The 57,671-nt window shown below is 29.4% G+C and carries 61 protein-coding genes and 1 tRNA gene (1 of these 62 running past the window's edge); 22 read left to right on the top strand and 40 right to left on the bottom strand.

Annotated features, from left to right (window positions below):
* The 5 genes from ACTTBL_RS01700 to ACTTBL_RS01680 all read right to left on the bottom strand — a co-directional run.
* Positions 1-70, bottom strand: the beginning of a protein-coding gene (locus tag ACTTBL_RS01700) for an NAD kinase (RefSeq protein ID WP_440643341.1). It extends 701 nt beyond the left edge of the window; 70 of the gene's 771 nt are visible here — the first part of the coding sequence; it begins with the start codon at positions 68-70; its stop codon lies off the left edge, out of view.
* A gap of 4 nt (positions 71-74) precedes the next feature.
* Positions 75-160, bottom strand: a tRNA-Leu gene (locus ACTTBL_RS01695).
* A 101-nt stretch (positions 161-261) separates the two neighbouring features.
* Positions 262-1,404, bottom strand: coding sequence for a hypothetical protein (locus tag ACTTBL_RS01690; protein WP_440643340.1), 1,143 nt, complete (start codon positions 1,402-1,404; stop codon positions 262-264).
* 24 nt (positions 1,405-1,428) lie between these two features.
* Positions 1,429-1,830: a gamma-glutamylcyclotransferase family protein gene (locus tag ACTTBL_RS01685; protein WP_440643339.1), complete on the bottom strand. Its 402-nt coding sequence runs from the start codon at positions 1,828-1,830 to the stop codon at positions 1,429-1,431.
* Complete coding sequence (locus ACTTBL_RS01680; RefSeq protein ID WP_440643338.1) at positions 1,830-2,579, bottom strand: competence/damage-inducible protein A; 750 nt, start codon at positions 2,577-2,579, stop codon at positions 1,830-1,832. Before ACTTBL_RS01680 ends, ACTTBL_RS01685 begins: the two co-directional genes overlap by 1 nt.
* A 20-nt stretch (positions 2,580-2,599) precedes the next feature.
* Between ACTTBL_RS01680 and sfsA the strand changes: the two genes are divergently transcribed.
* Genes sfsA through grxD form a run of 9 tightly spaced genes read left to right on the top strand, consistent with a single transcriptional unit; the run spans position 2,600 to position 9,844 of the window.
* Positions 2,600-3,298, top strand: a complete 699-nt coding sequence (gene sfsA / locus ACTTBL_RS01675) for a DNA/RNA nuclease SfsA (RefSeq protein ID WP_440643337.1) — start codon at positions 2,600-2,602, stop codon at positions 3,296-3,298.
* Between the two features lie 10 nt (positions 3,299-3,308).
* The gene (gene map / locus ACTTBL_RS01670; RefSeq protein WP_440643336.1) at positions 3,309-4,079 is read left to right on the top strand and encodes a type I methionyl aminopeptidase; all 771 of its coding nucleotides are present in this window, start codon (positions 3,309-3,311) and stop codon (positions 4,077-4,079) included.
* A gap of 3 nt (positions 4,080-4,082) precedes the next feature.
* Positions 4,083-5,375 carry an adenylosuccinate lyase gene (gene purB / locus ACTTBL_RS01665; protein ID WP_440643335.1) on the top strand — a complete coding sequence of 431 codons (1,293 nt, stop codon included), beginning with the start codon at positions 4,083-4,085 and terminating at the stop codon, positions 5,373-5,375.
* Positions 5,375-6,160 carry a phosphoribosylaminoimidazolesuccinocarboxamide synthase gene (purC, locus tag ACTTBL_RS01660; protein WP_440643334.1) on the top strand — a complete coding sequence of 262 codons (786 nt, stop codon included), beginning with the start codon at positions 5,375-5,377 and terminating at the stop codon, positions 6,158-6,160. The genes purB and purC overlap by 1 nt, the downstream gene beginning before the upstream one ends.
* Positions 6,157-6,399 carry a phosphoribosylformylglycinamidine synthase subunit PurS gene (purS, locus tag ACTTBL_RS01655; protein ID WP_440643333.1) on the top strand — a complete coding sequence of 81 codons (243 nt, stop codon included), beginning with the start codon at positions 6,157-6,159 and terminating at the stop codon, positions 6,397-6,399. Before purC ends, purS begins: the two co-directional genes overlap by 4 nt.
* 3 nt (positions 6,400-6,402) lie before the next feature.
* On the top strand, positions 6,403-7,086 hold the full coding sequence (gene purQ, locus ACTTBL_RS01650; RefSeq protein WP_440643332.1) for a phosphoribosylformylglycinamidine synthase I: 684 nt from the start codon (positions 6,403-6,405) through the stop codon (positions 7,084-7,086).
* Complete coding sequence (purL, locus tag ACTTBL_RS01645; protein WP_440643331.1) at positions 7,083-9,275, top strand: phosphoribosylformylglycinamidine synthase subunit PurL; 2,193 nt, start codon at positions 7,083-7,085, stop codon at positions 9,273-9,275. Before purQ ends, purL begins: the two co-directional genes overlap by 4 nt.
* Positions 9,275-9,505: a BolA/IbaG family iron-sulfur metabolism protein gene (locus tag ACTTBL_RS01640; RefSeq protein ID WP_440643330.1), complete on the top strand. Its 231-nt coding sequence runs from the start codon at positions 9,275-9,277 to the stop codon at positions 9,503-9,505. The genes purL and ACTTBL_RS01640 overlap by 1 nt, the downstream gene beginning before the upstream one ends.
* A complete protein-coding gene (gene grxD, locus ACTTBL_RS01635) occupies positions 9,506-9,844 on the top strand; it encodes a Grx4 family monothiol glutaredoxin (RefSeq protein ID WP_440643329.1) in 339 nt (112 codons plus the stop codon).
* On the opposite strand, the gene ACTTBL_RS01630 is transcribed toward grxD, so the two are convergent.
* Genes ACTTBL_RS01630 through ACTTBL_RS01585 form a run of 10 tightly spaced genes read right to left on the bottom strand, consistent with a single transcriptional unit; the run spans position 9,841 to position 20,325 of the window.
* Positions 9,841-10,458 carry a class I SAM-dependent methyltransferase gene (locus ACTTBL_RS01630; RefSeq protein WP_440643328.1) on the bottom strand — a complete coding sequence of 206 codons (618 nt, stop codon included), beginning with the start codon at positions 10,456-10,458 and terminating at the stop codon, positions 9,841-9,843. The two genes, grxD and ACTTBL_RS01630, sit on opposite strands and share 4 nt — an antisense overlap.
* A 4-nt stretch (positions 10,459-10,462) precedes the next feature.
* Complete coding sequence (rpsD, locus tag ACTTBL_RS01625; protein ID WP_440643327.1) at positions 10,463-11,080, bottom strand: 30S ribosomal protein S4; 618 nt, start codon at positions 11,078-11,080, stop codon at positions 10,463-10,465.
* 40 nt (positions 11,081-11,120) lie between these two features.
* Positions 11,121-11,834: an RNA methyltransferase gene (locus tag ACTTBL_RS01620; RefSeq protein ID WP_440643326.1), complete on the bottom strand. Its 714-nt coding sequence runs from the start codon at positions 11,832-11,834 to the stop codon at positions 11,121-11,123.
* A complete protein-coding gene (locus tag ACTTBL_RS01615; protein ID WP_440643325.1) occupies positions 11,834-12,697 on the bottom strand; it encodes an urea carboxylase-associated family protein in 864 nt (287 codons plus the stop codon). The genes ACTTBL_RS01620 and ACTTBL_RS01615 overlap by 1 nt, the downstream gene beginning before the upstream one ends.
* Positions 12,698-12,699: 2 nt before the next feature.
* On the bottom strand, positions 12,700-14,301 hold the full coding sequence (cimA, locus tag ACTTBL_RS01610; RefSeq protein WP_440643324.1) for a citramalate synthase: 1,602 nt from the start codon (positions 14,299-14,301) through the stop codon (positions 12,700-12,702).
* Positions 14,298-15,653 (bottom strand): cysteine--tRNA ligase, encoded by a 1,356-nt coding sequence (gene cysS, locus ACTTBL_RS01605; RefSeq protein ID WP_440643323.1) that lies wholly within the window; start codon positions 15,651-15,653, stop codon positions 14,298-14,300. Before cysS ends, cimA begins: the two co-directional genes overlap by 4 nt.
* A gap of 45 nt (positions 15,654-15,698) precedes the next feature.
* Positions 15,699-16,436, bottom strand: a complete 738-nt coding sequence (nadE, locus tag ACTTBL_RS01600; RefSeq protein ID WP_440643322.1) for an NAD(+) synthase — start codon at positions 16,434-16,436, stop codon at positions 15,699-15,701.
* Between the two features lie 38 nt (positions 16,437-16,474).
* Entirely contained in the window at positions 16,475-17,854 is a 1,380-nt protein-coding gene (locus ACTTBL_RS01595; RefSeq protein ID WP_075504734.1) for a class II 3-deoxy-7-phosphoheptulonate synthase, read from the bottom strand.
* A 35-nt stretch (positions 17,855-17,889) separates the two neighbouring features.
* Positions 17,890-19,710 (bottom strand): glutamine--fructose-6-phosphate transaminase (isomerizing), encoded by a 1,821-nt coding sequence (gene glmS, locus ACTTBL_RS01590; protein ID WP_440643321.1) that lies wholly within the window; start codon positions 19,708-19,710, stop codon positions 17,890-17,892.
* A gap of 3 nt (positions 19,711-19,713) precedes the next feature.
* Positions 19,714-20,325 carry a DapH/DapD/GlmU-related protein gene (locus tag ACTTBL_RS01585; protein WP_440643320.1) on the bottom strand — a complete coding sequence of 204 codons (612 nt, stop codon included), beginning with the start codon at positions 20,323-20,325 and terminating at the stop codon, positions 19,714-19,716.
* A 69-nt stretch (positions 20,326-20,394) separates the two neighbouring features.
* Between ACTTBL_RS01585 and ACTTBL_RS01580 the strand changes: the two genes are divergently transcribed.
* The 4 genes from ACTTBL_RS01580 to ACTTBL_RS01565 are packed head-to-tail and all read left to right on the top strand — an operon-like array spanning position 20,395 to position 24,654.
* Entirely contained in the window at positions 20,395-21,078 is a 684-nt protein-coding gene (locus ACTTBL_RS01580; protein ID WP_440643319.1) for an HAD-IA family hydrolase, read from the top strand.
* Between the two features lie 53 nt (positions 21,079-21,131).
* Positions 21,132-22,634: an MmgE/PrpD family protein gene (locus ACTTBL_RS01575; protein ID WP_440643318.1), complete on the top strand. Its 1,503-nt coding sequence runs from the start codon at positions 21,132-21,134 to the stop codon at positions 22,632-22,634.
* The gene (gene prpB / locus ACTTBL_RS01570; RefSeq protein WP_440643317.1) at positions 22,634-23,530 is read left to right on the top strand and encodes a methylisocitrate lyase; all 897 of its coding nucleotides are present in this window, start codon (positions 22,634-22,636) and stop codon (positions 23,528-23,530) included. The genes ACTTBL_RS01575 and prpB overlap by 1 nt, the downstream gene beginning before the upstream one ends.
* Entirely contained in the window at positions 23,530-24,654 is a 1,125-nt protein-coding gene (locus ACTTBL_RS01565; protein ID WP_440643316.1) for a bifunctional 2-methylcitrate synthase/citrate synthase, read from the top strand. Before prpB ends, ACTTBL_RS01565 begins: the two co-directional genes overlap by 1 nt.
* A gap of 1 nt (position 24,655) precedes the next feature.
* On the opposite strand, the gene ACTTBL_RS01560 is transcribed toward ACTTBL_RS01565, so the two are convergent.
* Genes ACTTBL_RS01560 through ACTTBL_RS01550 form a run of 3 tightly spaced genes read right to left on the bottom strand, consistent with a single transcriptional unit; the run spans position 24,656 to position 28,227 of the window.
* A complete protein-coding gene (locus ACTTBL_RS01560; RefSeq protein ID WP_440643315.1) occupies positions 24,656-25,285 on the bottom strand; it encodes a class I SAM-dependent methyltransferase in 630 nt (209 codons plus the stop codon).
* The gene (locus tag ACTTBL_RS01555) at positions 25,286-26,299 is read right to left on the bottom strand and encodes a ribonucleotide-diphosphate reductase subunit beta (RefSeq protein ID WP_072090217.1); all 1,014 of its coding nucleotides are present in this window, start codon (positions 26,297-26,299) and stop codon (positions 25,286-25,288) included. It abuts the gene before it with no gap.
* Complete coding sequence (locus ACTTBL_RS01550; RefSeq protein WP_440643314.1) at positions 26,290-28,227, bottom strand: ribonucleoside-diphosphate reductase subunit alpha; 1,938 nt, start codon at positions 28,225-28,227, stop codon at positions 26,290-26,292. The genes ACTTBL_RS01555 and ACTTBL_RS01550 overlap by 10 nt, the downstream gene beginning before the upstream one ends.
* A 181-nt stretch (positions 28,228-28,408) precedes the next feature.
* On the opposite strand from ACTTBL_RS01550, the gene ACTTBL_RS01545 reads away from it, so the two are divergent.
* On the top strand, positions 28,409-29,863 hold the full coding sequence (locus ACTTBL_RS01545) for a phosphomannomutase/phosphoglucomutase (protein ID WP_440643313.1): 1,455 nt from the start codon (positions 28,409-28,411) through the stop codon (positions 29,861-29,863).
* Here the strand turns inward: ACTTBL_RS01545 and ACTTBL_RS01540 are convergent.
* The 5 genes from ACTTBL_RS01540 to ACTTBL_RS01520 form a co-directional block, all read right to left on the bottom strand.
* Positions 29,860-30,978, bottom strand: coding sequence for a hypothetical protein (locus tag ACTTBL_RS01540; protein WP_440643312.1), 1,119 nt, complete (start codon positions 30,976-30,978; stop codon positions 29,860-29,862). The two genes, ACTTBL_RS01545 and ACTTBL_RS01540, sit on opposite strands and share 4 nt — an antisense overlap.
* A gap of 200 nt (positions 30,979-31,178) precedes the next feature.
* Positions 31,179-31,964, bottom strand: coding sequence for a sulfite exporter TauE/SafE family protein (locus ACTTBL_RS01535; protein ID WP_440643311.1), 786 nt, complete (start codon positions 31,962-31,964; stop codon positions 31,179-31,181).
* A gap of 40 nt (positions 31,965-32,004) precedes the next feature.
* Positions 32,005-32,997, bottom strand: coding sequence for a tRNA dihydrouridine(20/20a) synthase DusA (dusA, locus tag ACTTBL_RS01530; protein WP_440643310.1), 993 nt, complete (start codon positions 32,995-32,997; stop codon positions 32,005-32,007).
* Positions 32,998-33,019: 22 nt separating this feature from the next.
* Positions 33,020-33,556, bottom strand: a complete 537-nt coding sequence (gene rpoZ / locus ACTTBL_RS01525) for a DNA-directed RNA polymerase subunit omega (RefSeq protein WP_075503768.1) — start codon at positions 33,554-33,556, stop codon at positions 33,020-33,022.
* A 44-nt stretch (positions 33,557-33,600) separates the two neighbouring features.
* A complete protein-coding gene (locus ACTTBL_RS01520; RefSeq protein ID WP_440643309.1) occupies positions 33,601-34,806 on the bottom strand; it encodes an MFS transporter in 1,206 nt (401 codons plus the stop codon).
* 11 nt (positions 34,807-34,817) lie between these two features.
* Between ACTTBL_RS01520 and ACTTBL_RS01515 the strand changes: the two genes are divergently transcribed.
* Positions 34,818-35,693 carry an NAD(P)-dependent oxidoreductase gene (locus ACTTBL_RS01515; RefSeq protein WP_440643308.1) on the top strand — a complete coding sequence of 292 codons (876 nt, stop codon included), beginning with the start codon at positions 34,818-34,820 and terminating at the stop codon, positions 35,691-35,693.
* A gap of 5 nt (positions 35,694-35,698) precedes the next feature.
* Positions 35,699-36,304 (top strand): flavin-binding protein, encoded by a 606-nt coding sequence (locus ACTTBL_RS01510; protein WP_440643307.1) that lies wholly within the window; start codon positions 35,699-35,701, stop codon positions 36,302-36,304.
* 214 nt (positions 36,305-36,518) lie between these two features.
* Here the strand turns inward: ACTTBL_RS01510 and ACTTBL_RS01505 are convergent, their stop codons facing one another.
* Positions 36,519-36,809, bottom strand: coding sequence for a DUF1330 domain-containing protein (locus ACTTBL_RS01505; protein WP_440643306.1), 291 nt, complete (start codon positions 36,807-36,809; stop codon positions 36,519-36,521).
* A 9-nt stretch (positions 36,810-36,818) separates the two neighbouring features.
* Positions 36,819-37,331, bottom strand: coding sequence for a gamma carbonic anhydrase family protein (locus ACTTBL_RS01500; protein WP_440643305.1), 513 nt, complete (start codon positions 37,329-37,331; stop codon positions 36,819-36,821).
* 20 nt (positions 37,332-37,351) lie between these two features.
* On the opposite strand from ACTTBL_RS01500, the gene ACTTBL_RS01495 reads away from it, so the two are divergent.
* Genes ACTTBL_RS01495 through ACTTBL_RS01485 form a run of 3 tightly spaced genes read left to right on the top strand, consistent with a single transcriptional unit; the run spans position 37,352 to position 39,875 of the window.
* Positions 37,352-37,906, top strand: coding sequence for a thioredoxin family protein (locus ACTTBL_RS01495; RefSeq protein ID WP_440643304.1), 555 nt, complete (start codon positions 37,352-37,354; stop codon positions 37,904-37,906).
* A complete protein-coding gene (locus ACTTBL_RS01490) occupies positions 37,906-38,988 on the top strand; it encodes a glycosyltransferase family 4 protein (RefSeq protein ID WP_440643303.1) in 1,083 nt (360 codons plus the stop codon). The genes ACTTBL_RS01495 and ACTTBL_RS01490 overlap by 1 nt, the downstream gene beginning before the upstream one ends.
* A complete protein-coding gene (locus ACTTBL_RS01485; RefSeq protein WP_440643302.1) occupies positions 38,985-39,875 on the top strand; it encodes a DMT family transporter in 891 nt (296 codons plus the stop codon). The genes ACTTBL_RS01490 and ACTTBL_RS01485 overlap by 4 nt, the downstream gene beginning before the upstream one ends.
* Here the strand turns inward: ACTTBL_RS01485 and ACTTBL_RS01480 are convergent.
* The 3 genes from ACTTBL_RS01480 to ACTTBL_RS01470 are packed head-to-tail and all read right to left on the bottom strand — an operon-like array spanning position 39,872 to position 42,846.
* Entirely contained in the window at positions 39,872-41,371 is a 1,500-nt protein-coding gene (locus ACTTBL_RS01480; RefSeq protein WP_440643301.1) for a tripartite tricarboxylate transporter permease, read from the bottom strand. The two genes, ACTTBL_RS01485 and ACTTBL_RS01480, sit on opposite strands and share 4 nt — an antisense overlap.
* Positions 41,368-41,838, bottom strand: coding sequence for a tripartite tricarboxylate transporter TctB family protein (locus tag ACTTBL_RS01475; RefSeq protein ID WP_075503792.1), 471 nt, complete (start codon positions 41,836-41,838; stop codon positions 41,368-41,370). The genes ACTTBL_RS01480 and ACTTBL_RS01475 overlap by 4 nt, the downstream gene beginning before the upstream one ends.
* 27 nt (positions 41,839-41,865) lie before the next feature.
* Positions 41,866-42,846, bottom strand: a complete 981-nt coding sequence (locus tag ACTTBL_RS01470) for a Bug family tripartite tricarboxylate transporter substrate binding protein (protein WP_075504759.1) — start codon at positions 42,844-42,846, stop codon at positions 41,866-41,868.
* Positions 42,847-43,068: 222 nt separating this feature from the next.
* Here ACTTBL_RS01470 and ACTTBL_RS01465 point away from each other — a divergent pair, with 222 nt between their 5' ends.
* Positions 43,069-44,145, top strand: coding sequence for an AbrB family transcriptional regulator (locus ACTTBL_RS01465; RefSeq protein WP_440643300.1), 1,077 nt, complete (start codon positions 43,069-43,071; stop codon positions 44,143-44,145).
* Here ACTTBL_RS01465 and ACTTBL_RS01460 read toward each other — a convergent pair.
* Positions 44,135-45,076: a glycosyltransferase family 9 protein gene (locus ACTTBL_RS01460; protein ID WP_440643299.1), complete on the bottom strand. Its 942-nt coding sequence runs from the start codon at positions 45,074-45,076 to the stop codon at positions 44,135-44,137. The two genes, ACTTBL_RS01465 and ACTTBL_RS01460, sit on opposite strands and share 11 nt — an antisense overlap.
* A 32-nt stretch (positions 45,077-45,108) precedes the next feature.
* Here ACTTBL_RS01460 and ACTTBL_RS01455 point away from each other — a divergent pair, with 32 nt between their 5' ends.
* Entirely contained in the window at positions 45,109-45,498 is a 390-nt protein-coding gene (locus ACTTBL_RS01455) for a DUF6165 family protein (protein ID WP_440643298.1), read from the top strand.
* Here ACTTBL_RS01455 and ACTTBL_RS01450 read toward each other — a convergent pair.
* The 10 genes from ACTTBL_RS01450 to ACTTBL_RS01405 all read right to left on the bottom strand — a co-directional run bounded on the left by ACTTBL_RS01450 (position 45,495) and on the right by ACTTBL_RS01405 (position 56,131).
* Positions 45,495-47,813, bottom strand: a complete 2,319-nt coding sequence (locus ACTTBL_RS01450) for a hypothetical protein (RefSeq protein ID WP_440643297.1) — start codon at positions 47,811-47,813, stop codon at positions 45,495-45,497. The genes ACTTBL_RS01455 and ACTTBL_RS01450 overlap by 4 nt on opposite strands.
* A 149-nt stretch (positions 47,814-47,962) precedes the next feature.
* Positions 47,963-48,745: a phytanoyl-CoA dioxygenase family protein gene (locus ACTTBL_RS01445; RefSeq protein ID WP_440643296.1), complete on the bottom strand. Its 783-nt coding sequence runs from the start codon at positions 48,743-48,745 to the stop codon at positions 47,963-47,965.
* A 2-nt stretch (positions 48,746-48,747) separates the two neighbouring features.
* Complete coding sequence (locus ACTTBL_RS01440; protein WP_440643295.1) at positions 48,748-49,425, bottom strand: ABC transporter permease; 678 nt, start codon at positions 49,423-49,425, stop codon at positions 48,748-48,750.
* Positions 49,425-50,117 (bottom strand): ABC transporter permease, encoded by a 693-nt coding sequence (locus ACTTBL_RS01435; protein ID WP_440643294.1) that lies wholly within the window; start codon positions 50,115-50,117, stop codon positions 49,425-49,427. The genes ACTTBL_RS01440 and ACTTBL_RS01435 overlap by 1 nt, the downstream gene beginning before the upstream one ends.
* Before the next feature lie 44 nt (positions 50,118-50,161).
* Positions 50,162-51,016 (bottom strand): transporter substrate-binding domain-containing protein, encoded by an 855-nt coding sequence (locus ACTTBL_RS01430; RefSeq protein WP_440643293.1) that lies wholly within the window; start codon positions 51,014-51,016, stop codon positions 50,162-50,164.
* A gap of 59 nt (positions 51,017-51,075) precedes the next feature.
* Positions 51,076-52,116, bottom strand: a complete 1,041-nt coding sequence (speD, locus tag ACTTBL_RS01425; RefSeq protein ID WP_440643292.1) for an adenosylmethionine decarboxylase — start codon at positions 52,114-52,116, stop codon at positions 51,076-51,078.
* Positions 52,117-52,119: 3 nt separating this feature from the next.
* Complete coding sequence (locus ACTTBL_RS01420) at positions 52,120-52,752, bottom strand: class II aldolase/adducin family protein (RefSeq protein WP_440643291.1); 633 nt, start codon at positions 52,750-52,752, stop codon at positions 52,120-52,122.
* The gene (gene mtnA, locus ACTTBL_RS01415; RefSeq protein WP_440643290.1) at positions 52,749-53,819 is read right to left on the bottom strand and encodes an S-methyl-5-thioribose-1-phosphate isomerase; all 1,071 of its coding nucleotides are present in this window, start codon (positions 53,817-53,819) and stop codon (positions 52,749-52,751) included. Before mtnA ends, ACTTBL_RS01420 begins: the two co-directional genes overlap by 4 nt.
* 6 nt (positions 53,820-53,825) lie before the next feature.
* Positions 53,826-55,262 carry an alpha/beta hydrolase family protein gene (locus ACTTBL_RS01410; RefSeq protein ID WP_440643289.1) on the bottom strand — a complete coding sequence of 479 codons (1,437 nt, stop codon included), beginning with the start codon at positions 55,260-55,262 and terminating at the stop codon, positions 53,826-53,828.
* A complete protein-coding gene (locus ACTTBL_RS01405) occupies positions 55,259-56,131 on the bottom strand; it encodes an S-methyl-5'-thioadenosine phosphorylase (protein WP_440643288.1) in 873 nt (290 codons plus the stop codon). The genes ACTTBL_RS01410 and ACTTBL_RS01405 overlap by 4 nt, the downstream gene beginning before the upstream one ends.
* Positions 56,132-56,172: 41 nt before the next feature.
* Between ACTTBL_RS01405 and ACTTBL_RS01400 the strand changes: the two genes are divergently transcribed.
* Positions 56,173-56,700, top strand: coding sequence for an adenine phosphoribosyltransferase (locus ACTTBL_RS01400; RefSeq protein ID WP_440643287.1), 528 nt, complete (start codon positions 56,173-56,175; stop codon positions 56,698-56,700).
* On the opposite strand, the gene ACTTBL_RS01395 is transcribed toward ACTTBL_RS01400, so the two are convergent.
* Positions 56,697-57,590: a glycosyltransferase family 2 protein gene (locus tag ACTTBL_RS01395; protein WP_440643286.1), complete on the bottom strand. Its 894-nt coding sequence runs from the start codon at positions 57,588-57,590 to the stop codon at positions 56,697-56,699. The genes ACTTBL_RS01400 and ACTTBL_RS01395 overlap by 4 nt on opposite strands.
* Positions 57,591-57,671: the final 81 nt, after the last annotated feature.

The following is a 57,671-nucleotide window of genomic DNA, read 5'->3' as shown; positions in this document are numbered from 1 at the left end:
TTTTTATTAATAAATTTTTAATCTTTGAAGATTTTTTATTTTTATCTGAAATAATATGAAGTTTGTTCATTTAGTGGTGCCCTCGGCCAGACTCGAACTGGCACTCCGCAAGCGGCAAGGATTTTAAGTCCTTTGTGTCTACCAATTTCACCACGAGGGCATCAATGAATTTCATGAGTATTTATGCTAATATTTATAATTGAACAAGAGTAATCTGTAAATTTTTTTTATTAAATTTTTTAATAATCTGAATTAATCAAATTAATTTAATTTTTTAACAATTTTATTATATATATCTTCAGCTAATATCTTGTATCCAAGACGATTAAAATGAGTATTCAACTCATAGTGAAATACATTTAATGGATTTACTCGATTAATAAATATTTCTTCACCATCGATAAAAACAAATCCATTTTTTTCTGATACATTTTTAACTGTTTTTTTTAAATGATTAAGTTGCTTAATTTGTGGATTGTTGTTGTACAAGCCATATTTTTTTGATTTATAGTTTGTTAATCTTTGCCAGCTAGGTATGTAATAAATATATCTATTTTTAATATTTTTCTTATCAAGGTATTTTTGAGAAATTTGTAATGCTTTATTGTAATCATCCTTATCTAGTAAAATTTCATATTTTTTAAAATACTTAACTAATGAAGATATTCCATTTACTTTTTCTGCAAGCAAAACTTTTAATTTGTAAAATAAGGATATTTTAAATTTTTTATCCACAAAATAATTTATTTCGTCTACTTTAGAGTGAGATTGATACCTTTTTAAATTATTATAAGAATTATAATTTGAAATATTATCCTCATAGTCATTACCCTCATAAAAAAACCATATTAATGTGTCAAAGTTTGTATTTTCAGTAATATTAGCTAGTACAGATAATTGCTTTACATAATTGACACCATGTATACCCAGATTTAAGTAGGATAAATTTTTATTTAACTTAATTAATTGACTCTTTAAATCTAAAGGTTTGTTTTCACAAATAGACATAGTGAATGAGTCACCAATTAAAACAATGTCTGTATTATTGTATAGATTATCTTTGTTTTCTCTAAAGCCATTTTTGTCAGTTTTGAAATACAACTCATGTAAACCAGATTCCAAACTTCCGCAATTTGCATTTACAATTGGACCGCTAAAATCTGAACTGTCATATGAATTAATTTCATATTGACTAAAATTACTTTCTTCATTTAAATTTATATTTTTTTTGTAATAAACAAGTCTTTCTTTTTTTTCTCTTAAATCACCTTTTTCCAAATTATATACTAATTCATAATATCTTGGAGGACCTGAAACAAAAATGTTAGTAATTTCTAAAATAACATAAATAAATAATATGCTACAAAAAAAAACTAAAATATTAATTAAAAATATTTTTTTCATGATTATTTATTAAATAAACACTTTTTATGACTTTAAAGCTTTTTTAAGATATCTGCTATCGAGTTTACAATCCTTGTATCCTCTTTTTACAACGTTTAAATACCTTTCTGTCGGAAATTTGAAGGGTGTTTTTTTTACCATAGTATAAGTCATCACCTTTTTTCCATAATAATAAAAATAATGTTTTTTATAAAGAATTGGAAAATCTTCATACACATCTAGTTTTTTTTCATCACTTTTAGAAATTTCAAATAATGCTCCTGGAACAATAGAGTTTTTTTTTGGTTCAACATCAGCAGCTCTATACTTGCTTCTAAATGTTAATCTAAAATCTTTCAAATTTATTTTTTTTAAAAAAATACTGTCTTTACATCTACGCTTCATTTGAAAATGATGAAGATTACTTCCATAAGCAAAATAAAGCATTATCTATCAACTACCTCAATTTTTTTCTCATTAACAAATTTCAAAATTTGAGAATTACAATTATCTATTTTATTTTGATCTTCTGATCTTATTACTATTGATACACCTAATTTACCTGCATGGAAAAAAGGATAACTTCCAATCTCAACATCTTTATTATCATTTTGAACTTTTGTTAAGGAGTTAGCAATTTCACTCTCAACAGTTCTTAAACTAATTGTAATGCTTTTAATTGGTTGACCACCTACTATACTGTTAGTCAAACCACCTAACATTGATTTTAAAATAGATGGTACCCCTGGTAAAGAAAATACATTTTCAACATTAAATCCTGGTGCGCCACTCGTTGGATTTAAAATTAATTTCGCATTCTCTGGCATCCATGCCATCTTTTGTCTACCTTCATTAAATTCACCTGGTTGGTAATAAGCTTCTAGAATTTTAAAAGCCTCTTTATGAATCTCATATTTAATTCCAAATGCTTTTGAAACAGATTGAGCGGTAATATCATCATGAGTAGGCCCAATACCACCAGTTGTAAAAACATAATCGTATGTTGATCTAAGTAAGTTTAAAGTTTTAACAATAGTCTCTTCAACATCAGGTATTACCCTAACTTCTACAACATTTACACCAATTGAATTAAGCCAAATTGCTAAGGTTGATGTATTTGTGTCTTGAGTTCTGCCGGATAAAATTTCATTGCCAATAATTAAAATCGATGCATTAACTTTTACTTTTTTATTCATATGAAATATATAATTTAGAAATGGAATTTACCAAGTCTCTAGTAAAAGGCAAACTAATCAAACGTTATAAAAGGTTTTTTACTGACGTTAAACTTGGTAAAGAAATTGTCACAGCTCACTGTCCTAACACAGGGTCAATGAAAGGTTTGTTAGACGAGGGTAATGAAGTTTATTTACTTCCTAACAACGATCCAAAACGAAAGCTTAAATATGGATTGGAAATCATTAAATCTAGAAAAAATTTAGTTGGGGTTAATACTCACATAGCAAATAGAATAGTTGAGCACGGACTTAAAAACAATCTTATAAATGAACTTAAAAATAATGACTCTGTAAAACCAGAGGTTTTTTTTAATAAGGAAACAAGATTTGATTTTTTATTAGAAAAAAAAACACAAAAAACCTTTGTAGAAGTAAAAAATGTTACATTATTTAGAAATAAAGACACGGCGGAATTTCCAGACGCTCCAACAGCAAGAGGAATTAAGCATTTATTAACCCTTATTGATGCCATAAAAAAAAGTTATAAAACATACTTAATATTTTTAGTTCAAATCCAAAATATGAAATATTTTAAAATAGCTAAAGATATAGATGAAAATTATTTTAAGACTTATTTAATAGCTAAAAAAGCTGGTGTTAATTTTTTGGCTTATAGATGTGATATAAGTTCTAAAAAAATTTTTATAGATAAAAAATTAAAAATTATAGATGACTGATTGCTTATAGATGACTGATTATAAAGACAAATTTGAAAAAATGCGAATTGCAGGAAACCTGGCAGCAAGAACTCTAGATATGTTAACTGAAAATATCAAAGAAGGTGTTTCTACAGATTATATCGACAAGTTAGGATATGAATTTATAAGAGATAATGGTGGATACTCTGCACCACTATATTATAGAGGGTTTACAAAATCTTTATGTACATCTTTAAATCATGTTGTATGTCACGGAATACCATCTGATAGAATTTTACAAGAAGGTGACGCTGTAAACGTTGATGTAACTGCAATAGTTGATGAACATTACGGTGATACAAGCAGAATGTTTTGTATTGGAAAAACTCCAGTTAAGTTAAATAATCTTATAGATGTTACTTACGAGTCTATGATGAGAGCTATTAAAATTTTAAAACCAGGAATTAAATTAGGAGATATTGGTTATGAAATTCAGTCTTTTGTGGAAGAAAAAGGTTTTTCAGTTGTCAGAGATTTTTGTGGTCACGGAATAAGTACTACATTTCATGAGCCACCAAATATTCTTCACTATGGTAAAAAAAATACAGGTATGGATTTAAGACCAGGTATGACATTTACGATAGAACCAATGATTAATATTGGTAAATATGATGTTAAAATGCTGAATGATGGCTGGACAGCTGTTACAAAAGATAAATCTTTATCTGCACAATTTGAACATACGTTAGGAATTACTGAAAATGGTTATGAAATCTTTACAGAATCTGTTAAAGGTTATTCAAAGCCTCCATACTTATAATTAATGATTAAAAGATACTCGCGAAAACAATTAACTAATATTTGGTCAGAAGAAAATAAATACAAAATCTGGTTAGATGTTGAAGTCGCAGCAGCTGAAGCTATGGAAAGACTTGGACAAATTCCAAGAGGTGTCGCTTCAATCGTTAGAAAAAAAGCTAAAATTAATGTGGGTAGAATTCATAAAATAGAATCAGAGGTTAAACATGATGTGATAGCTTTTCTTACCTCTGTTACTGAAAAAGCTGGAATTAAAGCAAGATATCTACATCAAGGAATGACTTCATCAGATGTTTTAGATACTAGTTTTAATATTCAATTAGTCCAATCTGGTAAAATTATTTTAAAAGATATTGATCAAATTTTAAAAGTTTTAAAAAAGCAGGCAAAAAAATATAAATTTACCCCATGTATGGGAAGAAGCCACGGTATCCATGCTGAACCAATTACTTTTGGTTTAAAATTGGCCTCATTTTATGAAGAATTTAAAAGAAATAGAAAAAGACTAAAAGATGCTATTGACGAAGTATCAACTTGTGCAATTTCTGGCGCTGTTGGTACATTTGCTAACATCAATCCAAATGTTGAAAAACATGTTGCCAAAAAATTAGGTCTAAAAATTGAGCCAATATCGACACAAGTAATTCCAAGAGATAGACATGCATTTTATTTTTCTGTTTTAGGTATTATTGCAGGATCTATTGAAAGAGTAGCAGTTGAAATACGACACTTACAAAGAACCGAAGTGTATGAATTACAAGAATATTTCTCTAAAAATCAAAAAGGCTCATCTGCGATGCCTCATAAAAAAAATCCAATATTAAGTGAAAATCTTACTGGTTTAGCTAGAATGGTTAGAAGTGCAGTTGTACCAGCACTTGAAAACATAGCGCTTTGGCATGAAAGGGATATTTCTCATTCAAGTGTTGAAAGAAATATTGGGCCAGATGCTAATATTACAACTGATTTTGCATTGGCTAGACTTACAAATATTTTAGATAACATGATTGTTTACCCTAAAAAAATGGTTGAAAATTTAAATTTAACAAAAGGTTTAATTTTTTCTCAAGAAGTTATGTTGGAATTAACTAAAACAGGATTAAGCAGAGAAAAATCTTATAGATTAGTTCAATCTTATTCAAAAAAATGTTTTGCAGAAAATTTAAATTTAATTGATGTTATTTCATCTGATAAATTTATAATGAGTAAAATTTCGCCAAAAAAACTAAAATCTATATTTAATTATTCTAAACACTTTAAAAATGTTAATTTTATCTTTAGGAGAGTTTTTAAATAATGAAAAAAGGAAAAAAATTATACGAAGGAAAAGCTAAAATCATTTACGCAACAAATGATAAAAACTTAGTTATTCAATATTTCAAAGATGATGCAACTGCATTCAATAATCAAAAAAAAACTACAATTGAGGGTAAAGGTGTTCTAAACAATAGAATATCTGAACATATACTCTCTAACCTCTCTCAAATAGGAATTAAAAATCATTTAGTTAAAAGATTAAATATGCGTGAGCAAATTATAAAGCTTGTAGAAATAATTCCGATCGAATTTATTGTAAGAAATGTCGCAACAGGTTCGATTACAAAAAGATTGGGTATTGAGGATGGTACTGTTTTAAAAGAACCTCTTATAGAATACTGCTTAAAAGATGACCAGCTTGGAGATCCATTAATATCTGAAGAGCATATTTTAGCATTTGATTGGTCGTCAAAAACAGAAATAGATAAAGTTAAAAAAATGATTTTAAGAATCAATGATTTTATGATTGGGATGTTTAGAGGTGTTGGAATAAAACTTATCGATTTTAAATTGGAATTTGGAAGAATTAAAATTGATGGAAAAAATGAAGTTATTTTAGCAGATGAAATAAGTCCTGATACGTGCAGGTTGTGGGATAGTATTACAGAAAAAAAATTAGATAAAGATAGATTTAGAAATGATCTGGGTGATTTAATTCCAGCCTATACTGAGGTTGCTAAAAGATTAGGTATACTACATGAACAATCTAATGTTTCAGCGGTAAATGTAACTAAATTATCTTCAGTTAAAAGAAAGAAAAAATGAAAATTTCTGTAGTCATCACTTTGAAAAAAGATGTACTTGATCCACAAGGAAAAGTTATTCATCAAACTTTGGATGGGATGGGTTTTGAGGATGTTAATGAAGTTAGACAAGGTAAATATTTTGAAATAGACACTAAAGAAACTGATAACGACAAAGCAAAAGCAAAAGTTGAAGAAATGTGTAAAAAACTTTTGGCAAATCTTGTAATTGAAAATTATAAAATAATTGATCCAAAGTAATTAATGAAATCATCAGTTATTACTTTTCCAGGTTCAAATTGCGATAGAGACATGGATGTTGCTTTGAAGAAGTTTGGATTTAAAAATAAAATGGTTTGGCATGCTGATGCTGAATTACCAAAAAGTGATTTGGTTGTATTGCCGGGTGGGTTCTCATATGGGGACTACTTAAGATGTGGAAGTATGGCATCTAAATCAAAAATAATGCAGTCGGTAATTAATTTTGCAAATTCAGGGGGTATGGTTATGGGTATCTGTAATGGATTTCAAATATTGGTGGAAACTGGTTTGGTTCCAGGTGTTTTGCTTAGAAATAAATATTTAGAATTTATCTGTAAAAATGTTTTTGTGAAAATTAACGATAAAAAAAACAAATATTTTAAAAATGTAGATAACGAAGTTTTAGAATTTCATATAGCTCATAATGAAGGAAATTATTTTTGTACAAATGATCAATTAAAAGAAATTGAAGATAATAATCAAATAGCTATTAACTATTGTGATGAAAATGGAAAAATAGAAGATCAATTTAATCCAAATGGATCTATAAAAAATATTGCTGGTATATTTAATAAAGGAAAAAATGTGCTAGGGATGATGCCCCACCCTGAAAGAATGATTGATACATCTTTATCTGGTGAAGATGGATCATTATTTTTTAAAAACTTAATAAACAACTTAAAATGATTGTAAACGAACAAGTAGCAGTTGATCATGGTTTGAAGAAAGATGAATACGCTAAAATTTGTGAACTATTAAAGAGAACTCCAAACATGACAGAACTAGGAATATTTTCTGCAATGTGGAATGAGCACTGTTCTTATAAATCATCAAGATTGCATTTAAAAAAACTACCTACTAAAGGAAAGAAAGTTATTCAAGGTCCTGGGGAAAATGCTGGTGTTATCGATATTGAAGATAATGACGCAATAGTTTTTAAAATAGAAAGTCACAATCACCCTTCATTTATAGAACCTTACCAGGGCGCTGCAACTGGGGTTGGTGGAATAATGAGAGATGTATTTACAATGGGTGCAAGACCGATAGCTAACTTGAACTCCATACATTTTGGATCGCCACAAAATAAAAAAACAAAAAATTTATTAAGAGGTGTAGTTCATGGCATAGGTGGTTATGGTAACTGTATGGGTGTTCCTACAATTGCTGGACAAACAAGTTTTGATAGCTCCTACAATGGAAATATTTTGGTTAACGCCATGACGTTAGGATTAGTAAAAAAAGATAAGATTTTTTACTCTAAAGCTGCAGGGTTAAATAAACCAGTAATTTATGTTGGATCTAAAACTGGAAGGGATGGGATACATGGTGCAAGTATGGCTTCAGCTAGTTTTGATGAAAAAATTGAGGAAAAGAAGCCAACAGTTCAAGTTGGAGATCCATTTACTGAAAAACTTTTACTAGAAGCTTGTTTAGAGTTAATGGCCGGAGACTCAATTATAGCCATCCAAGATATGGGTGCTGCAGGATTAACTTCTTCAAGCATTGAAATGGCATCTAAAGGAAACCTCGGAATTGAAATCAATTTAAATAAAGTACCATGCAGAGAAACCAAAATGACACCATACGAAATTATGCTTTCTGAGAGTCAAGAGAGAATGTTGATTGTTTTGGAAAATGGTAAAGAAGATCATGCAAAAAAAATATTTGATAAATGGAACTTAGATTTTGCAGTAATAGGTAAAACTACTAAATCTAAAAAAATAGAACTTTATTTTGACGAAGAAAAAGTTGCAGATATTCCGGTTAATACTTTGGTTGAAAACTCTCCTATGTATGATCGTAAATGGAAGAGAGCAAAACTTCCTAAAAAGAATAAGATTAAAAAAGAAGACATCAAACATTTAAAAATTATTGATGTTTTAAAGAAAATTTTAGCCAATCCAAACATATGTAGCAAAGAATGGATTTGGCAACAGTATGATCATACGGTCATGGGAGATACAATACAAAAACCTGGTGGAGATGCAGGCGTTGTGAGAGTTCATGGAACAGACAAAGCTGTTGCTGCTTCTGTCGACTCTTCTGCGGTTTATTGCTGGGCCCACCCTTTAACTGGTGGAAAACAAGTAGTTTGTGAAAGCTTCAGAAATCTTGTTTCTGTTGGTGCTAAACCAATCGCTATCACTAACTGTTTAAATTTTGGTAGTCCTGAAAATGAGGAAAATATGGGTGAGTTTGTTGAATGTGTTCAAGGCATAGGTGAGGCAAGTGAATATTTAAAGTTTCCAGTGGTTTCTGGAAATGTATCTTTCTACAACCAAACAAAAGAATTAGGTATAAAACCCACGCCTACAATTGGTGGAGTTGGGTTAATCAAAGATTATAAGAACATGATCACTATGGATTTTAAAGAAGTTGATAATTTAGTTTTAGTGATTGGAAAAACAGAAGGGCATATTGATCAAAGTTTATTTGCCAGAACTATTTTAGATGAAAAAAATGGACCTCCGCCTGAAGTAAATTTATTTAATGAAAAAAATAATGGAGAAACATTACTCAAATTGATTGAGAATAATTTAATAAAAAGTGCACACGACGTTTCTTTAGGTGGAATAATTACTGCAGTAGCGAAAATGTGTATTAAAGGAAAAAAGGGAATAAATATCAAAAAACCTAAATATCTGATTAATGAAATAGAATACTTGTACGCTGAAGATCAAGGCAGATATATTGTAGAAATAAATAAAAAGAACTTTAAAAAAGTAGGTGATATATTAAATAAAAATGCAGTCCATTTTGATGAACTTGGCACGATTACTGAAAATGAACTATATATTAATGACAAGACAAAAATTACAATTGACGAATTATCAACTTCAAATAAAAGTTGGTTAAATTATTATATGAGTAAATAATGGCAATGGATTTAAAAGAAATTGAGAATTGTATAAAGGAAGCAATGCCTGATGCAATTGTTGAAATACAAGATTTGGCAGGTGATGGAAATCATTATTCAGCAACTGTTACCTCTTCTCAATTTTCTGGAAAAAGTAAAATTGAGCAACATAAAATGGTTTACAATTCATTAAAAGGTAGAATGGGTAATGAACTTCATGCATTAGCAATTAAAACAAAGGAGAGTTAAATGGATCAACAAACAAATGATTTAATAAAAAATGAAATTGAAAACAACGAAGTATGTTTGTTTATGAAAGGCACACCTGATGCTCCTCAATGTGGATTTTCAATGGCGACCTCAAATATTTTAAAAATACTAGAAGTAAATTTTAAAGGTATAAATGTTTTAGAAAATCAAAATTTAAGAGAGGGTATTAAGGTTTTTAGTGATTGGCCAACAATTCCTCAACTTTATGTTAAAAATGAGTTTATAGGTGGATGTGATATTGTTAAAGAAATGTATGAAAGTGGTGAACTTGCAAAACTTTTTGAAAGCAAAAATATATATTTCAAATCAAAAAGTTAATTTTTTCTTAAAATATTTCTTAAATGTTTAGATAAAAACTTTCTAAATAATGTTAATCTTGAAATCTTTTGAAAATCACTTTTCTTTTTTTGTATTAAATTAAACTCTATATTTTCTTCCCAATAAAGCTCGAGAACTAAACTTTGTCTAAAAATTTTTGAAAACTTTTTTGAGGTCGATACTGTAATAACAGGCTCTAAGTATTGTATTTTCTCAGATATGTTTAGTTTATTTTCAATATCATCAAATTCCATATGCCAAATATGATCTTTTTTATTTTCGAAAACTAAATTATCCTCAAGTATTGTTGGCAATTCAATATAACCTTTTGATGAAACTCTACTTAATTCTTTTATAAAAGTATTAACATCTTTAACATGTTCAATTACATGTGATGCAATCACAAAATCAAATTCATTATCTTTGAATGGTAATATATTTCCATCTAATTTAACAAAATTTTTATCATTATAAAAATTTGATAAATCTTGAATATCACAAATTACTGTAGCATTTTTATGAGCTGTGTATCCACAACCTATGTCCAGTACTTTCCAGTCTGGATTTTGGTTTAAAAGATTATCAATATGTTGTTTTGAAGATCTCTTTATCAAGATTTTATCTTGAGTAATATTCGATTACTAAATTTGGCTCCATGACAATTGGATATGGAACTTCATCAAACTTAGGAACTCTTATAAATTTAAGTTTTTTATTTTTCTCATCCATTTGAATATATTCTGGAGTTTCTCTTTCTTTATTTGCTAGAGCAATGTCAATTATTGCAAGTTGTTTAGATTTATCCCTTATCTCAATTGAATCTTCTTCTCTAACTAAATAGCTTCCAATATTCACTTTTTTACCATTAACTTTTACATGGCCGTGATTGATTAATTGTCTGGCTGAAAAAATTGTTGTTGCAAATTTTGCTCTGTAGATCACAGCATCTAGTCTTCTTTCAAGAAGGCCGATTAAGTTTTCACCTGTATCACCTTTGAGCATTACTGCTTTTTTATAAATATTTCTAAACTGTCTTTCATTAATATTACCATAATAAGCTTTTAATTTTTGTTTAGCTTGTAACTGAATTCCGTAATCTGATGGCTTTGAAGTTTTTGTTTGACCATGTTGGCCAGGTCCATAAGCTCTAGTATTAAAAGGACTTTTTGGCCTTCCCCAAAGGTTAACTTTTAATCTTCTGTCTACTTTATGTTTAGAGTTTAATCTTTTTGTCATCTGATAGTGGGCTTTATAAACTTACTCATCATTTTGTCAATCAACGTTTTTTACCTAAACTTGCAAATACCCCTGATAAAATACGTGTTTCTTTGGTTGATAATTCCATCCTATAAAAAATATTCCTCAAGTTTTCAAGCATAATCGGTTTCTTCTCTTTTGATTTAAAAAAATTAATCTCTTCAAGATTCTGTATACAAAGGTTTGCCATAGCAACTATCTCTTTTTTAGATGCTGATTTAACTTTATTTGATTTCTTAAAAAAAGATGCTTTTGAACTAATTATGCTTGATAGATATTGAGCAATTATTATTAAGCTGTGAGATAGATTTAATGATTTAAAATCAGGATTAGTTGGAATTTGAAGAGTATAATTGGCATAGCTTATTTCATTATTTGATAGACCTGACGCTTCTGAACCAAATAAAAAAGCTATTTTCTTTTTATAATTAATTTTTTTTAAATCCTCTAATTGTATATGTTTAATATTTTTATTTCTAAATCGTGCTGATGTTGCAATTACAATATCAATATTTTTTAAAGGTTTTTCTAAATTTTCAAAATTTTTTGCCTTATTAATTATATTTTTTGCTCCTACTGAGGTTGCTAAAATTTTATCATTTGGAAATACTGGTTTAGGATCAATAACAATAAGTTTATTAAAATTAAAATTCTTCATTCCTCTTGCACATGCTCCTATATTTTCTGAGAGTTGAGGTTTGTGTAAAATGAAAGAAATATTATTAACAGACATTAATCTATGCCATGATTTCTGTTATAATTGGAAATAGCTGATGGTTTAATATCATTTAGATATTTTGGATCCACTGTCCAAATAGAGACTCTTAATGGATAACATTTTGCTACATCAGATGAATGTTCAGATCCACAATCACCTCCTGGGCAAGCAGAAAGAGCACCCAACAAATCTGTTTCAGCAAAAAATTCTAAATAATCACCAGGTCTTACAGGACTTGCTTTCATAAAGTATTGTTTAGTATCATTGGTAAATCCAGTTAACATAAAAACATTTAATACATCATGAACTATTTTTTCTGCCTGGTCTAATTGAATATTTTTTTCTTTAACCAAAGCTCTTGATAAATTTGAATGACAACAATAATGATAATCGTTATCACTTAAAAGTTTTGATGTATACGGATCACATCTAGTACCAATTACATCATGAACCGATCCTCCATCTTTATCATATTCATACCAATCTAAAGTATCCCAAGTTATTGTTGCTAAAGATCTAAGATAGGGAAAACTACTAAACATTTTATCTCCTACTGAAAGATGAGTGCCATAAAGTGCCCTTGTTTTACCTGAATAAAATTTTTCCTCTAAATTATTTAAATTAAATAAATTTAAATCACCTACTTGAGGTCCTTCTACACTTTCAATTCTAAAAAACTCTCCAAATTTAACTTCAAACGTTTTTGCGTCTCTTGGGGGTATTACAACTTCCTCTTTTTTAACCAAGTGTTCTCGAGCGGAATGTAGAATACTTAAATTTTTTTCTTCAATATTGGTATTTGGGTAACAAATTATTGGTTTTGCTCCTATTCTATCTTTTAGATCAGATGGTTTTTCTGAAAATTTTTTAGTTTTCATTCCTACGAACTTCCAGGAGCTTTATCCTTAAATAACTTATAATCTAAACTATCAACAAGAGCTTTGAAAGATGCATCAATGATATTTGGTGATACCCCAATAGTAAACCAGTTAACACCCTTCGAGTCTGTACTTTCAATACTAACTCTTGTTACAGCTTCTGTACCGGTATTTAAAATTCTAACTTTGTAATCAACTAGTCTTAAGTCTTTTAAGTATTCTGAATATTTAACAAGCTTGTTAACATTCTTTCTAATTGCATTATCTAGAGCATTAACAGGTCCATTTCCTTGTCCTTCACACATAATTTTGTCTCCATCCACTTCTAATTGTGCTTTTGCATATGAAATTATTTCTCCTGCATTATCTTTCTTTACAGAAACATCATATTCATTAATTGAAATATATCTTGGTATCTCTCCCATTAATCTTCGAGCTAACAACTCAAAGGATGCATCAGCACCATCATAACTATATCCAATAAATTCTCGATCTTTCACTTCATCTAAAAGTTTTTTAATTTTTGGATCACTTTTCTCAATTTTAATTCCAATTGAATTCAATCTCGACATTATATTGGATTGTCCCGATTGATCTGAAACAACTATATTTCTAGAGTTTCCAACTTCTTCTGGATTTATGTGCTCATAGGTTTTAGGATCTTTTTGAACTGCTGAAACATGCATTCCACCCTTATGAGAAAAAGCAGAAGCTCCAACATAAGGTAAATGTTTATTGGGTTTTCTATTTAATATCTCATCTAATAATCTTGAGCATTGAGTTAAGTTTTTTAAATTTTCTCTTTTAATACTTAGTTCAAACTTATCTGAAAAATCTTTCTTTAAAAAAAATGAGGGAATTAAAGACATTAAATTAGCATTGCCACATCTTTCACCCAAACCATTGATTGTGCCCTGAACTTGTCTAACACCCGCTTGAACTGCAGCAAGACTATTAGCTACAGCATTTTCAGTATCATTATGAGCATGTATTCCTAAATTTTTTCCAGGAATTTGCTTGCTTACTTTAGATACAATTTCTGTTATCTCGTGTGGAAGTGTACCGCCATTAGTATCACATAATACAATCCATCTAGCACCATTATCAAAAGCAGCTTTTAAACATGACATTGCATATTCAGGATTCGCTTTATATCCATCAAAAAAATGTTCAGCATCAAACATGAACTCTTTTCCAGATTTAACAATATGTTTTGTACTTTCACTTATATTCGTTAAATTCTGCTCATTACTTATTCCTAATGCGACATCAACTTGAAAATCCCATGATTTTCCAAAAAGACAAACAGAAGTACTTTTTGAATTAATTAATGAAGAAAGCATAGGATCATTTTCTGCACTGTGTTCAGACTTTTTAGTCATTCCAAATGCAGTTAATTTCGTTGTTTTAAAATTATGATTCTTATTGAAAAACTCAGTATCAGTTGGATTTGCACCTGGCCAACCTCCTTCAACATAATCCACACCCAATTTATCTAAAGCTAATGAGATTTTTTCCTTATCATCAATTGAAAAATCTACACCTTGGGTTTGTGCACCATCACGCAGTGTTGTGTCAAATATATAAAGTTGTTCTTTGCTCATTTAAATTTCCAAGTCGTTTTACCATCTTTATCTTCTATTAAAACACCTTTGTCTAAAAGCGTATTTCTAATTTTATCAGCTTCTTCGTAATTTTTGTTCTTTCTAGCCTTATTTCTTTCCTGAATTTTTTGTAAAATTTCTTTTTCAGAAATTAAAGCTTTACTAATTTTAAATTTCATCCAATTTTCTTTACTTTCATTTAATAGTCCTACAAATTGACAAGCAGAAACAAATAAAGATTTGTCTTCATTGTTACCTTTTTGAGCTTTGTCATATAATTGATGTAAATTAGCAATATATCCAGGGGTGTTTAAATCGTCATAAAGTGGCTTAAGAATTTCATCAGAAACTTTAGAATTATATTCAATATCTAAATATGAATTGTACCATTTATTTATCGTGTTTTGACAGTCGTCTAGAAGTTTATCATTCCAATCTAATGGTTGTTTGTAATGAGCACTCAGTAAAGCTAACCTCAAAACTTGGCCACTAATCTTAGTTCTAAAATCTTTTATTTTTAAAATATTTCCCTGAGACTTAGCCATCTTTTCATTAGACATAGTGATGAATGCATTATGCATCCAAAATTTTGCAAATATTTTTGTATCATTTGCGCATCTTGATTGAGCTATTTCATTTTCATGATGAGGAAATAACAAATCTATACCACCACCATGAACATCAAACTCATCTCCTAAAAATTTCTTTGACATTGCCGAGCACTCTAGATGCCATCCTGGTCTTCCTTTTCCCCATGGAGATTTCCATGATGGTTCGTCATCTTCTGAAGGTTTCCATAAAACAAAATCTTCTGAATTTTTTTTATTTTTACTGACTTCTACTCTTGATCCAGCAATGAGCTCATCTAATTTTTTATTTGAAAGTTGACCATAATCCTTGAATTTTTTTACCTCAAAATAAACATGCTTATTATTTTCATAAGCAAATCCTTTTTTTATTAATTCTGAAATCATTTCAATCATCAAATCTATATTTTCAGTTGCTTTAGGTTGATAAGTTGGCTCTTCGCAATTTAAGTAATAACAATCTTCACTAAAACTTTTAGTTACTTTGCTTGTTAATTCTGAAATTGAAATATTATTTTCTTTTGAAGATTTAATAATTTTATCATCTACATCTGTAATATTTCGTACATAAGTAACTTTAGGATAATTTTTTTTAAAAATTTTAAACAGAATATCAAATACAACTATTGGTCTTGCGTTACCAATATGAGGATCGTCATAAACAGTTGGGCCGCAGACATACATTCTAATGTTGCTTTTATCTAGTGGTACAAACTTCTCTTTTTTATTTGTTAGATTGTTTGTTAAAAAAATATCCTTACTCATTATTTTAGGAATATACTTAAAAAATAGATTTGTGAATCTATTTGATTAATTTGGAATTTTGCATACAGGAATTGGCTCCATTTTATGCAAATTTTGTTTTCTTATAGTTTCGTATTTAGCTCGATTAGCTGAATTAGGATTATCCATAGCTTCTTCTAATTCTTCATATTTTAGTCCTAATTGACCTTCATCAGTTCTTCCATCGTCCCATAATCCATCAGTAGGGGCTGCATCTATAATTTCTTTTAAAATTCCAAGCTCTTTTCCAAGCTCCCAAACTTCTGTTTTATTACAATCTGCTATCGGTGATATATCTACCCCGCCATCTCCGTATTTTGTATAAAACCCAACACCAAAATCTTCAACTTTATTTCCGGTTCCAACTACTATTCCTTTATTAGCAGCAGCAACTTGATAAAGTGTTGTCATTCTCAATCTAGCTCTAGAATTCGCCATTCCATGTTCATTATCAAAATTTGATAAACTAGAACTAAAAGCCAAAAATAACTCATCTAAATTGATAGTATGTGCCTCAACATTTTTAAAATTTTTAACTAACCACTCTTGATGCTTTAAACTTAAATCATGTTGATGTGATTTCTGTTTGATTGGCATTGACAAAACAATAGTTTTTAAACCTGTCATTGCACTTAATGTACTAGAAACCGACGAATCTATTCCTCCAGAAATTCCTATAACCAATGACTCTGCCTTACTTGGCATATTATTTACATAATCTTTAATCCAGTTAGAAATAAAATTTACTTTTTCTGAAGTATTCATGATTTCAAAGTAATAGATATTTTAAATTTTACAATGTCTTAAGATGCCGCTCTATCTGCGTTTTTAGAATAAGAGCTATTCTTTTTAATCTCATCTGAAATCAAGAAAGCTAATTCTAAAGCTTGGTTTGCATTTAGTCTTGGGTCACAATGTGTGTGATATCTTGACGATAAGTCTTTTTCAGATATCTTTTGTGCTCCACCAATACATTCTGTTACATCTTGACCAGTCAATTCTATATGTAAACCACCAGCATAGCTTCCTTCGCTCTGGTGACATGCAAAAACATTTTTAACTTCTTTTAACACGCTGTTAAATGGTCTTGTTTTAAACCCTGTAGCAGCTTTTACTGTGTTTCCATGACAAGGATCACACGACCAAATTACATTTAAACCTTCTTTTTTAATTGCCCTAATTAATTTTGGTAAAAATTTTGAAACATTATCTGCACCAAATCTTGATATTAGTGTGATTTTACCTTTTTCATTTTTAGGATTTATTCTATTACAAAGATCAATTAAATCATCAGCCTTTAAGGTAGGTCCACATTTAATTCCTATTGGATTTTCTATACCTCTACAAAACTCAACATGGCCACCATCCAGTTGTCTTGTTCTATCCCCGATCCAAACGAAGTGAGCAGATGTGTCATGATTTTCTCCTGTTGTAGAGTCTGTTCTTGTCATCGTTTCCTCAAAAGGAAGTAATAATGCTTCATGTGATGTCCAGAAGTTTACAGTTTTTAATCTTCTATTAAAATCTGAATTAATTCCACATGCATCCATGAAAGCTAATGCATTTGCAATATTATCTTCTAATTCTTTAAATCTTTTTAATTCAGGTGAGTTTTTGATGAAACCTAAATTCCAATTATGAACATTCTTAAGATCTGCAAAACCTCCATGACAAAATGCTCTGATAAGGTTTAAAGTTGCAGCTGATTGTGAGTATGCTTTAAATAATCTTTTAGGATCTGGAACTCTTGCTTTTTCATTAAATTCCATCCCATTAATATTGTCACCTAAATAACTTGGAAGCTCTACTCCATCTTTTATTTCTGTTGGTGCACTTCTAGGTTTTGAAAATTGTCCAGCTATTCTTCCAACTTTTACTACTGGTAATGAAGCTGAGTAAGTTAAAACTAATGACATTTGCAACATTAGTTTAAATGTATCTCTAATATTATCTGGATTGAATTCTGCGAAACTCTCAGCACAATCTCCACCTTGGAGTAAAAATGCTTTTCCATCTACAACATCAGCTAACTGGCTTTTAAGATGTCTCGTTTCTCCAGCAAATACTAGCGGAGGAAATGTACCTATCTTGTCCAGAACTTTATCCAATTCTTTTTTATCTGGATATTCTGGAATATGTTTTACAGGATATTTTCTCCAACTATTTTTTTTCCAACTTTTCATATTCAACCTAGGGGTGTTTTAACAGAGTTTAAAGTTTATTCAACAGTGACAGATTTAGCCAAATTTCTAGGCTTATCAATGTCATAACCTTTTTTAAGGGCAGAGTAATATGCAAGTTTTTGAAGTGGAATAGTCAAAAGGAATGGAAGTAAGTCATCATTTGTATTCTCAACTTCAATAGTTTCCCAAATATTTTCTGACACAACCTCATCTTTACTTTTATTTGTTATCAATAATACTTTTGCTCCTCTAGCAATAACTTCCTGCATGTTTGAAATTGTTTTCTTATAATAATTATCTCTAGGTGCCAAAACAACTACTGGCATTCCCTCTTCTATTAAAGCTAAAGGTCCATGCTTCATTTCCCCTGCTGGATATCCTTCAGCATGAACATAGGAGAGTTCTTTAAGTTTTAATGCACCTTCTAAAGCTATTGGATATGAATACCCTCTTCCTAAAAACATTGAACCCTTTGCTTCGTTAAATGTTGAAGATATTGCCTGGATATCATTATCATGAAGTAATGTTTTCTCTATTAAGCCAGGCAAAGCTTTTAGGTCTTTAATCTTTTCTTGATATTCCTTTTTTTCAATTTCATTTCTCATTGATCCAAGTTTTAAAGCTAAAATATACAAAACTAGTATTTGACCTAGGAATGCTTTTGTTGATGCAACTCCAATTTCAGGACCACAATGAATTGGTAAAACAAAATTAGAATCTCTTGCTATTGAACTTTCGATTACATTAACAACAGCGCATGTTTTCATGCTATTTTTGTTACATAAATCTAAAGCTGCATAAGTATCAGCTGTTTCCCCAGATTGCGATACAAAGACATATAAAGTATCTTTTTTAAATCTATTTTTTCTATATCTAAATTCTGATGCTATATCTATGTTAACATCTAAATTTGTAAGTTCTTCAAACCAATATTTTGCCATTAAGCAAGAGTGATACGCTGTTCCACATCCTATTAAGGTGATTGAATTAATCTCTTCAATTTTCCAAGGAAAATTAAAAATATTTATGTCTTTATTTACACTATCTACATATTCTTTAATTCCAGTTTTAATTGTTGTTGGTTGTTCTTCAATTTCTTTTGCCATGAAATGTTTAAAATCACCTTTGTCATAATTTGCTTCATTAGATGATAATTCTAATATTTTTTTATTAATCTTCATTCCATCTTCATTGAAAAAAAGAACTTGATCTTTTTTAACAATGCAAAATTCACCATCATCAAGATAAGTAATTTTATTTGTCATAGATTTTAGAGCATAAGAATCTGATCCTAGATAGTTTTCATTTGGACCATAACCAACAGCTAAGGGTGACCCTCTTCTAGCACCAACTATTAAGTCTGGCATATCTTTAAAAACAATTCCAAGAGCAAAACTACCATGAAGTTGTTTTAAAGTTTTTGTGATGGCTTCTTCTAATTCTGAAGTCTTTAAATGTTCTGTTATTAAATGAACAATTACTTCTGTATCTGTCTGTGATTTGAAATTATGACCTTTGTTAATTAAATGTTTTTTTAATATTGTAGAATTTTCTATTATACCATTATGAACTACTGATACGTTGTGAGAAGAATGAGGATGAGCATTTAAACTATTTGGAATTCCATGAGTTGCCCATCTTACATGACCTATACCAATAGTTCCTCTTAAGTTTTTTAAATCAAAATTATTTTCTAAGTTATCAACTCTTCCCTCTGATTTCACTTCATTGATTTCACCATCTGAAAGTGTAGCTATTCCTGCTGAGTCATATCCTCTATACTCTAATTTTTTTAATGAATTAATTATATTTGCAGAAACGGGTTTGTTACTTGATATTCCAATAATTCCACACATAAATTATTTTTTCTTTCTTTTGTAATTATTAACTTCTAATTGTGGCGATCTCGTTAATGCTAAAGATCTTTTTTTAACATTCTTTGTTATTACTGATCCGGCTCCAATAATACTATTTTTATTTATAGTAATTGGAGCAACTAAAGATGAGTTTGAACCTATAAATACTTTGTCTTTAATATTTGTCTTATTTTTATTTACTCCATCATAATTACAAGTAATTGTGCCTGCTCCAATATTTACTGATTTTCCAATTTGAGCATCTCCTACATAAGACAAATGGTTAACTTTAGATTTATTTCCTAAAGTACTTTTTTTAATCTCCACAAAATTACCTATTTTGGATCCTTCTTTCAAAATTGTATTAGGTCTTATTCTGGCATATGGACCAATCTCAACTTTATTTTCAATTTTACAAGACTCTAAATGTGAAAAAGATTTTATAATTACATTATTCCCAATTTTGACCTTAGAGCCGATAACGACATAAGGTTCTATAGTTACGTTACTTCCAATCTTTGTATCTTTTGAAAAAAAAATAGTTTCAGGACCTATCATCTTTACACCTGACTTAATAAATTTTTCTCTAAGTTTTTTTTGATTTAAAACTTTCATTTAGAATTGATTTACATTAAGTATATATATTGATTAATTCACAATTTATTTCTTTAAAATACTTTTAAAATGAAACAAAAATTTACAATTTTATTCGATTTAGATGGAACATTAGTTGATACAGCCCCAGACTTAATGAGAGCTCATAATCATGTTATGAAGAAATTTGGCTACCCAACCAAATCAACTGAAGAAATCAGGAATCTTGTTGGCAAGGGTGCTGGAGCAATGATTGGTAGATCTATATGGGGTCAAGCAAAAAAAGAATTTGGTAAAGTTAATGATGAAAAAGTAAAAAAAGAAATGGTTACTGAGTTTGTTGATTTTTATGGAAAGAATATAATAAACGAAAGCACACTTATTAAAGGTGTAAAAGAATTTTTAAATTGGTGCAAAGATCAAAGCATATCCATGGCTGTTTGTACAAATAAGCAAGAACATTTGTCAAATGATCTTTTAAAAAAAATTGGTATCTATGATTATTTTGAGTATGTAGCTGGATCAGATACTTTTGATTATTGTAAACCAGATCCAAGGCATCTTACCTCTGTAGTTGAAATATTAGATGGAGATATAAAAAAAACGATAATGATAGGTGACAGTGAAACTGATGCAAATGCTGCAAAGGCAGCTGAAATACCAATTATTTTATTAGAGGACGGATATACTGAAAAAAATAAAGACGAAATTTATCACAATCACTTAATAAAAGACTTTATAGGTATCGAGAAAATAATATCTGAATATCTTTAATATTGATTAATTTATTTTAACTATTAAAACAAATTCACAAATTAGGAGTTATTTTGTTATTACATACAGTTAAAGTATATCCATCAAAAGTTAATCTTTCGAAGAAGAAACAGCTTGCATGGAAAATAGCTGAGATAGCAAATGATAATGCTAAATTAAATAAAGACGCTATTGAAATGGTTATCAATAGAATAATTGATAACGCTTCAGTTGCTATTGCTTCGTTAAATAGAAAACCAGTCATCTCATCTAGAGAGATGGCATTAAAGCATTCTAGAAAAAATGGTGCTACTATATTTGGAGTAAATTCAAAATTAAAATTTGATTGCGAATGGGCAGCTTGGTCTAATGGAACCGCAGTTAGAGAATTAGATTTCCATGACACTTTTTTAGCTGCAGATTATAGTCATCCTGGTGATAACATACCTCCACTTATTAGTGTTGCACAACAAAATAGAAAAAGTGGATTGGATTTACTAAGAGGAATAATTACTGCATACGAAGTTCAAGTAAATTTAGTTAAAGGAATTTGTTTACATAAACATAAAGTTGATCACATTGCTCATTTAGGACCTAGTGTGGCTGCTGGATTAGGGACAATGTTAAAATTAAATACTGAAACTATTTATCAAGCTGTTCAACAAGCATTACACACAACAATATCTACAAGACAATCTAGAAAAGGAGAAATTTCAAGTTGGAAAGCTTATGCTCCTGCACATGCAGGTAAGCTTGCTATCGAAGCGGTAGATAGAGCTATGAGAGGTGAAGGCGCTCCAAGTCCAATATATGAAGGTGAGGATAGTGTAATAGCAAGAATATTAGATGGTAAAAAAGCAAACTACAAAGTTCCTTTACCAAAAAAAGGTGAAAGTAAAAAAGCTATTTTAGAGACATATACAAAAGAATATTCTGCTGAATACCAATCACAAGCATTAATAGATCTAGCTAAAAAATTAAAAACAAAAATACCAAATTTAAACCTGATTAAAAAAATTGATATTTTTACAAGTCATCATACTCATTATGTAATTGGGACAGGTGCTAATGATCCTCAAAAAATGGATCCCAATGCCAGTAGAGAGACATTAGATCATTCTATAATGTACATCTTTGCCGTAGCACTTGAAGATGGAAATTGGCATCATGTCAAATCTTATACTAAAGCTAGGGCTAATAGAAAAAGTACTATTAAGATTTGGAAATCAATACAAACATTTGAAGATAAAAAATGGACAAAGAAATATCATGATCCAAATCCAAAAAAAAAAGCATTTGGTGCTAAAGTAGTTGTAACACTTAATAATGGAAAAAAAATAACAGAGGAACTAGATAGAGCAGACGCACACCCATATGGTGCTAGACCATTTAAGAGAGAAAATTATATCAATAAATTTTTAACTTTAACCGAGGGTATTTTAGATAAAAAAGAAAGTAATCGTTTTTTAAAAACAGTACAAAATTTGAAAAATTTAAAACCTGGCCAACTTCATAAATTAAATATTGAAGTAAGAAAAAGTAAATTGAAACAAAATAATAAAAAAGGAATTTTTTAATGCACTTTGTGGAAAAAGAACCTAGTCAAAAAAGATTAGATTTTGATCAAAAATTAAAATCAAATAAAATATTAAGAGTTCCAGGCGCTTACAATCCTTTAACAGCAAAATTAATAGAAGAAATTGGATATGATGCGGTTTATGTATCTGGTGGAGTAATGGCAAATGATCTTGGTTTTCCAGATATTGGTTTAACAACACTACAAGATGTTAGCACAAGATCTTATCTGATTTCGAGAGTAACTAATCTTCCAACAATAGTTGATATAGATACAGGATTTAAATCATGTAAAGAAACGATAGAAACATTTGAAGAATTTGGAATAACAGGAGTTCATTTAGAGGATCAAATTGAGAGAAAAAGATGTGGGCATCTTGATAATAAAGAACTTATTTCAACTGACGCTATGGTTAAAAAAATTAAAGAATGTGTTGCTGCAAAAAAAGATAAAAACTTTAAAATTATAGCTCGTTCAGATGCTAAGAATGTTGAAGGTATCGATAAAATGATTGAAAGATGCAAAGCTTATATTGATGCTGGTGCTGAAATAATCTTTCCAGAAGCTCTTAAAGATGAAAAAGATTTTGAAAAAGTCCGTAAAGAATTATCTGGTTATTTATTAGCTAACATGACTGAATTTGGTAAATCAAAATTATTTAATTACAAAGAATTAGAAACTTTTGGATATAATATTGTAATTTATCCTGTAACAACTCAAAGATTGGCAATGAAAAATGTAGAAGATGGATTAAGAGACATTTATGCAAATGGACATCAAAATAATATTATTGATAAAATGCAAACAAGAAAAAGACTTTATGAGTTAGTTGATTATGAAAAATATAATTCATTAGATGAAAAAATTTATAATTTTAGTACGGAAGGACATGAATAATGAGTGATGATATTAAAAAAGGTTTACTAGGTATAGTTGTTGATGAAACTGAAGTTTCAAAAGTAATGCCAGAAATTAATTCTCTTACTTATAGAGGATATGCTGCTCAAGATTTATGTGAATATTGTAGATTTGAAGAAGTTGCGTATCTGATTCTTAATAAGGATCTCCCGAATACTATCCAGCTTAGACAATTTGAAAAAGAAGAAAGAAACAATAGAGAACTAACAAAAAATTTATATGAAATAATCAAACACATGCCAAAGAAATCTCATCCCATGGATGTGGCAAGAACAGCTGTAAGCGTAATGGGATTAGAAGATAAAGAAACTACAGATTCTTCACCAGAGGCAAATATGAGAAAAGCTCTAAGAATTTTTGCAAAAACTCCAACTGCCTTAGCTGCTTTTTATAGAATTAGAAAAGGTAAAAAAATTATTAAACCTAAAAAAACATTAACATTTGCTGAAAACTTTTTTTATATGTGTTTTGGAAAAGTTCCACAAAAAGAGATAGTCAAAGCATTTGATGTATCTTTGATTTTGTATGCTGAACACAGTTTTAATGTTTCAACGTTTACCGCAAGAACTATTACAAGTAGTTTGTCTGATATTCATGGTGCAATCACAGGAGCTATTGCTAGCTTGAAAGGCCCACTTCATGGTGGCGCTAATGAAGAAGTGATGCACATGATGAATAAAATTAAAAAACCAGAAAATGCTCTAAAATGGATAAATAATGCTTTAAAGAATAAAGAAGTTGTAATGGGATTTGGTCATAGAGTTTACAAGTCAGGTGATTCAAGAGTCCCAACAATGAGAGAGTATTTTGGCAAAGTTGCTAAAATTAAAAAAGATAAAAAGTTTGAAAAAATTTATGACATTGTGGAAAAAGTGATGATTAAAGAAAAAAATATTTATCCAAATGTAGATTATCCTACAGGACCAACTTATCACTTAATGGGCTTTGATACTGATTTCTTTACTCCTATTTTCGTTATCTCTAGGATAACTGGTTGGTCTGCTCACATTATGGAACAACATGCAGCTAACAAGCTTATTAGACCTTTAGCAAGCTACAAAGGTAACAAGCATAGAAAAGTAATGCAATTAAACCAAAGATAACTTAATTTTTTTCTATTTTAGCAAATCTATTGTTACATATTATTGAACATTTTAATCCATGCTCTAATGTGAACTCATCTATAGCTTTCTTTACACCAGGTGCATATGATAAATCGTAGTCATCGCAAAGAACAGTGCCACCATTAACGATAACCTCTCTACAACAATTCAAGTCATTTTTTACTGTTTGATAATCATGACCTCCATCAAGAAAGACATAATCAATTTTAGACATATCAATTTTTTTTAATATTATGTTTGAATTTCCTTTAATTAGTGATGCATTGTCTTTAAATTTTTTTAGAAAATCATTAACAGCTTCTAAACTGTATGGATTTTGTTTTTTTATATATTTGAAATAAAAATTTTTGATAGGATTAGAAAATTTAGTATTAGGTATTACTTCATTTTGATTTTCTAAAGTTTCTTCAAATAAATCTAATCCCACATATTTAAAATCTTTACCGTGCATTTTATAAAGTAACTCACAGACATTTCGAGCAGTGACACCATGAAAAACACCAACTTCAAGAAATACTTTGGGATTTTTTTCAGCTACTTCTTTTAAAAAAAAGTCTCCAACACCTTTCTGCTTTAAGCTAGTTTTACGAAAATACTTTTTGTATTTCAATTAACTAAATGCTTCTGCCCAAGTACCTTGGGTTGATGCTTTAGAATATTCTGTTGCACGACCCTCAAAGAAATTCATATGCTCAACTGCGTTAAGCATGGTATCAAGCCAAGTTAAAGGATTTTTTTCAATATCATAAATTCCTTCTAGGCCTAACTGACTTAATCTTCTGTTTGCAATGAAACGAATATATTTTTTAACATCCTCAGCTGTTAACCCTTCCATTGGACCCATTTGAAATGCTAAATCTATAAAAGCATCTTCATGCTCTACTATCGTTCTGCAAGCTTCATAAATTTCTTTTTTTAATTGTGGAGTCCATGTTTCAGGATTTTCTTTAATGAAATCTTTAAAGAGTCTGATCATTGAGTTGCAATGCAATGTTTCATCTCTTACAGACCAAGTAACGATCTGCCCCATTCCCTTCATTTTATTGTGTCTTGGAAAATTTAATAAAATTGCAAAACTTGCAAACAATTGTAGACCTTCTGTAAACGCACTAAACACAGCTATTGTTTTTGCAATGTCATGATTAGATTTAACATCAAAGCCTTGCATATAATCATACTTATCTTTCATTTCTTTATATTTCATGAAAGCTGAATATTCCGATTCTGGCATTCCAATTGTATCTAATAAATGTGAGTAAGCTGCAATGTGTACTGTTTCCATTGAGGCAAAAGATGACATCATCATTAAAACTTCTGTTGGTTTAAACACATTCATGTAATGTCTGATGTAACAATTACTCACTTCAACATCAGCCTGAGTGAAAAATCTAAAAATCTGAGTTAATAAATTTTTTTCAGATGGGCTAAGATTTTTTTGCCAATCTCTCACATCATCACCCAGTGGTACTTCTTCAGGTAACCAGTGAATTCTTTGTTGTGTTAACCAAGCATCGTAGCACCAAGGATATCTAAATGGTTTATAAACTGGGTTAGCTACTAACAAACCATTGTTATTTTTTTTTGGTTGAACTGCTTCTTTATTTATATTTTCTGCTACTGACATGATAAACACTCCTCGTACTCTTGTTCTTGACTTTCGTTTGATTTATTTTTGTAAACATTTGCTAATATGTCTGTTGATTTTGAATCATTAACATTCTCAGCTCTTTGAATTGATTTTGATCTACAGTAATAAAGGCTTTTTAAGCCTTTCTTCCAGGCATCAAAATGAATTTTGTGTAATTCTTTCTTGTGAACATCGGCGGGCAAAAACAAATTTACTGACTGGGCTTGTGAGATAAATGGTGTTCTATCACCACTTAATTCAATTATCCAATTTTGGTTCAGCTCAAATGCAGTTTTGAATACATCTTTTTCTAAATCAGTTAGGAAATCTAGATGATTAACAGATCCTTGATTTGTAGTAATACTAGACCATGTCTCTTCATCATTTTTTCCATGAGATTGAAGGATTTCTTCTAAATATCTATTTCTTACATTGAAAGATCCTGAAAGAGTTTTGTGTGTGTAGCTATTTGCAGCAATAGGTTCTACTCCTGGTGATGCTCCTCCACAAATAATTGAAATCGAAGCTGTTGGAGCGATCGCTGTTTTGTTTGAAAATCTTTCTTTATAACCATACTCCGCTGCATCTGGACATGCCCCTCTCTCTTCAGCCAAATCTTTAGAAGCTTGATTAACTTTTTCATGAATATTTTTAAATATCTTTTTATTCCACGATTTTGCCATTACAGACTCAAGTGGAATTCTATTTTTTTGTAAAAATGAATGAAAACCCATTACGCCTAATCCAACACTTCTTTCTCTTTCTGCTGAATATTTTGCATCTTTAAATTGATCTGGTGCTTTGTTAATGAAATCAGATAAAACGTTATCTAAAAATCTCATCACATCAGTAATCATGTCTGGATCATCTTTCCACTCATCATATTTTTCTAAATTTAACGAAGACAAACAACATACTGCTGTTCTATCTCTTCCATCCTTATCAATTCCTGTTGGTAAAGTTATTTCGCTACATAAATTAGAAGTTTTAACTGTAAGATTTGCTAACTTGTGATGTTGTGGAATTTGTCTGTTAACAGTATCAATGTAAATTATATACGGCTCACCTGTTTCAATTCTTGCAGTTAATAATCTTATCCATAAATTACGTGCAGAAATAGTTTGTTGAACACTACCATCAGCAGGACTTTTTAAAGCCCATTGTTCATCTGTTTCTACTGCTCTCATAAATGCATCAGAAACCAAAACACCATGATGTAAATTTAATGCTTTTCTATTTGGATCACCACCAGTAGGTCTTCTCATTTCGATAAATTCTTCTATTTCAGGATGGTCTATTGGAAGATAACATGCTGCAGAACCTCTTCTCAATGATCCTTGGCTGATTGCCATAGTCAAAGAGTCCATAACTTTTATAAAAGGTATTATTCCAGAAGTTTTTCCAACTCTTCCTATTTTTTCACCAATAGATCTTAGGTTACCCCAATAACTTCCAATTCCTCCACCCTTTGCTGCTAGCCAAACATTCTCACTCCATAAATCAAGAATACCTCCTAAGCTATCAGATGCTTCATTTAAAAAACATGAAATAGGCAATCCTCTTTTTGTACCACCATTTGATAAAACTGGTGTTGCTGGCATAAACCAAAGATTACTTATATAATTATAAATTCTTTGAGCATGTAAATTATCATCTGCGTATGTGCTTGCTACTCTTGCAAATAAATCTTGATAAGATTCGTTCAATCCTAAGTATCTGTCTTTTAAAGTTGCTTTACCAAAGTCTGTAAGATTTGCATCTTTTGAACGATCAATTTTAATTATGATACCTTTGTCATTTTGAAATAATTCTGTTTCATTATTTAATGAGAAAAGATCAGGTTTATTTATCTTAGAAACCTCCTTAACTTGTGGGCTATATTCAGAGACAGCTTTTTTGAGGGCTTGAGAAAGAATCTTATTCATAAAATTTAATTATATTTTGTTATTAGTACGAAAACAACTATATGTTGTAGGCGTTTATCGTAAATATACTATATAAACTTTTGTACAATAGAACATTTATAGAACGCGACAATATGATAATCAATAAAAAAATAAAAAATTTTTCAAGAAATAAACATAATAAACAGTAAGTAAATAACCAATGAGCCAAAATATAAAAATAGATCCCTACGGATTTAGAGAATATGACGCCCGATGGTTGTATGAGAAAGATATAAACCAATCTGGGATAGAGAATCTTGGAAGAGGACTTGGAACACAGATAAAAACACATACCAAAAAGGACAATCCCAGAATCATAGTAGGTCATGATTACCGTTCCTATAGTGAAGAAATAAAAACAGCTCTTAAAAAAGGACTAATGTCTACGGGATGCAGCATAGAAGATATTGGTCTTTCATTGTCTCCCATGGTTTATTTTGCACAATTCAATTTAGATGCAGATGCGGTTGCTATGGTTACAGCAAGTCATAATGAAAATGGTTGGACCGGTGTAAAAATGGGAATCAAAAAAGGACTAACTCATGCACCTGAAGAAATGAAGGAATTAAAAGAAATCACCTTAAATGAAAAATTTACAAAAGGTGAAGGTAATGAAAAACAAATAAAAGATTTTGATAAAATCTATAAAGAAGATCTAATTAGTAAAAATAAAATTAAGAAAAAAATAAAAGCTGTGGTGGCTTGTGGAAATGGTACAGCAAGTGTTTTTGCTCCTGATATTCTAAGGGGTATTGGATGTGAAGTAATAGAGTTAGATTGTAACTTAGATTGGAATTTTCCTAAATACAATCCCAATCCAGAGGATCTAGAAATGCTTCACGAAATTGCAAAAGTAGTTAAAGAAAACAATGCTGATATAGGTTTTGGATTTGATGGTGATGGAGATAGAGTTGGTGTTATTGACGACAAGGGTAATGAAATATTTTCAGATAAAATAGGGCTTTTAATAGCTAGAAATTTATCAAACGAACATAAAAATTCAAAGTTTGTTGTTGATGTAAAATCAACAAGTCTATACTCAAAAGATAAGATTTTATTAGAAAATAATTGTGAGACTATTTATTGGAAAACAGGTCATTCTCATATTAAAAGAAAAGTTAACACTGAAAAAGCTTTAGCTGGATTTGAAAAGAGTGGACATTTCTTTTTCAATCAACCATTAGGTTTTGGATATGATGATGGTATCAATTCAGCAATTCAAGTATGTCACTTACTAGATAATCAAAATAATAAAATGAGTGAAATTATTAGTGAATTACCTAACACATTTCAAACACCAACAATGGCACCTTTTTGCAAAGATGAAGAAAAGTATATTGTTGTTGAAGAGCTAGTTAAACAAATTAAAAAATTAAAAGAAAATAAAACTGAAATAGATGGCCAAGTCATTAATGAAATTTTAACTGTTAATGGAGTTAGGTTTTCTTTCGAAGATGGTTCTTGGGGACTTATAAGAGCATCTTCAAACAAACCATCTTTAGTTATTGTTACTGAAAGTCCAACATCAGATGGAAGAAAGAAAAAAATCTTTGATTTTATTGACGATTTGTTGCAAAAAACAGGTAAGATCGGTGAATATGATCAGAAAATTTAATTCTTTAAATTATCTTCATCGTTTTTATTTTCTAAATTTTCGTTATCAGTTTTAGTTTTTAAATTATCGCCATTCTGATTATTTTCTTGTTCAGTAGTTTCGTCACTATAAAACTTTCTAACCAATTCCTCCTCTTTAAGTCGTTGTTCTTCATCAAATTTTTTCTCCCATTCTTTCATTCGCCTATTTTCCTCATCTTCTCTCTCTTTTTGAGCAATTTCAGCTAATCTAATTCTCTCGTTTTCTTCATCAATTCTTTTTTGTCTTTCCTCCTCTATTTTCAATTCTCTTTCTCTTTGACGTCTTTCATTTTCTTTATTTATTCTCTCACGTTCAGCTTCTTTAAGTTCTTTTTCTTTATTTCTTAATTCCTCTTCCTTGGCTCTTTGCTCAGCCTCCTCTTTTAAAATCTGTCTTTGAATTTCCTGCTGTCTTTCAGTTTCAAGATCTCTTAATCTTTCTTCCATTTCTTTAAGTTTTTCTTGCTCATATTTCAGCTTCCTAGCTGCTTCTCTTAATCTTTGTTCTTCCTCAAGTCTATTTTTCCTTTCAATTTCTTTTAATCTTATTTTTTCTTGTCTTTCTTTTTCTTTTTCATCTCTTCTCTTTTGAGCTTCAATTTCTTTATTTTTTAGTTGTTCTTCTTTAATTTTAATATTTTCTTCTCTAATTCTTTGTCTCTCTAACATTTTGAGCCTTAAATCTTCTTGCTTAAGTTTTCTAGCTTCCTCTCTAAGTTTTCTAGTTTCTTCGTCTTTAATTTTTTTCTGTTCTATTTTAATTCTTTGAGCTTCTATTTTTCGTCTTTTTTCTTCGTTCTTTTTTTCTTGCTTTTCATTTTCAATGGTTAATTTTTTTTGAAATAAAAGTTTTTTTCTTTCTTCTTTTAATTCATCTTGTTTAGCTTTTTTCGCTAATTTTTTTTCTAAAATTAATTCTCTTTTTTTTTCTTTTTCTAATTGTTTTTGTAGTGCTAGATCTTTTTTAATTTTATTTTTTTTTATATTATTTAGTAAAGAGGAAAATTTATTTTTTGTTTTATCTAATGGATCAAATAAATTTTTTTTAATTTTTTTATTAATGTCTTTTATTGAAACCATAATTAAAAGTATCAATTAGTATTAAAACTCTAAATATGATGTATGGCTAAATTGAGTTTTTCAAAAATCTAAATACAACTTTAGATTGTTACCACTTAAATTTGTTAATAAAATATGTTTACAACTATTAAGTGTTAATGAAATTTAAGAGAATCAACTAATTTGAATTGTGAGGTGATGGAGGGAGACTGAAGTCACCTCTTTTTTTTTGCTTATTATAATTTTAAGTATTCGTAAAAAAATTTAATCGAAACCACTAGAAGAAAAATTCCAAAAAACTTACTAATTTTATTCTTATCAATACTATGAACTGTTTTAGCTCCTATTTGAGCCATGAAAGTTGTAATTGGTATAAATATTAAAAAGGCTGGTATATTTATAAAACCAATACTTAATGGAAGACTTGATTTTAAAAAACTTCCTGAAATTAAAAAACCTATTGCTCCAAATAAAGCAATTAAAAAACCTATAGCTGCTGCACTTCCTATTGCTTTATTTATTGAATAACCAAAAAACTTAAGGATAGGAACATTCATTACAGCTCCTCCTATACCCATTGGAGCAGATATAAACCCAACAAGAAAACCAAGAATTACTTTTAGATGTAATTTCATTTTAACAATTATGTTTTGTTCCTTTTCTTTTATTAAAAGTAAGTAAATTCCTAAAAATAAAATCATTACAGAAAAAAATAAAACTAAAGATTTAGTTTTTAAAGAAGCTGCAAAAGCAGTACCAACTAAAACACCTAGTACAACAAACAAACCATAGTTTTTAACAATATCGAAATCAACAGCTTTAAATTTGTGATGTGTTAAAACTGAAACTGTAGATGTTGGTATTATAATTGCAAATGAAGTTCCAACAGCAAGGTGCATAACATATTGGGGATCAATTTCTAAAGAGCCAAAAATAAAATATAAAAATGGAACAGTTATCAACCCTCCACCAATACCAAATAATCCAGCAACAAAACCAACTGGTATAGCCGTTAAGGCCATTAATAGAACAATATAACTGTATTCGTTTGTTAAAATTGAATTAAGCAGACTGCCCTACTCTAGTATCTACATTGTTGTATTTAATTTTATCCATGATGTGATCAATTTTTTTTACATCAGCATCTCTTACACACATGTTTTCACTTAAATATCTTTTCCAATAACTTGCACCTGTTTGACCATGAAATAAACCAAGAGTGTGTCTCATAATTTGATTTAATCTTGTTCCTTTTTTTAATTCTTCTTTAACATAAGGAATAAGTTGTTCAATTACATCTTGTCTACTTGGAACATCATCATTATTAAATATTTCTCTTTCAATATCCGCTAATAAATAAGGTGTATGATACGCAGCTCTTCCTATCATTACACCATCTGTTTTTTCTAAATGAGGTTTTATTTCATCTACTGAAGTTATTCCTCCATTAATAATGATTTCTTCTTTAGGAAAATCTTTTTTTAATTTGTATACATACTCATATTTTAATGGTGGAATATTTAAATTTTGCTTAGGTGTAAATTTACCTAACATTGCTTTTCTTGCATGAATGATAAAAGTTTTAACTCCAGTTGTTTTTAGAGTAGAAATGAAACTATGTAAATTTTCATAATCTTCTACATCATCGTAACCAATTCTCGTTTTTATAGTTACTGATAGTTTTGTAACTGATTGCATTTTGCTTAAACAATCTGCAACTAAATTTGGCTCTTTCATTAAACAAGCGCCAAATCTATTTTTTTCAACTTTTTTACTAGGGCATCCTAAGTTTAGATTAATTTCATCATAACCAAAATCTTCACCTACTTTAGTGGCTTCAGCTAAAAGTTTTGGAGAAGAGCCTCCTAATTGAAGTGCTACAGGTTTCTCATTAATATTAAACTCTAATAACTTTTTTTTATCTCCTCTATTTATGGCTTCATCGACTACCATCTCAGTATAAAGAAGAGTATTTTTAGATATTAATCTAAGAAAAAATCGTTCATGACGATCTGTACAATCCATCATAGGAGCAACTGATACTTTCCTATTCATGATATAACTTTATATTATTTTTTTATGAGTTTGAAGCTTCAGTGTCGTCTGAAGATACATCTGCTTCTTGATTTTCTGATTCTGATACTTCATCTAAAGAAACTTCTCCTTGCTCATTCATCGTTTCTTCTCCTACTGAATTATCAACGTCTGCTGTAGCTGTTTCAGATAGCTCAGCCAAATCTTCTTTTGTTACTTGAATTTTTTCAGGTGTTTTTCTTGCTCTTTTAGATGGTAAAATTGGGGTACCGCTTTTTGAAATTTCACCTTTATATAGATTTTCAAAATCATCACCTATTTCTTCATCATCCTCAGCACTATCATCAACTTGTTCAACATGTTTTCTAAGTTTGTAAACTGCGCTATCAGTTAAATCTGAAACTTTAATTTTTTCTTCGGCAATTTCTCTTAATGAAATAACCGTATTTTTATCGTTATCTCTATCAATTGTTGGTTCTATTCCTGCATTAAGTTGAGTAGCTCTTTCTTTAGCAACAAGTACTAATTCGTAAGGACTCTCTACTTTATCTATACAGTCTTCTACAGTAACTCTAGCCATGCGGAGTATCTACACAGTGAGTCTTTAAAAATCAAGGGCTATTTTTATAAATAATGAGGATTTAACTTATTTTTAACCAAATAAAGAAGAATAATTGAGCCAAAGATATAAGTTCCTGAAACAACGGCTATGTTTTCAATTGAGAAACCAATATCAATCAGAAAGCCAAATAGAGCCGTACCAAACGCTGTTGAAAAAACCATCAATGCAGTTGTTAAGGCTTTTATGGAACCAATATATTTAACACCATAAATCTCAGCCCAAGTTGAGGAGCCAAGCACGTTTGCCAAACCATTGGTTACCCCCACTAAACCAAAAAATACAAAAGAAGACAGTGGTGCATCAAAATAGTAGAGAACTATGGTACCAAATAGAAGTGGGATATTCATATAGATTAATAATTTTCTACTTGAAAATTTATCAATTAAAAAACCAGATATGAAAAGAGTAATCACCGATAAAATAGAGTAAGCCATAAATGATTGTGCAATCACATAAGGTCCCCACTCTTTAGAAGAAGATATAAAAGACTGATAAACAAAAGATCCTGTTGCAATCCATGGCATTGCTAACATATTCATACAAATGATATAAAATCTATAATCTTTTAAAACTTCTATTCTTTTCCACTGTTTAATTTCTCTATTGCTTTCTTCTATTTTAGATTCTTCTCTGGTATCAAGCTTAACATCTTTAACTAAAAGAAAAGTTGCAACAGGTAAAACAAGTATAACTAAAATAGATATTGAAACCCAAATATCTCTCCATTCTATAAAAGTTAATAAAAAAACAATTAAAACTGGCATTATAAATTCAGCCAATGACAATCCTAACCAACCTGTGCTTAAAGCTCTTCCTCTGTTTTTTTCAAAAAAACGAGATATGGTTGTTGTAGCTGTGTGACTTGATAGTCCTTGTCCAGCTAAACGCATTAAAAAAATTCCTACAAATAAAAAAATAACTGATGAAATTTTTGAAAATATAAAACAGGAAGCTGATAAAAAAATTATTACATAAGATGCAAATTTTAAAATATTTACATCATCAATTTTTTTTCCAATCCAAACTAAAACAATACTACTTAATAAAGTAGCCGATGCGTAAATTGAGCCAAATTGTCCATGTGTAATTGATAAGGCGTCTCTAATACTAGAATTAAATAGTCCAAGAAAAAAACTCTGTCCAAAACTTGAAAAAAATGTAAAAATAAATCCGAATATAATTACTTTTAAACTTAAACTTTTAAACATAGAAAAAAATTATGACTTGTAATGTTGCTTTCATAGGTCTTGGGGTTATGGGCTACCCAATGGCTGGATATATATCAAAAGCCGGACACAATGTAACTGTTTTTAATAGAACTAAATCTAAAGCTGAAAAATGGATTGGCGAATATAAAGGTAAAATGGCCAATACACCTGCGGAGGCTGCAGATGGTGCTGATTTCATTTTTACATGTGTTGGTAACGATGATGATTTAAGAGAAGTTGCAACCGGAGAAAATGGATTGTTTAACACAGCTAAAGCTGGATCTATTTTTATTGATAACTCAACTGTATCTGCGGAAGTATCAAGAGAATTAAATAAAAAAGCAAATGATAAAGGGTTTAGTTTTTTAGACGCTCCTATTTCTGGAGGACAAGCTGGAGCTGAAGGTGGAATATTAACAGTAATGGTTGGTGGTGATGAGAAAGTGTTTAAAAAAGCAGAACCAGTTATTGATTGCTACAGCAAAAAAGTAAAATTAATTGGTCCTTGTGGAAGTGGCCAGTTAACAAAGATGATGAATCAAATGTGCATTGCTGGAACAGTTCAAGGTTTATCAGAGGCAATTAATTTTGGAATAAACGCTGGTTTAGATATGGATAAAGTTATGGAAACTATATCTAAAGGTGCAGCACAATCTTGGCAAATGGAAAATAGATACCGAACTATGACTGATGATAAGTTTGATTATGGTTTTGCTATTGATTGGATGAGAAAAGATTTAAAAATTGCAATTGAAGAAGCAAAAAAAAATGGTTCACCTGTGCCTATAACAGAAATTATTGATGGTTATTATGCTGAGGTTCAAGAAATGGGTGGTAATCGTTGGGATAGCTCAGGTTTAATTGCTAGATTAAAAAAGAAAAAATAATATTTGTGACAGATACAGTTCCTTATTACGAGGACTTTGCTGAGATCAAAAAAAAAATTTGGTCAATGCTAGATAATGCAGTTAAAGATAGAAGTTCTCCTTTTCGAATACCAGTGTTTATTTGTGGTGATAAATCAGACTTTGACGGAAGAATTGTAGTTCTTAGAAAATCTGATCAATCAAACAATCTAGTACAATATCATAGTGATATTCGGTCAGATAAAATTGAAAAGTTAAAAGCTAATAAAAACGCTGCAATGCTTTTTTACGACAAAGATGAAAAAATACAGGTTAGACTGAAAGTTGAATGCACTGTTAATCACAATAATAATGTAACAAAAGAATCTTGGTCTAAAACCCAACATATTAGTAGAAAATGCTATTTAGTTGATAATGGTCCAGGAACCGAGTCTGATCTACCGACATCTGGACTAAAACCAGAGTTAGACAATTTTGATTACACGAAAGAACAAAGTGAGGAAGGTTATAAAAACTTTACTGTTATCCAGTGCAAGATTAAATCAATAGAATGGCTTTATTTAGCAGCTAAGGGTCATAGAAGAGCAAAATTTAATTTAGAAAATAATAAAGATACTTGGTTAGTTCCATAGATGGTTACCGGATATATATTTACAGCATTTCTTATATTGTTGGGATTGGCTGTAATGAGATTTGGAAGTATTTATTTTAAAAAATTTAAAGAGGATAAAACCAAACTTAAATCAAAGTTAAGTGGACAAATATCTTTTTTGATTTTGTTTTTAATAATAATTGGATTGATAGTTTATTCAGTCAACGATCTATTATTTAAGTAAATAAATTATTTCAAATACCTTTAATAATTATATTTGTGCCCTCAGAATTATCTAATCTTATCTTTTTTATTGGTTTGTACTCTTCAGAATTATACCATTCTAATGCTTTTTCATATGTAGGAAATTTAAGAATAATAATTCTAGGAAATTTTGTTTCTCCATCAAAAATTTTAAATTCACCAGCTCTTACTAAAAATTCTCCACCAAATTTTTTTACAAGTGGCGTAACCTTCTGAACATATTCTTTATAATTTTCAGGATTAGTTACTTTTAATTGAGCTATTACGTAGCCTGCTGGCATTTATCTCCTTTAAAAAATTGATTTAGAGTATTTTTTCCAATTATCTTGGTAATGTTTTGTGTTTTCAAATACTGCTTTTTTTTCGTCTTCTGTAACTTCTCTAATAACTTTGCCTGGAGAACCAACAACTAATGAGTTGTCAGGTATGATTTTATTTTCTGTTATCAAAGCTTTAGCTCCAATAATACAATTCTTTCCAATGTTAGCTTTATTTAAAATGACAGCTCCAATTCCAATTAAACTGTTATCTCCAATGGTACATCCATGAAGCATTACTAAATGACCTACAGTAACATTTTTACCTACTTTTAAAGGACATCCAGGATCGGTATGTAAGACACTGCCATCTTGAATATTAGATCCCTCACCTATGTGAATATTTTCTATATCTCCTCTTAAAACGGCATTGAACCAAATGCTTGTATTTTTCTCTAATGTGACATCTCCAATTATAGTTGCATTAGGTGCTACCCAATTTTCGCCAGAGTTTTTTGGTTTTTTATCTTTTAAATCATAAAACATAATTTATATATTCTTACAGTATGCCAATACAAACTCCAATATGTGATTTTGGTCAAAAAGCTATTCCATTTGAATTAAAATCTACTGATAATAAAATTCTGTCTTTAAATGATATCAAAGGTGAAAATGGAACTTTGATAATGTTCATTTGCAATCATTGTCCATATGTAAAAGCTATTACAAAAGAATTAGTTGAAGATTGTAATGAATTGAAAAAAATTGGTATCAACTCAGTTGCTATCTGCTCAAATGACTTTGTTAATTATCCAGACGACTCATTCGATAACATGATCAAGTTTTCAAATGAAAATCATTTCAATTTTCCTTACTTGCATGATGAAACTCAAGAAATTGCTAAAGCATATGATGCTGTATGTACTCCAGATTTCTTCGGCTATAATAAAAATCTAGAACTTCAATACAGAGGACGATTAAGAGAACTTAAAAAGTTTATTCCAGTTAAAGATGGAGAAAGTGATCTGCTTACAGCTATGAGACAAATAGCTGAAACCGGAAAAGGTCCTGAAGATCAAATACCTAGTGCAGGCTGTGGTATTAAATGGAAGTATGATTAATGTATCTAATTGTAACTAGATCATTCCCACCTGAGCTTGGTGGTATGCAAAATCTAATGTGGGGCCTTTCAAGAGAACTGTCTAAAAACTTTATGATAAAAGTTTTTGCAGATCATATAGAAGGTCATAAAGAATTTGATGAGCAAGCCTCTTTTTCGATCGAAAGAGTTGGAGGAATTAAACTACTTAGAAAATATAGAAAAGCACAATTAATTAATGAATATATCAAGGAAAATAAAATAGATGGTGTTATTGCTGATCATTGGAAAAGTTTAGAACTTATTAAAACTTTTAAGAAAAAATACTGTTTAATTCACAGTAAAGAAATCAACCATCCTAAAGGTTCTAGTCAAAACAAAAGAGTAGTTAGTGTTTTAAATAACGTTGAAAAAGTTATAGCAAATTCTCAGTTTACAAAAGATCTAGCAATAGAACTTGGAGTTAATGCAAATAAAGTAATTGTAATAAACCCGGGTGTGGATCCTGCTGAAGAATTAAATAAAAAAACTTTAGATAAAGTTGAAAGTATACTTAAAGTTAAAAATCCAAGGCTAATCACAGTTTCAAGATTTGATAAACGTAAAAATCATGAAAAAATAGTAATGGCTTTAAGAAATTTAAAACAAATTTATCCTGACATTGTTTACATATGTGTTGGATATGGAGAGGAAGAAGAAAATATTAAAAAACTGGTGAAAGAACTAGATCTTGAAGCACAAGTTATGTTTTTTAAAGATATTAGTAACGATTTAAAAAATTCTTTAGTTTCAAAATCAAATATCTTTGTAATGCCATCCATAATCCATAAAAAATCAGTTGAAGGTTTTGGTATTGCATATGTTGAAGCTGCACAATACGGTATTCCATCAATTGGTGGTAAAGATGGTGGTGCCGCGGATGCAATTGATCATGAAAAAACTGGTTTAATATGTGATGGAAATAATCTTGAAGACATTTATTCCTCTATTAATTCTTTGCTGGAAAATAAAAAATATTTAGAGCTTGGGAAAAATGCGAAAGAATTTGTGAATAAATTTAAATGGTCAAAAATAATTGAAGAATACAAAAAGATACTAAATTGATTTCAAATAATAAATTAGCAATTTTTTTAATTATCATCTCAGTTTTTTGCGGAACATTGATGTTAACCTTTTTAAAATTAGCACAAGAAGAAGTTAATGTTTATGTTGCAGGGTTTTTTAGATTTTTATTTGGTTTCCTAATTATTTTTCCTTATATGCTAAAATCTAAATTTACAGTTTTTAAAACAAATCATCATAAAAAACATTTTCTTAGAGCGGTCTTAAATTTACCTTCAATGCTGTTATATTTCTCAGCTTTAGTAATGATGCCAATTGAAAAAGCTACAGCAATATCTTTTGTTGTTCCTTTCATAGTAACTATTTTGGCAGTTTTGTTTCTAGGAGAAAAAATTTACATATACAGAAGTTTTGCACTGGTTTTAGGATTTATAGGAATGTTAATAATTTTAAGACCAGGAATAATTGAAATTTCTCTTGGAGTTTATATGGCAATGGCATCGTCTTTTATGTGGTCAATAGTGATTATAATTACAAAAACTATCGCAAAAGACGATAGTTCGATTACGATTTTATCTTATGGATACACGTATATGACAATTTTTAGTTTCATTATTGCGTTATTTTATTGGCAAACACCTAGTTTTCAAACTTTGATTTATTTATTTTTTGCAGGTTTATTTGGTACATTGTTACATCTTTGCATTAATCACGCATACAAATTAGTAGATGTTAGTATGACACAACCATACTCATTTCTAAGTTTAGTGTTTGCTTCTTTAATTGGATATTATGTTTTTAGTGAAACACCTGATCTCTTCACTTGGATTGGTGCTAGTGTTATATTTTTAGGTATTTTAATCATGTCTTATCGTGAAATGAAGCTTGATAAAGAAATTATTAGAAAACGAATAGATATTAAATCTTAATTTTTCTTCTTAAAAGTTTTGTAGATATGCCACACTACAATTAAAATTGTAGTAGCTAAGATACATGCAGTTAAAGTTCTATCCCACAAAAATTCCCAAGAACCATTACTTAATAATAAAGATCGTCTCAAGTTTTCCTCCATTAATCCACCAAGTACAAAAGCTAATATCAAAGGTGGCATCGGAAAATCATATAATCTTAAAAAAGTTGCAACTACAGCAATCCCAATCATTAAATAAATATCGAAATTATTAAACGACATTACATAAATCCCAGTAACAGAGAAAAATAAAATTAAAGGAATTAAATAATTTTTAGGAACAGCAAGAATTCTAGCTATATAAGGTATAAGTGGTAAGTTTAAAATAAGTAGAATTACCATCCCGATATACATAGACATTATTATTGACCAAAAAATCTCTGGATTAGTCATATAAAGTCTAGGACCAGGCTGAACACCAAAACCTAAAAGAGCACCTAGCATTACAGCTGTAGTTCCACTTCCGGGAATTCCCAAAGTAAGCATTGGCACAAAAGAACCTGAGCAAGCAGCATTATTTGCAGTTTCTGGTGCGGATAAACCATTTACACTTCCCTTACCAAATTTTTCTTTTTCTTCATCACTAACTACGTTTCGTTCCATTCCATAAGCCAAAAAGGAAGCAATTGTTGCACCAGCTCCAGGCAAAACACCAATTAAAAAACCAATTACAGATGATCTTGGAATTGTTTTATACATTTTTGTTCGTTCTTCTTTATTAATTTTAATTGAGCCTAACTCAGTTAAAGAAACTTGTTTAGCAGCACTGGTTGGATCATTTCTTTTTAAAATAATTGTTAGTGCTTCGCTCATTGCAAAAGTTGCCATCACAACTAGTACGAAACTAATTCCATCAGTTAAGTTCATATTATTAAATGTAAATCTTGTAATATCAGACAAACTATCTTGGCCAACAGATGCCAACATTAAGCCAAGCACTACCATCATCATTGCTTTTAAAAATTGTCCTTTAGAAGAAAAAGCAGCAATCGCTGTTAAACCTAAAATCATTAAAGCAAAGTAATCTGGTGATCTAAAAGATAAACTTACTTTTGATAAACTTGGTGCCATAAATAATAAATAAATTGCAGATAATGTTCCACCTGCAAATGAACTCCATGCTGCAATCGCTAAAGCCTTGCCTGCTTTACCTTGTTGTGCCATAGGATAACCATCAAATGAAGTTGCAACTGTTCCAGGAACACCGGGAGCATTTAATAATATAGAAGAAGTAGAACCTCCAAATACTGCTCCATAATAAACTCCAGCCATCAAAATTAATCCTGTTGCAGGATCGAAACCATAGGTAATTGGTATCATCAATGCGATAGCTGTCATTGGCCCAAGACCAGGGAGCATTCCAATTATTGTTCCAAAAAAACAACCAACCATAACCATTAATATGTTCTGAAAAGTAAGTGCTGTTGTTAATCCAATTAATATTCCTTCAATCATCCCATAACTCCTATTGATTGTAAGAATGGGTCCCTCAAATATATATCAAGAATACCGTGCAGGAGATACATAAAGGCAGCAACAAATGGAAAGGATAATAAAAACATTAAAATCCATCTTCGTTCTCCTAAAAAGTAATATGACGCAAATAAAAATAAAGATGTAGTTAAAAAATATCCAACTTTTAAAATTGTAGCTCCATAAATAATAGCAATAAGTATAAGTATTCCTGTTTTCTTATATTCTAAATTTTTATGATCAACTTTAATTGTATTTGGATCTGGTAAAATAAGTTTTAATCCAGAAAAAAATAATCCTGCATAACCTAAATAAATTGGAAATGTTCGTGCATTAAATGGTGCATTTTCATCAAATGCAAATACTTGAATTTGGTAAGCAGTATATAAATAAAATGCTGAAAAAATAAAAAAGAGCAGTGATATAATTTTAGTAGTATTTATATTCACTGCTCTAATTTCGAATAATCCTAAGGATTATATAACTCCTAATTTTTTCATAAGAGCTGTCATTTCTTGAGTTTGTTTTTCTAAGAAAGAAACAAACTTGCCTTCTGGATTATAAATATTAACCCAAGCATTTCTTGCTCTGACAGTTTCCCATTCAGGAGTTTTTTGTACATCGCCAAGCATTTTTGCAATAGCTGATCTATCAGCATTGCTCATACCTGGAGGGCCAAAGAAACCTCTCCAGTTAACGAATTGTACATCATATCCTTGTTCTTTAAGAGTTGGTGCATCTGGTGCATCAGAAACTCTTGAAGGCGCCGTGATACCAATAATTCTTACTTGGTCTCTTGCACCCATCAATTCACCTAAACCAGTTGATATGATTTGAGTTTCTCCAGATAAAAGTCCAGCTAAAGCTTTTCCACCAGCATCATAAGGAATGTATTGAACAGCATTTGGATCTGCACCTGCAGCTTGGAAAGCTAAAGCACCAATTAAATGGTCCATACTTCCTCTCACTGATCCACCAGCCATTTTAACTGAATTTGGATCTTTTTTGTAAGCATCAACTACATCTTTAAAATTTTTAAAAGATGAACTTTTTGCAACTGCGATAGCACCGTAGTCACCAATTACACCAGCTATTGGCACAACATCTTTATAAGATAAAGTTCCACTTCCTTTTACATAACCTTTGTGTCTAGTAATTGATCTTAATACTAATGGTGTTGATTGAACTAAAACTGTATTAGCAGGTTTAGTATTGATCATGTAAGCTAAAGCTTTACCACCACCACCACCTGACATATTTTCAAATGATGCACTACTTAACATACCAGCTTTTGTTAAAGCTTCTCCAGTACCTCTAGCGGTTCCATCCCAACCACCACCAGCACCACCGCCAATTACAAAGTGCAATTTGTCAATTGCTACTGAGCTTGTCGTTGTTGCTGAGAATAATAGGATTGCTGAAAATAATACTGAAACTATTTTTTTTAAGTTTTTCATTATTTATCCCTCTTTAATTTAAAAGAGCCAGTTAATTATAGTCTTAATGTTTATTCAATATGTAATTGAGTAATACAACTTTTAATTGAAACTGTTTTATCAAAAAAAATATAAATAAAATATGATGTTTTATTTTTTTTACAGATTAAAGTTTCACTTAATTCACTAGTTTTAATTTCTTTTTTCTTATCTTTTAAAAAGTTGATGATAGAAGCTTAATGAATGATTAAACATCAAATCAAATCTTATCTTGAAAATGCTAAACAAATGTTTTCAATAAAATTTCTTTCTGTTCTAATAATTTCTTTTCCTAGCGCAATTATTGCTGACTATTTTAATATTCCTCTAGCTTGGTTTTTGGGACCTATGATTATTACTTCAATTGCTGCTTTATCAGGTCTTAAAATTATTATGCCAAAAATTGTATTAAGTTTTATCTTGATAATTTTGGGTTTGCATATTGGAAATTACATAGACCAAAATCTATTTAATCAAATGCTTGATTGGATTTGGACTTCATTAATTATGTTAATCTACATAATAATTTGTATTTTAGTTATCGCTAAATACCTTCAAAAATTTGCAAGTTATGGGGAAAAGGCCTCAATATTTTCAGCTGCCCCAGGTGCACTGGGTCCTTTAATGATTTTAGCAGAAAATGAAAAAACAGACTTATCTCAAGTTGCAACCTCTCACTTAATTAGATTAATCATCATTATAACTGTCATTCCATTTATTATAGTTAATAATTCGGACAATAATGTTTTGTTAAATGTTGACTTTAATTATTTAGCTCAAAATCATTTAAATTTAATTTTACTAATTATTGCATCTTTATTTTTTATTTTTGTTTTTGATAAAATTAGAATTCCTGCTGCTTTACTATCTGGAACATTATTTGCGAGTGGTTTATTGCAAATTACAGATATAGCTTCTTATAAATTACCAGATGAAACAGTAAATTTTTGTCTGTTAATTCTTGGTTCCTCAGTTGGTTGTAGGTTTGCTGAAAAAACTGTTAGAGAAATAGCTAATAATTCTCTTCATAGTATTGTAGCTACTGCTATTTTGGTAGTATTAGGTTTAGTTGCAGCCTATGCTGCAACATTTTTTGTTGAGACAAATATTTTAACTTTAATATTATCATTTAGTCCTGGTGGAATTTATGAGGTAGCTGTCATAGCAATTGCTTTTGATTTAGATCCAGACTTTGTTGCTTTTCACCATATAATAAGATTACTTTTCATACTTTTCACAGTTCCTGTATTTTTAAGAGTAATTGAAAAAATTAAGAAATAATTTCAGAAAGTCTTTCAAAAACTTTTTCTGCTGAAAGTTTAGATAATTCAGAAGCTTGTATTGCTTTAAAATTTTCCCTTTCGATACTCACTTTAAAAGGAGTTGTATGAGATCCAAATAAAGCGATTCCTTTTGATCCTAAGTGTGCTGTCATATGTGCTGGTCCAGTGTCATTTGCAATAACAAATGAGCTATCTTTAATTAATGTTGCTAACTGAGAAATATCTAAAGCTTTATCATTATCTAAAACACAGAGTGCATTAATATTTGATGCTTCTTTAATTTCACTTGGCCCAGGTGCAATTACTACTTTAAATTTATTCTCTGATTTTTCATTAATCATAGAAATTAACTCATTATAATAAGGCCATTTCTTTGAAGTTAAATGAGGAGAACAAAAAGGAAAAAGAAGAATATATTTATCTAATTGATAGGAATTTTTTATTTGAGATATATCTGTTGTACTCCATGAAAAATCAGGTTTGAAAGTATGACTTGTATTTATACCTGAACTTTTTAACTGATAATCAAATCTTGATAGAACAGAGTCTTTATCAAAATCTTCTTTTGTAGTTCCTTTGGGTAAAGTGGTTTCTGTAGAAGACCAAGTATCCTTTGTTGCATTTGGAAATAAAATTTTTTTATAAAAGGCTGTTCTGCTTGAGTTCTGTAGATCATAAACTCTAGAAAAATTATATTTTTTTATATTTTTCATTAATGAATATAAATAAATTAGGTTCAGTCTAGATAATCTCTTATCTAAAATAACATTATAAATATGTGGATTTTTTTTTAATAGATCAAAGTATGGTTTAGTTGTGAGTAAATGAATTTGATCTCCTTTATGATTCTCAGAAATATCTTGAATTGCACCACAAGCTTGCGCTATATCACCTAGAGATCCATGTTTAATGATTAAAATATTAGACATATTTTTAACAATTTAACATAGTATAAAATTTAATGAATAAAATTATAGTAGAAATATCTGTAGGCGAGCTTTTAGACAAAATTTCAATTTTAGAAATTAAGCAAGATAGAATAAAAGATCCAGAGAAATTAAAATTTATATCTGATGAATACTCTGCCTTAAAAGAACAATTCAACAAAAATATACAAACAGATGATACGCTTAATAGTTTATTTCAATCTCTAAAAGAAATTAATTCAAAACTTTGGGTCATTGAAGATGATAAAAGAAAGTGCGAAAAAGATAAGAATTTTAAAGAAAAATTTATTAAGCTCTCAAGGGATGTGCATTTTCTAAATGATGATAGAGCTAAAATTAAATTAGAAATAAATAAATACACTGGATCAAAAATCAAAGAAATCAAAGAATACACTACTTATTAATTTAGTAGATAAAAGATTTCCTTTGAATTTATATTTGATTGAATATTTTTTTGGTTTACAATCAGAGTGTTTTCTTCAGCATTAATGAAATTTTTTTTATCTGATTCAATTTGAGAAAAATTTTTAAAAGAATTAATTTTTAATTTAGCAGGTCCAAAAAAAAACTTTTTTATATAAGCGGCTGCATATATTCTTGTATTTGATAATTCTAATTTATCAATTTCTACATATGAATCATCTTTAGAAACCACACCTATATCTATATTACTTCCATTGATATTTTTTAAATTAACATTAGATTGCTCGCCAAAACTTGCAAGTTTATCTCCTATATCTTCACCATAAAGATGATCTCCTTTGATCATTGCCCCTGATGTATCAAGACAATCATTATAAGCTTTGATGCAATAGATTTTTGTAAAAGATAAGTTTCCAAAATCAACATCAATTGCATCTGACGCGCTGTTGAGAATTTTTAAATTATTTACAAAGCTTTCTGAGTTAACAAGATTAATTGCATCTTCGCCTTTTGATGAAACTATTTCTACATCATTAATTTTAACATTTGAATTTATAACATTAATTGATCCTGACCAATTCAATCCATCTATTTTAATATTTTTTAAATTTTTAAATTTAATATTTTTTAAGTTTATAATTCCTTCTAATTGTACAATCATTCCGTTTCCTTCAACCAACATTTTATTTTCTGATCCTTGAAAATAACTTTCTCCCTTTAAATATAAAATAGCTCCATCTTCTAATAAAATTGTTTTATCAATAATTTTTAAATCATTTAATATCCATAAGCCTTTCGAAAAAATTAATTTATCTAATTTTTTGATATCCCCTAAATCCGTTAAAGATTTAAATTCTTTTTTTTCAATTTTTTTTTGAATAAAATCAACATTGTTTTCATCTTTTTTTAACAGTTTAAAATTTTTGAATGAATTAAGTTTTATTCTAATTAACTCAGCTCTTTTAATAATTGGTTCTAAATCGAAATAATAAGGTAAAAAACCCTTGAAAAACACTCTATCAAAACTTGAATACTCAGAATAAACAAGCTCATTAAATGGTTCAATTTTATTTTTTACAATATCATTAATTATATTGAGATATTCTTTTGAAGTATATTTTTCTAAATATTCTAAATAAAGTTTAATAAATTTATCGTTTTTTTTATTAAAAAAAACTTTGAGCCAATCTTTATCTTCACAAACATATCCACAATTGATGTTGTTATTCTCAAAAAAATCTAAAAAAATAAATTCCTCATAACCACTTCCTATATGTGCATCAAAAGCTATAGGCTCAAATAAACCATTTGATGGATTGTAATAAAGTTTAACTGACTTTGGTACAGTAGCATGATAACCTTTCAAAACATCGGCTATTGCAAAAAACTTTGCCCATTTATCTATGTCAAAGTAATTAGAAATTTTATATTGTTCGTCAGTTGAGTTTTTTTTTAATAACTCTAAATTTTCTCTAGATGTAATATATATATCTGGATGATTAGAAATCCATTTATTTTCAGAATAATAATCATAAGTTAACATTGGAAAAATTGGATTTAAACTTTCTTCAATACCTATAATTGGACCATCTTTTCTATTCTGTCTTTCTAGAAGTTCTTTTGAAAATCCTTCTTCTAATACAAAGAGCCCAAGTTTTTTAGAATTTCTAATAAGATTTATTGGTATTATTTTTAAATATATCAAATCCTCATTTTTGATAATCTCATGAAATAATAATTCCCAGCCATAATTTCTAATAATTGGCTTTTGTATGGACATTTCTTCCATGCCAAATATAAAATTATCATTTCTTACATCAATCTTATATGACATTTGATCCACATCAAGTCTGTGCATCTCTCTATCTCCTTTTGCCCTAATTTTAACTTTAATTAATTCTGTTGTTTTACTTTCATGTTCAGTTATTTTAATTTTTGCTTTAGCATAAAATGGAATATCAACATCAACTAATCTTTTACGTTGTGCTTCTAAAATTTTTAAATTTTCTGAATTAATTAATATTTCAATGTTTGGAATTTTTTTTTTCTTAAATTTATTAATAGTACCAATATAAAATACCTTTAAAATTTTAATTGGTGTATTTGCAGCAAAATGATTATATTTTTCCTCGAAACCCATCATCTGATTGAAATTTTCAAAAATTAAAGCTCTTCTAATATGAGATGTGTCACCAAAAAAAAGAATTATGATAACTAAAATTACAGAAATAAAACCAGTTATAGCAAAAAAAAATTTAGATACTCTAATAAGAAATTTAAAAAATTTTAATAACATCCATAAAATTATAACACTTAATAAAGCAAAAAATTATTAAATGATATTTTTGTTTCAAATTTTTTTATTGTTAGACAGGTCATCATTTTAATATATTAATTTTATTATAAATAGCGATAAGAAATAAATAAAAATTAAATTTTATAATTCTAAAAAATTTTGGGAAACCAATCTTCACGCAGTTTATCACCAGATTTTAAATTAATTCCATCAAATGGAGGAGACGTTGGCCCTTTTCTTTTAATAAATTTAACATCATCACCAATAAATCGCATCGAAAAAGCCCTTCGAGATTTAGATGTATTGTTTCCTGTTGATCCATGCACAATTTTAAAATTAAATAAAACAGCATCCCCTAAACTTAGTTCTGGAATTAAAATATTTTTTTCAAATTCTTTTAATGGCGGTAAATCCATAAAAGAGCTATCATCATCATACCAAGATTGGTTATTTGACCATTTTGTAGGTCTAATTAACTTTGACCATTTGTGAGATCCTAAAATTAATTTAAGATTATTTTTCTGATCAACTTCATCTAATGGAATCCAGAAACTTCCAGTATCATTACCATCAACACAATAATACGGCATATCTTGATGCCATGGTGTCTCTTTGTAAGTACCTGGATCCTTTATAAAAATGTGTTCATGAAAAATTTGAGTAGATTTAGAATTAGTTGCTTCTGCAAATATTTGAGCTCCAGGTGAATTATATAAACAATCCTTAAATTCTTTTATTCTTTCCCAATTACAATAATCCTCAAAAAATCTTCCATTATCATCCGTTACATTTTCTCTTCCGTGCTTACTTGGGCTATCTAAAACTTTTTGAAATCCTTTTCTAAGTGGCTCAATCCAATCTTTAAATGCATCTTTAATTATTATTACACCATCATTTTGATAATCATTAATTTGTTTCTCTAATAAAAACATTTTTATTGCTGAAAGCTGTACTTTTTCTCTAAATATTTAATTACATTGTGAATGATAAAAGTCATGAACAAATAAATTCCACCAGCAACAATAAATACTTCAATTGGCTTAAATGTTGTTGAAATTATATATTTAGCAACACCAGTTAAGTCCATTAGAGTAACTGTGCTTGCAAGTGAAGTGCCCTTCATCATTAATATGATTTCATTTCCGTATGCTGGGAGTGATTGTCGAATAGCAATAGGAATTTGAATTTTATAAAAGATTATTTTATTTGGTATTCCTAAACTTTTTCCAGCCTCGATTATACCTGGTTTTATTGTTTGAAATGCTGATCTTAAAATTTCAGAGGTATATGCACCAGTATTTAGAGTAAAAGCTATAATTGCACACCAATAAGGTTCTTTTAAAATTACCCATAGAAATGTTGTTCTTAAATATTCAATTTGGCCTAATCCAAAATAAATTATGAAAATCTGGACCAATAATGGTGTTCCTCTAAATATATATGAATAGCCATAAGCAAATTTATTGATAAATATATTTTTATTTAATCTTAAAATTGCAAAGAAAAGACCTAGGAATAATCCAAAAAATAATGATGCAGATAATAATTTTAAAGTAACTACTGTTGCTCCTAGAAGTTTAGGGAAACTAGTTATCATTAAATCAAAATCCATTAATACCCCCTGCTATACTTCACTTCTAATTTGTTAATTAATTTCATACTAACGTAAGTAAGCAAAAGATATAAAACTGCTGCAAACGAATAAAAGAAGAGTGGATCCCTTGTTGAGCCAGCTGCAATATAAGACTGTCTCATTATTTCAACTAACCCTGTAACTGAGATAAGAGAAGTATCTTTTAAAGTTATTTGCCAAACATTACTTAAATTTGGAATAGCAAGTCTTAACATTTGAGGTAGTATTATTTTATAAAACTGCCCAAACTTATTTATTCCAAGAACTTTTGCAGCTTCAAATTGACCTTTGTCTATTGATTGAATTGCTCCCCGAAATACCTCTGTTGAATAAGCTCCTGATATAATACCAATAGCCATGGAACCAGTAATAAATGCATTAATCTCGATGTATTCGTAATAACCAAAAATTGAAGCTACATACATAATTGCACCACTTCCCCCAAAGAAAAAAAGATAAATTACTAACAGTTCAGGTACTCCACGAATAACTGTGGTGTAAAAATTACCAATTAAATTTAAAGTTTTATATTTTGAAAGCTTTAAAGGCGTAAATATTAATGCAAAAAAGAAACCAACTAACATTGCTGTAATTGATACAGCAACTGTCATCAGGGTAGCGTAAAATAACTCATCCCCCCAACCTGTTTTACCAAATGCGAGAAGTTCCATATAGATTGGCGACTATATATTATAGTCGCCAAATCTGAAATGAATTACATAGAAGCGTCGAAACCAAAGTGCTTAATAGCAAGTTTGCTAATAATTCCTTGTTTTCTAGCTTTGTTAATTGCTTTGTTGAAGTCTTTTAAGATTTTGGCATCTCTTTTTCCAATCGCACTATCGCTAGCTTGTCTGATACCAACACCTACACCATTACCAAATGCACCACCTGAAAAAGTTGGTCCAACTAATACAACTGGTTTACCTGATTTATCTGCATAGTCTGTAAATGCTACTGCTGCAGCTAAGGCAACATCACATCTTCCAGATGTTAAATCTAGGTTAACTTCATCTTGAGTTTTATAAGTTCTAACATTTACACTCCCTACATCACCAGACTCTAAAAAATTTTGGTGAATTGTACCTGTTTGAGTACAAACGGTTTTTCCAGCAAGTGCCCCTGTTAATGTCTTAAGAGCTTTCTTAACATCAGATCCACCTAATGATAAGTTAATACCTTCTGGTGTATCCATTCCCTCTAAACTTGAACCTTTCATTACCGCAAGAGAAGCTACTTCATCAGCATAACCTTGTGAAAAAGTAATTGTTTTTTGTCTTTCAGCCGTAATAGACATTCCAGCCATTATTGCATCAAACTTTCTCATTACTAGGGCTGGGATCATACCGTCCCAATCTTGTTCAACAATTGTGCACTCATACTTCATAATTTTGCAAAGTTCTTGAGCAAGCTCTACCTCAAAACCAATAAGATTACCTGATGCATCTTTTGAATTCCATGGAGGGTAAGCGCCTTCAGTTCCAATTTTTATTTTTTCAGCAGAAACATTTCCAATGATAAAAAATAAAGAAGCTAGAACTGTTAAAATAGTTTTTTTAAATACATTCATTATTTTCTCCTTTAATTAGGAATAATTATTTCACAGTTTTAAAAAAGAAAAAAGAAAAATTAATGATTTATTGAAGAAGAAAAATTCCAAGAACAATCAAAACTAGGTATATAAATTCTTGATAATTTTGCATTTCCGAAGTTTTGATTAAAAACATTTAACCAATTTTCAACCTGCTGTGGTTTTTTATCCTGACTTCCTACTTGAGCCGTAATAACTCCCTTTGGTTTTAATATTCTGACTAACGAGTCCATATTTTTTGCAGCTAAATCTATACAAAATTGATCATCATTTAGATCTACAAATATATGATCGTAAGTATCATCACTTACTGATTTAATACTTTCAAAAGCATCACCCCAAACACATTTTACAGAATTTTTTTCAGTTGCTTTTTTTCCAATATCTCCAAGATGTTTATTACAAACATCGACTACTTCAGGGTCTAGTTCATACCAATCGATAAAGTTAAAATTTTTTGAAATACATTCTCTTGCAACTCCACCATCTCCTCCACCAATAATTGCCGCTCTTTCATTATCTTTGTTTAAATTTAAACCAGAACCTACAAAGGTTGAGCTATATAAATGCTCATCAGTTGATGCAACTTGTATTTCACCATCAATAAATAAAGATTTACCAAATTGTTCTAGGTCTAAAATTTCTATATGTTGACCAACTTTAGATTTAAAATCTTCTAAAACATCATTCACTACATATGATTTTTGTAAGCCTGGTGAACTGTATATGTCATGATAAAGAGATTTGGTATCTCTATTAAATTCTTTTTTAACTATTCTTTTATGTTCAAATTCTTTTTTTACAATATCAATTGCAACAGAAGGGCTTACTTTTCCACATGTAAAGAAATCGAAACTTATAATTCCTCTTTCAGGGAATGTGTGAAAACTAATGTGACTTTCAGCTAATAAAGCAAGAATTGTAAAACCCTGAGGTTCAAATTTATATTTTGAAATATTTAAAATTGTAACTTTTGCAACTTTTGCAATGTCATTAATTACTTTTTCAAATACGGAAGGGTCGTATTCTTTTGTTGTACCTATAATGTCTAGAGTTATGTGTTCTCCAACTTTAGTCATTAATTATCCTCTTTTATAATTTTTTGCTTTGGATAAAACTTTTTTCATTTCTTTAATTGAAAGAATCTTAGGCTTACCCAATTTAAGGCTCGTTATATACTGAAGCGATATATTTTCAACCTCTTCAGCAAGTTCAAATGCTTTTGATAAATTTTCTTCAAATGCAATCTGTCCGTGATTTGAAATTAAACAAGCTTTCCTACCTTTTAATGCTTTTAAAATATTTTTTGATAGTTCTCTTGTTCCAAAAGTTGCGTATTTTGCACATTTGATATCATGACCTCCAGCCATCGCAACCATATAATGAAAAGGTGGTATTCCTCTCTTGTGAGTAGAAACTGCGGTTGCACATGTTGAATGTGCATGAACAATTGCTTTTGCTTCTTTTTTACTTCTGTAGATATCTTGATGAAACTTCCACTCAGATGAGGGAATTCCTTTTTTTTTATCAAAGTATCCATTCAGGGAAACAAAAACTATATCATTGTTCTTTAATGCTGAATATTTTTTTCCTGAAGGAGTAATTAAAAAACCATCTTTATACCTTGATGAAATATTGCCAGATCTTAATGCTGATAACTTTTTTGAATTCAGCATTTTTGAATATTTTATTATTTCAGATCTTAAATTTTTCATTTAAATAATTTTTTTAAACCATTAAAAGAAGCTTCTGAAATCCCTCTTTCAGTAATTAATCCTGTCACATATTTTGCGGGCGTTACATCAAAAGCTAAATTCATAGCTTTACTTTTAGTTGGGTATATCAAAACTTTCTTAATTTCATTATTCTCATCTATACCTTCAACATGAGATAATTCCTCTGAATTTCTTTCTTCAATGGGAATATTTTTTGCATCTTTAATTTCCCAATCAATTGTTGAGCTTGGAAGAGCTACATAAAAAGGAACATTATTATCATGAGCGGCTAATGCTTTAAGATAAGTTCCAATTTTATTACAAACGTCTCCGTTAGATAAAGTTCTATCAGTACCTACAATACACATATCAACTTCACCCCTCTGCATTAAAATACCCCCTGTATTATCAGCAATAATTGTGTTCGGAATTTCCTCTTCGTTTAATTCGTATGATGTTAAATTTGCACCTTGATTTCTTGGTCTTGTTTCATCTACCCATACATGTACTGGTATTCCTTTTTTATGAGCATGGTAAATAGGTGATGTTGCTGTGCCCCAATTAATAGTTGCCAACCAACCTGCATTACAATGTGTTAAAATATTTACTGTGTCTTTCTTTTTATTATAAATTTCTTCAATTACTTTTAATCCATTAATACCAATACTTTCACAAAACTTTTCATCTTCATCACATATTTCTTTTGCCTCATTTAAAGCTATATCTAAAACTTGATCGCTATTGATACTTGATAATTTTTTCATCATACGATCTACAGCCCATTTTAAATTAATTGCAGTAGGTCTTGATTGAATTAAATCCTCTGAACTTTTTTTTATAAATTCTAGATCATTATTTTCTTGAACTGCTAGAGCAATTCCATAAGCAGCTGTTCCTCCAATTAAGGGTGCTCCTCTCACTTCCATTATTTTAATAGCATTTATCGCATCCTTTACTGTCTTTAATTCTTTAATTATAAATTGATGAGGAAGTTTTGTTTGATCAATAATCTTAACTACATGATTTTCAAACCAGATTGTACGATATTCTTTACCTTCTATTTTCATTTAATTTTATGATTTTAACGCATTAACAAAAAATGGCACAGCTATACCAACAGTTTCTCGTCCATGGTCACCGCCAACTGTTGTTCCTTTATCTCCACATTTTTTGTAAATCTTTATGTATAGTTTTCTATATAATTTATTACTAGCTCCTGGTTTATCACCAGCTTTGATAAATTTTTCCCTCCATTTTTCTAAATCAATTTTAAAGAATTTAGCCATAGGTTCTTGTAAATTTTCTGTAATAAATCCTTTATCATCTATAAGCCAGCCATCAGGAAAATTTATTTCGCATTTATTCATATGTATACATCCTTTGCAATTTTCTGTTGGTGTATCTGAATAAAAATCGTGATGCCAACCTTCTTTAACAATAACTTCAACATCACCTCCAGCTTTTTTCATTTTTTCTGCGTACTTAGCACAAAATTTTGCTGGAGTGTAATCATCGGCACCTCCAAGTAAAAACAATATTTTTGCTGGTGTTGGTGTCGGATTTTCAAATCCCACATTATAACAATCTGGAGCCATTGGGAGTGAAGCTAAATAATAATTTTCTTCTCCAAGCACAACATCAGAAAATTTTTTTTCAACAGCCATGCTGGAAGCGCTTCCACCTCTTGATAAACCCGTAATACCCAACTTTTTAGCATTAACTCTTGGATGTTTATCTAATATTTTATATGCAACTAAAGCATCTAGTTCCCCTGCATTAATAGAAACTTTACCTTGATTAGTTGCAGTTTCTTTGACACCTCTACTTGTAAAATTATCTATTTCAAAAATACCAATATTGTTTTTTAATAATTGATTTTTAAAATCATTACGCCATGATTGAGTTACACTGGTAAACTCACTTGGACCTCCACTACTATGAACTGTAACGACTACTGGCAAGTTATCACCTTCTTTAGGAAGTATTAATTTTCCTGAAACTTCAACAGGAGAATTTACGTAAGATCCATTTATAATTGTTAATGGTATACCTGGATTATAGCTTGTAAATTTTATTATCTCTTCAGTTGCTTCGCTTAAGTATTTGAAAGGAGTAAAGTGTGGCGGACGATCTACTTTAAAAAATCTTCCTTTGCATTTCCAATCTGGATCAGATTTGAACTTACCTTTTAAAGTTGCTTCTTTATCACTAATAAATTCACCTGAATATTTAATTGTTCCTTTATATCCATTGCTAAAAGTTAATTTTTCAGTAATATTTATTTTATTATTTTCAATTTTTCCCTTAAATACAAAATTTTTTTTATTCCATCTATTAAAAGGTCCTAGTGAAAACTCATTGTTTTCAACATTTACAACAAAAGCAGATTCATGCCATTCCCACTTTCCTTGTTTGCAATGAATGTCCAATTTCCAAGAATTAGGATATTCTTCAGAATTAGTTGTTGTAGAAAATATTAATAATAAGATAAATAAAAATATTTTTTTCATTTATTTAAAACTCTTCCTGCAACTGTTTTTAACTTATCTTTAGTTTTTTGAGTTCTTTTTTCTGGAGCAGTAATAATTGCTACATCTAAACAATTGTTTGTTGGGTCATTTGGTTCAATATGATTTTCAAAATTATCAATTAAATTTTTAATCATAATTTTTGCTTTTTCAGCGTTTCCTAATAAAACTTTGATCACTTGTTGAACATCAACATTTTCATGATCTGGATGCCAACAATCAAAATCTGTTACCATAGAAACTGATGCATATCTAATTTCAGCTTCTCTTGCTAATTTTGCCTCTGGCATATTAGTCATTCCAATTACATCTGCTTTCCAAGATCTATATAAATTAGATTCAGCTAATGTAGAGAATTGTGGTCCCTCCATAACAATATAGGTTCCATTTCTTTGGTAATCTATATTAGATTTTTTAATTGCCTCTTCGCATGCATTCATTAAACCATTAGAGGTTGGGTGAGCCATTGATACATGAGCAACAATCTCATCATCAAAAAAAGTTTTATTTCTTGCAAAAGTCCTATCAATAAATTGATCAATGATAACAAATTTTCCAGGAGGTAAATTTTCTTTAAGAGAACCAACAGCTGATACAGAAACAATATCTGTTACACCTAATTGCTTAAGTGCATCTATATTTGCTCTAAAATTTATATTTGAAGGAGAAACATAATGTCCTCTTCCATGTCTTGGTAAAAAGTAAACTTCCTTAGTATTATATTTAGTTTTTAAGATCTGATCCGAAGGTTTGCCCCATGGAGTTTGTATATCCAGTAATTCTCTATCTATGAATTCTTCAACGTCATAAAGACCACTACCACCGATTATTGCTAATTTACCTATTGTCATAATTAAAAATTTATTTATTTATACTTTTATATTTAACTATTATGAATTTAAAAGATTATATTAGATCTATTCCTGATTATCCAAAAAAAGGGATTTTGTTTAGAGATATTACAACTTTAATTAAAGATGAGAATGCTTTTTCTGAAACAATCAACCAAATAGTAGAAAGATCAAAAAAATTTAATTTTACAAAAATTGCTGCAATTGAGTCTAGAGGTTTTGTATTTGCTTCTGCAGTTTCTTATATTTTAAAAAAACCATTTATTATGCTCAGAAAAAAAAATAAATTACCTGCAGAGGTTCATTCAGTAGATTTTGAGTTAGAATACGGAACAGCAACAATAGAGGTGCACAAAGATTCTATAAACGAGAAAGATACTGTTTTAATTATTGATGATTTAATTGCAACAGGTGGGACTGCAGAAGCTGCTGCAAAACTTGTTGAAATTTCAAAAGGAAAAGTTGCTGCTTTTATATTTGTTATTAATCTATTTGATTTAGGTGGCTCAGATATTTTAATTAAAAAAAAATACAATGTTGAAAATTTAATGGAATTTCCAGGACATTAAATTTTTATATTTGGTCTAAAAAAAGATTTTCTGCCTATTACTGCATTCAAATAACCCATTGCCCTGTGTAAATATATTTTGCTTTTTTTGGGATTAAATATTGCAAGATATAATACATACTTTAACACTGCTGAGATAAAAGTTGGCAAACCATTAATTAATGCAAAAAAATAACCTTTGTGTTTTCTGTTAAAATAAAATTTTGACCATATCCAATGCCAGTTTCTAGACAGTTCTACTTCCTCTGAAAACTTTTGACTAACAGCCTTCCCACCTAAATGATTTATTTTAGATTTAGGAACAACATAAATTTGCTCATTATGGTCAATTAATCTTTTGCAAAAATCATCATTTTCTAAATATAAAAAAATATTTTCATCAAAAAATTTAAAATTTTCAAAATTTTTAATCTGATTTATTTTTTTTACATTTAAAAGCATTGCAAATCCATCAACACTTTTAACCATAAAAGGATTAATAGAATTTTCATTTTTTTTATTTTCGTCGAATAATTTGTAATTAATGTTAATACCTGATTTTATAATAGGAGCAATTACAGCAAATGATTCAATTTCTTTTGAAGCGATAATCAATTCTTCGATTGTGTTATTTTCTAAAACAACATCAGGGTTTAAAATTAAAGCAAAATCAGTAGTAGAATGTTTTAAGCCTAAATTATTTCCAGCTCCCATGCCTAAATTTTCGAGAGACATAATACATTTTGCATTACTATATTTTTCTTCAATGCTTAACTTAAATTCTTTGTTTCCAGAATTATCAACAATTAAAATATTAATATCTTTCGGTATAGACTCTATACAATTATATATTACCTCCTCACTAATATAACTCACTATAACTACAGATAAATTTTGCCTAGATATTGACATAAGTGTTAGCTAAATCAACTATACTAATACTTTTTACTAATGTAAAAATAATTTAATCAATGAAAAAAATAATTGTAACCG

The sequence above is a fragment of the Candidatus Pelagibacter sp. HIMB123 genome (genome assembly GCF_052048195.1).
Lineage (GTDB): Bacteria > Pseudomonadota > Alphaproteobacteria > Pelagibacterales > Pelagibacteraceae > Pelagibacter.
Note: the sequence above shows the minus strand (reverse complement) of the source record. Positions and strands in the feature narration are given on the sequence as shown.

Bases quoted from the DNA above. Each gene is read 5' to 3' on its own strand.
- ACTTBL_RS01500 (WP_440643305.1), bottom strand. From the start codon at position 37,331: ATGTTTTATGATTTAAAAGATAAAAAACCAAAAAACTCTGGCGAAAAT.
- ACTTBL_RS01545 (WP_440643313.1), top strand. From the start codon at position 28,409: ATGAGCCAAAATATAAAAATAGATCCCTACGGATTTAGAGAATATGAC.
- purQ (WP_440643332.1), top strand. From the start codon at position 6,403: ATGAAATCATCAGTTATTACTTTTCCAGGTTCAAATTGCGATAGAGAC.
- map (WP_440643336.1), top strand. From the start codon at position 3,309: ATGACTGATTATAAAGACAAATTTGAAAAAATGCGAATTGCAGGAAAC.
- ACTTBL_RS01445 (WP_440643296.1), bottom strand. From the start codon at position 48,745: ATGTTTTTATTAGAGAAACAAATTAATGATTATCAAAATGATGGTGTA.
- ACTTBL_RS01550 (WP_440643314.1), bottom strand. From the start codon at position 28,227: ATGAATAAGATTCTTTCTCAAGCCCTCAAAAAAGCTGTCTCTGAATAT.
- ACTTBL_RS01495 (WP_440643304.1), top strand. From the start codon at position 37,352: ATGCCAATACAAACTCCAATATGTGATTTTGGTCAAAAAGCTATTCCA.
- prpB (WP_440643317.1), top strand. From the start codon at position 22,634: ATGCACTTTGTGGAAAAAGAACCTAGTCAAAAAAGATTAGATTTTGAT.
- purC (WP_440643334.1), top strand. From the start codon at position 5,375: ATGAAAAAAGGAAAAAAATTATACGAAGGAAAAGCTAAAATCATTTAC.
- ACTTBL_RS01595 (WP_075504734.1), bottom strand. From the start codon at position 17,854: ATGAAAAGTTGGAAAAAAAATAGTTGGAGAAAATATCCTGTAAAACAT.
- cimA (WP_440643324.1), bottom strand. From the start codon at position 14,301: ATGAGCAAAGAACAACTTTATATATTTGACACAACACTGCGTGATGGT.
- ACTTBL_RS01430 (WP_440643293.1), bottom strand. From the start codon at position 51,016: ATGAATGTATTTAAAAAAACTATTTTAACAGTTCTAGCTTCTTTATTT.
- ACTTBL_RS01515 (WP_440643308.1), top strand. From the start codon at position 34,818: ATGACTTGTAATGTTGCTTTCATAGGTCTTGGGGTTATGGGCTACCCA.
- ACTTBL_RS01435 (WP_440643294.1), bottom strand. From the start codon at position 50,117: ATGGAACTTCTCGCATTTGGTAAAACAGGTTGGGGGGATGAGTTATTT.
- ACTTBL_RS01585 (WP_440643320.1), bottom strand. From the start codon at position 20,325: ATGAAAGTTTTAAATCAAAAAAAACTTAGAGAAAAATTTATTAAGTCA.
- ACTTBL_RS01480 (WP_440643301.1), bottom strand. From the start codon at position 41,371: ATGATTGAAGGAATATTAATTGGATTAACAACAGCACTTACTTTTCAG.
- ACTTBL_RS01400 (WP_440643287.1), top strand. From the start codon at position 56,173: ATGAATTTAAAAGATTATATTAGATCTATTCCTGATTATCCAAAAAAA.
- ACTTBL_RS01505 (WP_440643306.1), bottom strand. From the start codon at position 36,809: ATGCCAGCAGGCTACGTAATAGCTCAATTAAAAGTAACTAATCCTGAA.
- ACTTBL_RS01615 (WP_440643325.1), bottom strand. From the start codon at position 12,697: ATGAAAACTAAAAAATTTTCAGAAAAACCATCTGATCTAAAAGATAGA.
- rpoZ (WP_075503768.1), bottom strand. From the start codon at position 33,556: ATGGCTAGAGTTACTGTAGAAGACTGTATAGATAAAGTAGAGAGTCCT.
- ACTTBL_RS01640 (WP_440643330.1), top strand. From the start codon at position 9,275: ATGGCAATGGATTTAAAAGAAATTGAGAATTGTATAAAGGAAGCAATG.
- ACTTBL_RS01465 (WP_440643300.1), top strand. From the start codon at position 43,069: ATGATTAAACATCAAATCAAATCTTATCTTGAAAATGCTAAACAAATG.
- ACTTBL_RS01535 (WP_440643311.1), bottom strand. From the start codon at position 31,964: ATGGCCTTAACGGCTATACCAGTTGGTTTTGTTGCTGGATTATTTGGT.
- nadE (WP_440643322.1), bottom strand. From the start codon at position 16,436: ATGAATACTTCAGAAAAAGTAAATTTTATTTCTAACTGGATTAAAGAT.
- ACTTBL_RS01580 (WP_440643319.1), top strand. From the start codon at position 20,395: ATGAAACAAAAATTTACAATTTTATTCGATTTAGATGGAACATTAGTT.
- rpsD (WP_440643327.1), bottom strand. From the start codon at position 11,080: ATGACAAAAAGATTAAACTCTAAACATAAAGTAGACAGAAGATTAAAA.
- ACTTBL_RS01450 (WP_440643297.1), bottom strand. From the start codon at position 47,813: ATGTTATTAAAATTTTTTAAATTTCTTATTAGAGTATCTAAATTTTTT.
- ACTTBL_RS01620 (WP_440643326.1), bottom strand. From the start codon at position 11,834: ATGTCTGTTAATAATATTTCTTTCATTTTACACAAACCTCAACTCTCA.
- ACTTBL_RS01520 (WP_440643309.1), bottom strand. From the start codon at position 34,806: ATGTTTAAAAGTTTAAGTTTAAAAGTAATTATATTCGGATTTATTTTT.
- ACTTBL_RS01565 (WP_440643316.1), top strand. From the start codon at position 23,530: ATGAGTGATGATATTAAAAAAGGTTTACTAGGTATAGTTGTTGATGAA.
- ACTTBL_RS01470 (WP_075504759.1), bottom strand. From the start codon at position 42,846: ATGAAAAACTTAAAAAAAATAGTTTCAGTATTATTTTCAGCAATCCTA.
- speD (WP_440643292.1), bottom strand. From the start codon at position 52,116: ATGACTAAAGTTGGAGAACACATAACTCTAGACATTATAGGTACAACA.
- purS (WP_440643333.1), top strand. From the start codon at position 6,157: ATGAAAATTTCTGTAGTCATCACTTTGAAAAAAGATGTACTTGATCCA.
- cysS (WP_440643323.1), bottom strand. From the start codon at position 15,653: ATGAGTAAGGATATTTTTTTAACAAACAATCTAACAAATAAAAAAGAG.
- mtnA (WP_440643290.1), bottom strand. From the start codon at position 53,819: ATGAAAATAGAAGGTAAAGAATATCGTACAATCTGGTTTGAAAATCAT.
- ACTTBL_RS01440 (WP_440643295.1), bottom strand. From the start codon at position 49,425: ATGGATTTTGATTTAATGATAACTAGTTTCCCTAAACTTCTAGGAGCA.
- ACTTBL_RS01690 (WP_440643340.1), bottom strand. From the start codon at position 1,404: ATGAAAAAAATATTTTTAATTAATATTTTAGTTTTTTTTTGTAGCATA.
- ACTTBL_RS01490 (WP_440643303.1), top strand. From the start codon at position 37,906: ATGTATCTAATTGTAACTAGATCATTCCCACCTGAGCTTGGTGGTATG.
- ACTTBL_RS01555 (WP_072090217.1), bottom strand. From the start codon at position 26,299: ATGTCAGTAGCAGAAAATATAAATAAAGAAGCAGTTCAACCAAAAAAA.
- grxD (WP_440643329.1), top strand. From the start codon at position 9,506: ATGGATCAACAAACAAATGATTTAATAAAAAATGAAATTGAAAACAAC.
- ACTTBL_RS01455 (WP_440643298.1), top strand. From the start codon at position 45,109: ATGAATAAAATTATAGTAGAAATATCTGTAGGCGAGCTTTTAGACAAA.
- ACTTBL_RS01685 (WP_440643339.1), bottom strand. From the start codon at position 1,830: ATGCTTTATTTTGCTTATGGAAGTAATCTTCATCATTTTCAAATGAAG.
- ACTTBL_RS01410 (WP_440643289.1), bottom strand. From the start codon at position 55,262: ATGAAAAAAATATTTTTATTTATCTTATTATTAATATTTTCTACAACA.
- ACTTBL_RS01460 (WP_440643299.1), bottom strand. From the start codon at position 45,076: ATGTCTAATATTTTAATCATTAAACATGGATCTCTAGGTGATATAGCG.
- sfsA (WP_440643337.1), top strand. From the start codon at position 2,600: ATGGAATTTACCAAGTCTCTAGTAAAAGGCAAACTAATCAAACGTTAT.
- ACTTBL_RS01680 (WP_440643338.1), bottom strand. From the start codon at position 2,579: ATGAATAAAAAAGTAAAAGTTAATGCATCGATTTTAATTATTGGCAAT.
- ACTTBL_RS01395 (WP_440643286.1), bottom strand. From the start codon at position 57,590: ATGTCAATATCTAGGCAAAATTTATCTGTAGTTATAGTGAGTTATATT.
- ACTTBL_RS01420 (WP_440643291.1), bottom strand. From the start codon at position 52,752: ATGAAAAATTTAAGATCTGAAATAATAAAATATTCAAAAATGCTGAAT.
- glmS (WP_440643321.1), bottom strand. From the start codon at position 19,710: ATGTGTGGAATTATTGGAATATCAAGTAACAAACCCGTTTCTGCAAAT.
- purB (WP_440643335.1), top strand. From the start codon at position 4,083: ATGATTAAAAGATACTCGCGAAAACAATTAACTAATATTTGGTCAGAA.
- ACTTBL_RS01405 (WP_440643288.1), bottom strand. From the start codon at position 56,131: ATGACAATAGGTAAATTAGCAATAATCGGTGGTAGTGGTCTTTATGAC.
- purL (WP_440643331.1), top strand. From the start codon at position 7,083: ATGATTGTAAACGAACAAGTAGCAGTTGATCATGGTTTGAAGAAAGAT.
- dusA (WP_440643310.1), bottom strand. From the start codon at position 32,997: ATGAATAGGAAAGTATCAGTTGCTCCTATGATGGATTGTACAGATCGT.